Genomic DNA, 57,671 nt, shown 5'->3' with positions numbered 1-57,671 from the left:
TGGTCGTGAACAGGCTGATCCAGGTAACAAAGCGAACTCACATCGTTTTGCAAACAATAGAGATAAGCTGAAATACGCCCTCTTTTTCTTGGATATTAAATACCTGCTATCAAGCATAATACTTAAAAATCATGGCATTTAATGCCTACAGAGAGGAAAACCATGGCGAAAGCACCGGCCAAAGCAGCGGAAGCAAGTGATGCTCCAGCAGCAGGAAAATCAAAGAAAAAACTCCTGATCATCATCGCCGCCGTCGTATTTTTATTGGTCGCCGCAGGCGGTGGTGCCGCTATTTTTCTATCTAAAAAGGCTTCTTCCTCCAAAGAAAAAGAACATAAAACTGAACCGACAAAAGCACCTGTATTTCTGGCGCTGGAAGCATTTACAGTCAATCTGCAATCAGAAAACGGCGATAAATACCTGCAGATCAGCATGACCTTGCAAGTGCAGGATGAAGAGCAGGTAACGCTCATCAAGGCTAATATGCCGCAAGTGCGCAGCCGTTTATTGCTGCTGCTGTCGAGCAAAGATTCGACTGAAATTCTGTCGTCTGAAGGCAAGGAAAAACTGGTCAATGAAATCATAGAAAAAGTTGCTCAGCCTTTTACGCCCAAGGGCGAGCCCCAAAAAATCAGCGGCGTTTTCTTCACTTCTTTTGTAGTTCAATAAAACCATGTCAGATAATTTCCTCTCCCAGGAAGAAGTCGATGCCCTTTTAAAGGGCGTCACGGGAGATCAGGATGACTCTCAGTCACTGGAAGACACCTCTGGTGTCAGGCCATACAATCTTGCCACGCAAGAGCGTATCGTCCGCGGTCGCATGCCGACATTGGAAATTATCAATGAGCGTTTTGCCCGTCTGTTGCGCATAGGTTTGTTCAATTTCCTGCGTCGCAGTGCCGAAGTCTCGGTAGGTACGGTCAGGGTATCGAAGTACAGTGAATTCATCCGCAACCTGGTGGTGCCGACCAATCTGAACCTGGTCCACATGAAGCCTTTGCGCGGCACCTCCCTGATTGTGCTTGATCCGGGACTGGTGTTCTTGTTGGTGGACAATCTGTTTGGTGGTGATGGACGCTTTCATACCCGTGTTGAAGGTCGTGATTTTACCCAGACCGAGCAGCGTATTATTCATCGCATACTGGAAATCATTTTTGAAACCTATTCCAAATCCTGGGAGCCCGTTTACCCAATCGAATTTGAATACATACGGTCAGAAATGAACACCCAGTTTGCCAATATTGCGACACCGAATGAAGTCGTCGTGTCTACCACCTTCACGATAGAACTGGGGCCTGTCAGCGGAGAAATGCATTTATGCATGCCCTATTCCACGATAGAGCCTATACGTGACATCCTGACCAGTAGCCTGCAGGGTGAGACTCTGGAAGTGGATAAGCGCTGGGTGCGCCTGATGACGCAACAGATACAGATAGCAGAAGTCGAAATAGTTGCCGATTTAGGGACCACGCGTGTCACCCTGGGCGATATACTGAATATGAAGGAAGGCGATATCATCCCTCTTTCAATACCAGAAATTATTTCAGCAAAAGTTGATGGCACTCCGGTGATGGAGTGCAAATATGGTGTATTTAACGGACAGTATGCCTTGCGTGTGGAGAAGCTGATCAGCTCCAGCGTACAGGAAGTAGCACAAGGAGAAAATCATGGATGACAACGGCGAATCCCCCATCAGCGAAGATGATTGGGGTGCTGCGATTGCAGAACAGGAAAGAGCCGAAGCCGCAGCAGCCGAAAAGGCTGAAGCACCGCCGGCCACCGCTGCGATTTTCAAGGAATTCAGCGGCAAGAGCAGTTCTGCGCCTGAAACCCATAATGACATTGACTTCATTCTGGATATTCCAGTTCAACTGACAGTGGAACTGGGCCGTACCAAGATTGCCATCAAAAACTTGCTGCAACTGGCTCAGGGTTCTGTTGTCGAGCTAGACGGTCTGGCTGGTGAACCTATGGATGTATTGGTCAATGGCTGCCTGATTGCCCAGGGTGAGGTAGTGGTGGTCAACGATAAGTTTGGTATACGCCTGACGGATATCGTCACACCTGCAGAACGCATACGTAAGCTTAACAAATGAGGACGAAATTGCCTTATTTTGTATTGGCAGTAATAGCCATCTTGAGTACATCTGCATTTGCGGCTGAGAATACCCCAATTTCACCCAGTGGCGGTTTATTGCAAATTGCCACAGCACTGCTGCTGGTGCTGGGTCTGGTTGTCATGGCTGCCTGGCTCATGCGTCGCCTTGGTCCCATGAATGCGGGGAATAAAATCCCCGTCAAAATTATCGGCGGCATCAGTGTAGGTAATCGCGAGCGGGTTATGGTGGTTGAAGTTGGTGACCAGTGGCTGATTCTTGGTGTGACAGCCACCAATATCAACAACCTGGGCAGTATGCCCAAACAGGAAGAATTGCTGAATCAGTCAGCACAAACAGTCATAAATGATCCTTTTTCTGCCTGGCTCAAGCGCACACTGGAGAAGCGAACTACTGACCGGTCTACCCAGCGATCTGATAACAGCTAATACATTGCATGAAAAATTTGCGTTCTCATCTGCCATTTATAGTACTGGCTATCTTACTGTGCGGGCTGGTCCTGCCTGACGCAGCCATGGCCCAGGCCAACGGTGGCTTGCAAGCTATTACCAGTACACCAGCTCCCGGTGGCGGACAAAACTATTCTCTCAGCATCCAGACACTGCTGTTCCTGACAGCATTAAGCTTTTTGCCCGCAGCTTTGCTGATGATGACCAGCTTTACCCGAATCATCATTGTCTTGTCTTTACTCAGGCAAGCGCTGGGCACACAGTCAGCTCCACCAAATCAAGTAATGATAGGTCTATCACTGTTTTTGACTTTATTTGTCATGGGGCCAGTGTTTGACAAAATTTATGCTGAAGCTTATCAACCATTCACTGAAAACAAGATCACCATGCAGGTTGCCATGGATAAAGGGGCTACACCCCTGAAGCAATTCATGATGAAGCAAACCAGGCAGACTGATCTGGCACTGTATGTCAAATTATCCAATACCCCGGAGTTGCAGGGGCCAGAAGATGTGCCTTTGCGGATTTTGATACCGGCCTTTATTACCAGTGAACTGAAGACAGCTTTTCAAATCAGCTTTGCCATCTTTATCCCCTTTCTCATTATCGACATGGTAGTCGCCAGTGTGCTGATGTCCATGGGTATGATGATGGTTTCGCCTGCAATTGTGTCACTCCCCTTCAAGCTCATGCTATTCGTGTTGGTAGATGGCTGGCAATTATTGATAGGCTCACTTGCACAAAGTTTTTACTGAGGTTCACCATGACACCCGATAGCGTAATGACATTAGGCCGCCAGGCCATGGAAGTCACCTTAATGGTGTCTGCCCCCCTGTTGCTGGTGGCACTGGGCATAGGTCTTATCGTCAGTATTTTTCAGGCAGCAACACAGATTAATGAAACCACCCTGTCTTTTATTCCCAAGCTGATAGGCATCTTTGTGACCCTCATCATTGCCGGGCCGTGGATGCTTTCCATCTTGATGGACTATATGCGCCAGATGTTTTCCAGCATCGCCACCATGGCAGCCTGATGTGCGTACCATCGCAATCCCATGATTTCTTTTTCCAGCAATGAGCTGATTGCACTGATCAATTCCTTTATCTGGCCTCTGACCAGGATACTGGGCTTGATCGCGGTGGCGCCGCCGTTTGGGAATAATACCGTTCCGGTACAAATCAAAATTGCACTGGGTGTAGTTTTGTCATTGATCGTCGCCCCTACCCTGCCCACCATCTCTGACCTGGACCCGGTTTCTCTGAACGGTATTCTGGTGCTTGCTCAACAGCTCATCATAGGATTGGGAATGGGTTTTGTGATGCGCGTGGTTTTTTCCGCCATAGAAATGGCCGGCGAGGTTTCTGGCCTGACTATGGGCCTGGGCTTTGCCACTTTCTTTGATCCACAAACTCAAGGGCGTTCTTCGGCTGTAGCACAATTCCTGGTGCTGACTTCTACCTTGTTGATGCTGACGCTGAATGTGCATCTTTCCATGCTGGCGGCCTTAGTTGAGAGTTTTCATACCATCCCCATTGCGACCACCTATCAGTCTGGCCTGAATTATCAAAAATTGGCGATCTGGGGCGAGCAAATTTTCAGTGTAGGCATGCACCTTTCCTTACCCATCGTTGCTGCTCTGCTGGTCACCAACGTCGCACTGGGTATATTGACGCGTGCAGCTCCACAATTGAATTTGTTTGGTATCGGATTCCCGATTACCATAGGCGTAGGTTTTTTGATGCTGGCCCTGATCATGCCTTATCTGCTATTACCGCTACAAAATCTGTTCCAGAGTGGTATAGAAATGATGCAGTCACTAGGCCAGCCTGCGTCATTACCTATTCCAGTAAAAAAATAAATCATGTCGCATCAGGCATTTACTCATGAAGCCAGACTGTATAGCGTAGAGCAGATACGTGACATAGAGCGTCTCGCACTTGCGCATCAGGGTGAGACGACGCTCATGCAAAAAGCTGGGCTGGCCGCTGCGGAGTTGGCGATCAACATTGGTGCGAGCAAACAAACTCCTGCGCTGATCCTGGCGGGCCCGGGCAATAATGGCGGAGATGCTTACGAAGCTGGATATCAGCTAATCAGACAAGGATATAAAGCTGCTTGCGTCATGTGCGGGGAAATTGGGAAATATTCTCAAGATGCACAAGCAGCACTGCAAAGAGCGAAAGATGCAGGGCTGGAGTTTATAGAGCCGAGTGCGCTGACTAATGCCACGTCAGCTACGTCACTAGACTGGAGTCTGGTGATCGACGGCTTGTTCGGCATAGGTTTGAAGCGGGCACCTGAAGCTGACATTGCCAAACTGATAGCGTTCGTCAACCAGCTTGCCGTTGAACAGGCAGTCCCGGTCCTGGCAATTGATGTACCCAGTGGCTTGAATGCCGATACAGGGCAGCCTATTGGTCCCGACAGCGCGGTTATTCAAGCCAGCCACACCATCAGCTATATCTCCAATAAAAGCGGGCTGCATACAGGATCAGGCAAAGATTACGCGGGTAAGGTCACGGTCAACAAACTGGATATTGCTGAAGATTTTTTCCCGGAATGCCATAGCCATTTGAATGAACGCACTTCCCTGTTACACGCCCTGACACCACGCAAGCAAAACAGCCATAAAGGCAGTTTTGGCGATGTCGTGATACTTGGTGGTGCCAAGGGAATGACAGGTGCAGCCATACTCGCTGCCAGGGCGGCGCAATACGCAGGTGCGGGACGTATTTATTGCAGCATGCTGACAGAGGCACCTGCTTATGACAGCCTGCATCCAGAAATCATGTTTCGCAAGATTGACGAAGTAAGTTTGGCAGGTGCAACTGTCGTTATCGGCCCGGGCCTGGGAACATCGACCAGTGCCTATGCTTTACTCAGCAGCGCGATTCAAACTGCGCAGGCGCTCGTCATCGATGCCGATGCCCTGAATCTGATCGCTGCAGATACCAAATTGCAGACATCTTTACGTAATAGAAATAGTCCATGCATACTCACGCCACATCCACTGGAAGCGGCCAGATTGCTAAACAAGAGCGTGGCTGATATACAAAATAATCGCCTGCAGGCATCACACACACTGGCGCAGCAATTCAATGCGGCGATCATACTCAAGGGTTCTGGCAGTATTATTTGTGATCCGGATGGGAATTTGTTCATCAATACGACAGGCAACCCAGCACTGGCAAGCGGCGGCACTGGTGATGTGCTGGCGGGGGTTGCTGGTGCTTTGCTGGCACAGGCTTGCAGCAGCACGGATGCTGCAAGGATTGCTACCTGGGTACATGGTCATGCAGCTGACGAACTGGTTGCGCGAGGAACAGGGCCTATAGGTTTGACCGCCAGCGAGTTATTGCCAGAGATCAGATCCAATATTAATCAATTGGCCTATCAAGCCACCACTGGCAACTGATTCACTACCTTGATCAGATACTCAATCAACCAGGCTATTAATCTGCTCAGGAATCAGTTTTTCCACTTCAGACGTGGCATCACAAACAATGCCTGACTGCGCCAAAGCTGCTGACAGTTTTTCTATCTGCTCTTGCTGTGCAGCAGCGTGATCAATCAGCTTGTGCAAGACCTTGGAAATCGGGTCATCACTGTTTTGTGTCACGCCATATGCCGTGAACAAATGTGCCGTTTCTGAATCTGCCGAGGCCACTTCTTTTTTGATGACATGAGCAGGGTTACCAACTGCAGTACCACCAGCAGGCACAGGCTTGAGCACGACAGAGTTAGATCCTATCTTGGCACCCGCACCGATGGTAAAACCACCCAGTACCTTGGCACCGGCACCGACGATGACGCCTGCTTCCAGCGTAGGATGACGTTTTGCACCACGCGACAAGGACGTACCACCCAGGGTCACGCCCTGGTAAATCGTGCAGTCATCACCAATTTCTGCCGTCTCGCCAATGACCACACCGAAACCATGGTCAATAAACACTCTGCGGCCTATCGTTGCGCCTGGGTGAATTTCGATACCGGTCAGCACACGGGCAATATGGGAGATGAAGCGCCCCAGCCATTTCAAACCACGTTTCCAGCACCATTGCGCCCAACCATGCATGAGTATGGCCTGAAAACCAGGATAACAAGTGATCACCTCCCAGGCATTACGGGCGGCAGGATCTTTCTTGATAATGCTGGCGATATCTTCTCTCAGGCGGTCAAACATGGAATTTATATGGTTATGACGGAGGGGAATAAGATAGTAGCGTATTTCTGAAAACGCTGCGTCCGCTGCCCAAATCACCGGGGACCAGACGCTATAGGCTTACAGACGCTGACGGCGGGCTTCGTATAGACAAACACCAGAAGCCACAGAGACATTCAGGCTTTCAACAGAACCGAACATGGGGACGCTGACCAGCATATCGCAGGTTTCGCGGGTCAGGCGGCGCATGCCCTCACCTTCAGAACCCATGACGATGGCGCAACCAACTTTGAAATCGACATCGTAGATATTTTTTTCGACTTCATCTGTGGTGCCAACCAGCCAGATATCACGGTCTTTCAATTCACGCAGGGTACGCGCCAGATTGGTGACGGTGATATATGGCACTGTTTCAGCAGCACCACTGGCAACCTTGGCGGCGGTAGCATTCAAGCCCACTGCCCTGTCTTTGGGAGCGATAACCGCATGCGCACCGGCACCGTCAGCCACACGCAGACAGGCGCCCAGGTTATGCGGATCGGTAATACCATCCAGCACCAGCAACAAAGGCGGGCCATCAATCGCATCCAGCAATTCATCGAGATTACGCGCCAGTGACAGTTCACTGGCCTTGGCTACTACACCCTGATGACGACGCGTGCCGACGATATTGCTGAGGCGCTGATCATCTGCCGGGATGATGCGCACACCAGCGGCTTTCGCTGCTTGCAGCAGGTCTTTCATACGACCATCGACGCGGGAAGAATCTACATAGATTTCTTCGACGGAAGAGGCTTCATGACGGATCCGGGAGGTCACCGCATGGAAACCAAAAATCATTTTACTTTTCATTTCATTCTTTTCTTTGCATGCATTTCTTTAAGGTACTAACGTCTTTTCTTCGCTGACTTACCGGCGGCAGCTGGTGCTTTTTTCTTTGCACTGGCAGCAGCAGGCGAAGATTTCTGGCGACGTCCACCAGAAAAACTTTCTTCTTTTACTTTCTTGGCTGGGGCAACTTTGCCACCTCTGCCATAATTTGCCACAACTTTTTCTTCAGGAACAAGCAAGGCTTTCTTGGCACTGGCAGCACTCTTGCGATTTTTTTCATTCGCGGTTGCACCACGACTATCCACCAGCCCAGCTGAGCGTGGTGATACTGGCTGCACTATGGCCAAATCTATCTTGCGTGCATCAAGGTCAACCCGGCTGACTTGCACTGTGACTTTATCTGTCAGTTGATAGCGTTTGCCAGTACGTTCGCCGCGCAATTCATGGCGCGCCTCATCGTACTGGAAGTAATCAGCACCCAACTCCGTCACATGCACCAGGCCTTCGATGAAAATCTCATCAAGCTGGACGAAGATACCAAACTGTGTCACACCTGTGATCATGCCAGTGAATTCTTCACCCACCTTATTGCGTATGAAGTAGCATTTGAGCCAGGCTTCGACATCGCGTGATGCTTCATCAGCACGACGCTCATTGGCAGAACAATGAACACCAAGCGCATCCCAGATAGTCTGTTCTTTTTCTTCCTTCTTCTTGCCCGCTGCCTTGTCAGCAATCTGCTGCTTTCTGGTGGCATTCGACACGGAAGTATTCAAGAGCGTCAGGTCTATGCCCTTGGGCTCATATTTACGCCCCTGCAAAATTGCCTTGATGGCCCTGTGTGTCAGCAAATCAGGATAACGGCGTATCGGGCTGGTGAAATGGGCATAGGCATCATAAGACAAACCGAAATGGCCAATATTGTCCGGACTGTAAACCGCCTGCTGCATGGAACGCAGCAACATGGTTTGCAAGAGTGTCGCATCCGGCCTGCCTTTGACCTTTTTCATCAGCTCGGCATAGTCCGATGCTGCTGGCTTGTCGCCTCCACCGAGGAACAGACCAACTTGCTTCAGGAAATTTCTGACCTGGGTCAGTTTCTCTTTGGTCGGGCCAGCATGGATACGGTATGTGCCTGGATGCTTGTAAGTTTCCAGCAAATTTGCAGCGCAGACATTGGCTGCCAGCATGCATTCTTCAATCAGCTTGTGCGCATCATTACGTGTACGTGGCAATATCTTTTCTATCTTGCCGGCCGGATTACAAACGATATAGGTTTCTGTCGTTTCAAAATCGATGGCACCACGCACCTGGCGCGCCTTCAATAAAGACTGGAACACTTCATACAAGTGCAAGAGATGCGGCACCAAAGTCATACGCTTGGCAGCTTCCGGCCCTTTGGTATTGCCAAGTATGGCCGCCACTTCTGTGTAGGTGAAACGCGCGGCGGAATGGATGACAGCCGGATAAAACTGGTAAGCCGTGACTTCACCGTCCTGCGTGATCACCATATCGCACACCAGCGTCAGGCGATCGACATCAGGATTCAGCGAGCACAGGCCATTTGACAGGCGCTCTGGCAGCATCGGTATCACCCTGCGTGGGAAATACACAGACGTGCTGCGCAACAGGGCCTCTTCATCCAGCACATCATTCGGGTTGACGTAATGACTGACATCGGCAATCGCAACGATCAGCCTGTGGCCTTTACTACGGCCTATCTTGACTGGCTCGCAGTAAACGGCATCATCAAAATCGCGCGCGTCTTCACCATCAATCGTCACCAACGGAATATCACGCAGATCTACACGGTCAGTCAGATCACTATCCCTGACTTCCGATGGCAATTTGGCAGCAGCTTTTTTAACCGCTTCAGAAAACTCATGCGGCACGCCAAATTTTCTGACGGCGATTTCGATTTCCATGCCGGGGTCATCGACATCACCCAGTATCTCAACGATCTTGCCAACAGGCTGTGCATAGCGGGTCGGCTGCTCAGTCAACTCGACGCTGACAACCTGGCCAGCCTTGGCTTTGCCTGGTGCGCCGGTCAATAAAATATCCTGGCTAAAGCGCTTGTCTTCAGGCGCAACTATCCAGACGCCATTTTCATTTAGCAGGCGGCCAATGACATGCGTATTGGCTCTGTCGAGTATCTCAAGTATGCCACCTTCTAAACGACCACGTCTGTCGGTACCGACGACACGTGCCATGACGCGGTCGCCATGCAAGACTTTTTGCATTTCGCGCTCTGGTAGGAACAGGTCTTCAGTGCCGTCATCAGGGATCAGGAAACCATAACCTTCGCGATGACTACTGACTTTGCCGCTGATGAAATTATCGTGATTGGCGATGGAATAATTCCCACCTTTATCTACTTTGACTTGCCCATCTCTTTCCATCGCGCTTAAACGTCGTGTCATGCCATCTAACTCCTCAGGTTTCACTGACAGCGCTTCTGCAATTGCAGCAGCCGTCATCTTTGCCGTGTTAGTACGTAGAACACCCAGTATCTCTTCGCGACTGGGAATGGGGTATGAATGCTTGTTCAAATTTTGTATTTTTTCTTAAAAAAGTTAATTTGGCTTACGCCAAAATCTTATCAGGCCATAGTTTACTGTAGCAAACCTCTTTCGCCTAACAATTCTTGTATTGTTCAGGTAGCTCACCTTGACAAATGCTTCAATTAATTTATAATCTTGTTCTCCGTTGCCCACGTGGCGGAATTGGTAGACGCGCATGGTTCAGGTCCATGTGCCTTCGGGTGTGGGGGTTCGAGTCCCTCCGTGGGCACCACCAAATTTGAGAGCCCGCTGATGAAAATCAGCGGGCTTTTTCAATTCCAGATCCACTTTTGCAAACATATGCAAGAAGCCATTCCTTTCTGTGTTCACAATTGTTTGCTGCGATGCCTCCGTAGCCCCCCCCACCTCACTCCAATTTCCTGCAAAAATATTTCCCCAAAGCCAGTCAAATACTCTATAATTATGCCTTCCGTTGCCCACGTGGCGGAATTGGTAGACGCGCATGGTTCAGGTCCATGTGCCTTCGGGTGTGGGGGTTCGAGTCCCTCCGTGGGCACCACAATTTGAGAGCCCGCTGATGAAAATCAGCGGGCTTTTTCAATTCCACCTCAGATCTTCTCATTCATACTTGGTGTCATATCTACATCATCACATTCCAGGCCAGCCTACGGGCCACGGCAAGCAGCAACCCGACACACAATAAAAAACTGCCAGCAGCGCATACCAGCACTCCCCAAAAAAAACGGAAGCAAATAGCTTCCGTTTTTTAACCAGCAATTACGCTGCGCCCTTTTTCAACCAGGCATTCAACTGATGCGGCCTGATGCTGTCATATTCTTCGAAAGGCTGATGTATCCAGGGATTGTTCGCCAGATAGTCCAGATAGTAATCCGGAGCCACTGATGAACATGCCTTGTACCAGATCACAGCTGATTTTACTTCGGTCACAGCCGGAAAATTTTCGCGCAAATGCACGAGCACCTTTTCCAGGGTAACGCCAGAATCAACCAGATCGTCCACTACCAGCACTTTGCCCTGCAGTGCGCCCTTAGTCATGGAAATATACTTTCCTATGTCCAGAGTACCCTGCACTGTGCCCGACTCTTCGCGATATGAACTAGTCGACAAAATCGCCAGAGGCACATCAAAAATTCTGGAGAAAATGTCACCAGGACGCAAGCCACCACGGGCGAGACACAGGACTTGATCAAACTTCCAGCCAGACTCATGCACTTTCAGTGCAAGCTGCTCGATGGAACGATGATAAGCCTCCCAGGAGACCCACAAGTCCTTGTCTGTAGATGCAGGCATATTCATATTTTTATTTTTCCTTCTTAGATAAACGGGTGCCTTAACACGATGGTTTCTTCGCGATCTGGTCCGGTAGAGACCATATCGACAGGAACACCAACCAGTTCCTGAATACGCATGATGTAATTGCGGGCGTTGACTGGCAGAGCATCCATGCTTTGCGCGCCAACTGTCGTCTCAGACCAACCTGGCATTTCTTCATAAATAGCTTCGCAACGTGCCGCTTCTTCAGCGCCAACCGGGAAGATATCAACAACTTTGCCATCAACTTTATAACCCGTACACAACTTCAGCGTTTCCAGGCCATCCAGCACATCAAGCTTGGTCAGGCACATGCCTGATACGCCATTGATTTGCACAGAGCGCTTCAACAGGGCTGCATCAAACCAGCCACAACGACGGGCGCGGCCGGTGACTGTGCCAAATTCATGACCCACACTGGCCAGATGCTTGCCTACGCCTGCATCAGTTGGCAATTCAGACGGGAATGGCCCAGAGCCTACACGTGTCGTGTACGCCTTGGTAATACCCAGGATGTAATGCAACATGTTAGGACCAACACCAGAACCTGCCGCTGCATTGCCTGCCACACAATTACTGGAGGTAACGAAGGGATAAGTACCATGATCAACATCCAGCAAACTGCCTTGCGCGCCTTCAAACAAGAGGCTGGCACCAGCTTTGTGCGCAGCATACAAGGCACTGGAAACGTCCGCCACCATAGGACGGATACGCGGTACATTGGCCAGCGTATCATCCAGAGTTTTCTGGAATTCGACTGCTGGAGCTTTCAGATAATTGGTCAACACAAAATTGTGGTAATCCAGATTTTCACGCAGCTTTTCAGCAAAACGCTCTTCATTGAGCAAATCAGCTACGCGGATTGCACGACGGGCAACTTTGTCTTCATAGGCTGGGCCTATGCCTTTGCCAGTAGTACCTATCTTGGCGGCACCACGGGCAATTTCACGCGCCGCATCAAGTGCAGTGTGATAAGGCAAGATAACCGGGCAGGCTTCTGAAATCTTGAGGCGGGAAGCAACTTCCACCCCATTGGCTTGCAATTTGTCGATTTCACGCAAGAGATCAGGCACGGACAAGACCACGCCATTACCGATATAGCAAGCTGTACCCGCACGCATGATGCCTGATGGTATCAGTTGCAAGGCTGTCTTCTGACCGCCAATAACCAGCGTATGGCCAGCATTGTGCCCGCCCTGAAAGCGCACGACGCCCTGAGCGTGGTCCGTCAACCAGTCAACGATTTTTCCTTTGCCTTCATCGCCCCACTGGGTACCGATTACGACTACGTTTTTTGCAATTTTAGTTTGTGTCATCACTCAACCTACATTTTGAAGAATCCATTTACCTGCATCGAAAATGAGTGCGCGATTGCAGTCAAATTCGTCTTGTTCGTTCTCGTGCCCCGGCAGGCTTTGAATTACGATCTCACCCTCGCCACGCAATGCAGCAATTTTTTCCCGCAATGCAGGATCACTACCCCAGGGAGCGCGAATTGCGTCTTTTCTCTCGGCGGAGGGCAACAGACGTGCCAGCTCACGCAAATCCAGAGAAAATCCGGTCGCCGGGCGTGAGCGGCCAAAAGCTTCACCCACATGATCATAGCGACCACCACGTGCAACCGCGTTTGGTAAACCAGGTACAAATACATTGAACATTACACCACTATGATAGTGGTAGCCGCGCAAATCAGCGAGGTCTATTGTGACATGGGCAGCACCCGTCAAACGCACCAGATGCTCAAGCTCGCTCAGCGCAGTCTGTATGCCTTCGAATGCCGGCAATACTGTACGTGCTTTTTGAATGATGGAGATGTCGCCATATAAACCTGGCAAAGCCATCAATGCAGCACGCACCTCTGGCGAAAAATTCTGACTGAGCTTGTCTATGCTAGGCAAATCCTTGGCCTCCAACAAGGCATACAGAGTATTTTCTTCAGCCTTGGCCAACGGGTCAGCGGCCAATAAGGCGCGTAAAACACCGACATGGCACATATCCAGTCTGACATCTTTGACATGCGCCAGAGCCAGGCAAGCCAATACCAGCTCCTGGATTTCAGCGTCTGCTTCCAGTCCGGCATGACCGTAGATTTCTGCGCCGATTTGCAAAGGCTCACGCGTGGCATGTAAACCAGATGGCTTGGTATGCAAGACACTACCTGCATAGCACAGGCGGGTCACAGTACGGCGGTTTAACAGATGCGCATCGATACGGGCAACTTGCGTGGTCATGTCAGCACGCAGGCCCATGGTACGCCCAGAAAGCTGGTCTACCAGCTTGAAAGTACGCAAATCCATGTCCTGACCGGCACCGGTCAGCAAGGATTCTATGTATTCCAGCATGGGAGGCATGACTAGTTCATAGCCATACAATCTAAAATTGTCCAGCAATACACGGCGCAACTCTTCTATCTTGCGCGCTTCCGATGGCAAGATGTCAGCGATATTTTCAGGTAAAAGCCAATTCGGCATGAAGAACAATCAAAAAAAACAAGAAATTAATTTAGTCTATCCGACAAACAGCGATCTGCACAAAATTTGTGCAGATCGCTGTCGTCACTACAATCGTTACATATAGTATGGGTACTACTTACCCTTTACTGCTGGTACAGCACCACCTACTGAGGATGGGCCTTTAAAATATTTAAAGAACTCAGAATTTGGGTCTACTACCAAAATATCATTCTTGGTCTTGAATGAGGCAGTATACGCTTCCAGGCTACGATAAAACTTATAAAACTCAGGGCTTTGGCTATAGGCTTGCGCATAAATCTGCGATGCCTCTGCATCACCCGCACCGCGTATTTTTTGCGCGTCACGATTAGCTTCGGCCTTGATTACCAGCCTTTGCTTGTCGGCATCAGCCCGGATCTCTTCGGATTCTGCTGCACCGGTAGAACGCAAACCATTTGCCTCACGAGTGCGTTCTGCCTTCATACGATCGTAAACCGAGTTGTTGATCTGCTCTACATAATCTACACGCTTGAGACGCACATCAATAATTTCAACGCCTATGTGCCTGGTTTCATCAGAAACCTTCTTCTTGATGGCATCCATGACCTTGCCGCGCTGAGTAGATATCACCTCACCCACTTTGCGCTTGGTTATTTCATCATTCAAGGCTGCCTTGATGATTTGCGACATTCTATCCTGCGCCCTGCGCTCTTCGCCATTAAAACTGACGTAATACAGACGCGGGTCTTTAATACTCCATTTGACATAAGAATCAACCAGAATATTTTTCTTTTCAGAAGTCACAAAACGATCTGCTGAATTGGTGTCAATGGTCAAAATACGCTTATCCAAAAACAACACATTTTGGAACGGTGGCGGCAACTTGAAATGCAAACCTGGCTCACTAATCACGGACTTGACTTCACCCAAAGCGAATACGATGGCATGTGAGCGCTGATCAACAACGAAAATAGTCGAATATGCAACTAAAATTGCTGCGCACAGTGCAATGATGAAGGTAGCTAACTTATTCATTATCTGCCCTCCCTGTCACGTGTGTCGCGATTATCTTTTGATCTTCCATCCTTGCCATAACGCATTTCCACAGTAGGAATCTGTTCGACAGCCGGAGCCACCTGTTGGGCTGGTGCAGCAGGCTTGGCTACAGATTGATCAGCTTGATTGATCATCTTATCCAAAGGCAAATAAATCATGTTATTGCCAGTCTTGGTGTCCACCATCACTTTACTGGTGCTGGAGAATATTTGCTGCATTGCCTCCATATACAACCTGTCCCTGGTAACTGCCGGTGCCTTTTGATATTCCGTCAGCACTTGCTGGAAACGTGATGCACTACCCTGAGCGTTGGCAACCACACTTGCTTTATAGCCTTCTGCCTCTTGTATCATACGAGAAGCTTCTCCGCGCGCCTTAGGAATCACATCATTGGCATAGGCTATACCTTCGTTTTTCAACCGCTCTTTATCTTGCTTGGCTTTTTGCGCATCTTCGAAAACGGCCTGAACTTGCTCAGGTGCCTGCACATTTTGCATAGTTACCTGAGCGACTTGCACGCCTGAACGATAAGCATCCAGAATTTTCTGCATGCCCGCATTCACATCCAAAGCGATTTTTTCACGGCCTTCGTACAACACAAAATCCATAGAGCTTTTGCCGACAATCTCACGTACAACGGCTTCAGCCACCTGGCGTATCATCTCTTCCTGATCGCGGTTGTTATACAACCAGTCAGCAGCATTATTCAATTTATATTGAACAGCAAATTGAATATCAACGATATTTTCGTCGTCAGTCAGCATCAAAGATTCGCGTTCCCTTGAGCCTTTTTTGTAGCCGATTTCCACCGTTCTGACTTGCGACAGATTGACTATCTCATGCCCCTGAACAGGATAGGGCCAACGCCAGTTAAAACCAGCAGCCGTCTGATGACTGAATTTGCCAAAAGTGGTAATGACAGCTGTCTGACCTTCTTGTACGATGAAAAAACCACTGGATAACCAGACCAGAGCAATCACAGCAACAATTAGAGAGGCACCGATTTTAGCGCCTGCTGAGTCTGGTGAAAAATTACCACCATTGCCGCCGTTATCACCGCCATTTTGCCCAAGCAAACGTCCTAGTTTTTGGGTAAAGTCCTTCCACAGCTGATCAAGATCAGGTGGGCCTTCAGGCGGTTTTTTATTGTCTGGCTTATTATTCTGGTTATTATTTTGCGAACCACGCCCCCATTGCGGATCATTTATGGACATGGTCAAACCAATTCTTTTGAGAAGTGAAACAAGCATTCTGTCGCTATCCAATGAATAGTGGGTTGGACTACTGAAAATCAAAGCGGGCATCAACTGCCTCTGGTGTTGCCGATTGCACAATACCAGACATTTTTGCCAATGCGAATTCGGCTATGGATTCGCGTAATAAACCTATACCTGCCCCAGTGCGAGCGCTCAAAAAAACCCTTTGGATTTTATCACACTCATCCGTCTCGACCGACGGTTCCAGACCGGCAAGATCTATCTTATTCCACACCAGTACCTGTGGAATATGATCAGCACCAATTTCCTGCAGCACTTGATTGACTTGTTGAATCTGGTCAAAGCGCACAGGACTACTTGCGTCCACTACGTGCAATAACAAGTCCGCGTGTATGGTTTCTTCCAACGTCGCCCGAAATGCGGCAACCAGTTGATGCGGCAACTCCCGAATGAAGCCTACCGTATCAGAGATCACGATATTACCTGCATCACCAAGATACAAGCGACGTGAGGTGGTATCCAGCGTTGCAAACAATTGATTGGCGGCATAAGCGCCCGCCTTGGTCATTGCATTGAACAAACTGGACTTACCGGCATTGGTGTAACCAACCAGCGAAACCGACAAGGTGTTGCTACGTCCGCGTGAACGTCTCTGGGTTTCCCTCTGCTTATGTAACTTATCCAGCTTTTGTTTGAGCATCTTGACCCGATCGCCCAATAACCGGCGGTCAGTTTCAAGCTGAGTTTCACCTGGACCACGCAAACCTATACCGCCCTTTTGCCTTTCCAGATGCGTCCAGCCACGTATCAGACGTGTTGCCAAATGTTGCAATTGCGCCAACTCAACTTGCACTTTACCCTCATGGCTTTGGGCGCGCTGGGCAAAAATGTCCAGTATCAGACTGGTGCGGTCCACCACCCTGACCTTCAGGTGACGCTCCAGATTTCTTTGTTGCGCTGGAGAAAGTGCATGATTGAATATGACGATATCCAGCGCGCCATCGGCGACAGCATCAGCAATCTCATCGGCCTTGCCGCTGCCGACAAAAAAAGCAGCATCAGGACTGGATCGTTTGCAAGTGATGGTTGTGACGGGCTCAGCCCCCGCAGATTGCGAGAGCAAAGATAGTTCTTCGAGACTGGCGGTGAAGTCGTCTTTACCGAAATCAACGCCGACTAAAGCGGCGCGCATAGACGACTTCTTTATTTCGGTACTCAAAAATTACTCTGCCTCTGGCTCAGTGTTGATGCTGACTGCGCGTGCAGGCACGACGGTGGAGATAGCATGCTTGTAAACCATTTGCGTCACAGTATTGCGCAGCAAAACCACATACTGATCGAAAGATTCGATATGGCCTTGTAACTTGATGCCATTGACCAGATAAATTGATACAGGAATATGTTCTTTACGCAAAGCGTTCAGAAATGGGTCTTGTAATAATTGCCCTTTATTGCTCATAACAGCTCCATTGTGTTGTTGTGATTAGGAGTTGGGGACTACTTATCAGAATACAAGTATTCCCAGAAGTTGATTACAAAGTAATGTAATCTATTTTTATCTTAATTGCATATCCCTTGCTTAAATTTCACTGCAAAAGGATATGAACCAAGCTTTTTTTACATTTTGATACTTGCCAGCAAATTTACTTGGACGACTTATCAAACGGATTCTTGCCGGAACGCATCTCAATTCTGAGTGGCGTTCCTGTCAGGGAGAACGTTTCACGGAAATGCTTTTCAAGATAACGCTTATACACATCACCCACAGCTTCAAGTGCATTGCCGTGAATGACAATGATAGGTGGATTTTGTCCACCCTGATGGGCATAACGCAACTTGGGACGGATGGATCCCTTGCGCTTGGGTTGTTGATGCTCTACCGCCTCAATCAAGGCACGCGTGAGTTTAGGTGTGGACAAGTTGACCATCGCAGCAGCATAAGCGGCGTCGATAGATTTCATCAACGGAGCTATGCCAGTCGATTTCAGTGCTGAAATGAAGTGGAATTTGGCAAATGTCAGGAAATTCAGCTTACGCTCAATATCCAGCTTGATTTCATCACGCCTGTCGCTTTGCAGGCCATCCCATTTATTGACACCAACAACCAGGGCGCGGCCAGACTCCAGGATAAACCCGGCGATATGCGCATCCTGCTCAGAAATATCTTGTTGCGCATCCAGAAGCAGAAGCACGACATTAGCTTCTGATACGGATTGCAGGGTTTTCACGACCGAAAACTTCTCTATCGCCTCAAACACCTTGCCGCGACGACGGATACCTGCGGTGTCTATCAGTGAATAGTGCACGCCATCACGTTCGAACGGTATCTCTATGGAATCACGGGTAGTACCGGGCATATCAAAGGCAATCACCCTTTCTTCACCCAGCAAGGTATTGACCAAAGTCGATTTACCGACATTAGGGCGGCCAACGATGGCGATCTTGATACCTCTGACTTGAGATTCAGGTTCTTCCACTTCCGCCGGACGCTGGGCAAAAGCAATGTCGACCATTTCTTCGACCAGATCTGCCACACCATCACCATGAGCCGCAGAGATCACGTAAGGATCGCCCATGCCCAGCTCATAAAAGTCTGCAGTGACTGAGGTATATTTCATACCTTCAGCCTTATTCACGACCAGCATCACGGAACGACCTGATTTACGCAGAAAATCTGTGATGGTTTTATCATGTGGCGTCAGGCCTTGACGGCCATCGACAATAAACACAACGACATCTGCCTCAGCCACAGCCTGTTTAGTCTGTTTGGCCATTTCATGCATGATGCCTTCTTTGGCGACGGGCTCAAAACCGCCCGTATCGATCACCAGAAAAGGACGCTCACCAACACGACCTTCGCCGTAATGCCTGTCCCTGGTCAAACCAGGTAAATCTGCGACCAAAGCGTCGCGTGAACGGGTGAGCCGATTGAACAGCGTGGATTTGCCGACGTTAGGTCGGCCTATAAGTGCGATAACCGGCTTCATTATTATTACTCGGTTGCCAGAGCAACCACTGATCCTGATTTTGTTTGAACGATCAGTTTAGCATCGACCACTAACGGCGCTGCTAAAATCTGACTACCATCGGTAGTAACACGTCCGATGAAAGAACCATCTTCCCTGGAAAGGAAGTGGACATAACCTGCGAAATCACCAACCGCTACTGCGCGGTCATATGAAATTGGTGCGGAAAGACGACGATAGCTAAGTTTATCATTGCGCCAGGCACTCGCACCGCCATTACGCGCAAACGCGTTCACTGCACCTGCTACATCTGCCGCAAACACGAAGCGCTCGTCAACACTGACGCCCACTTCGCTGGACAATGCCTTACCCCAGCGCAAGGCACCAGTACCAACATCAAAACAGGCTACCCTGCCTTGATAAGAACTGGCGCAAATATCGCTGCCCATGATCACAGGAGCACCAGAAACGTCGGCAACACGCTCCAGTTCGGTAGCGCCCTTAGGCTCACCTACCGTTGCTTCCCAGCGCAAACCACCATTATTCAACGCCAATGCAGACATACGCCCACCAGGCATGGCAACAATTGCCTGTTGCTCATGTATCACAATGCCGGGAGCAAGACGCAAAGTCAACGGTGGCAATGGGCGCTCTATTGACCATTTGCGTTCACCCGTATTGAGGTCATAAGCACTGACTTTGTTATCAATGCTGCGCACGACAACCAGACCCTGACCGACAGCCGGGGCAGACAAAATCTCATTCGTGCTTTGCACTTTCCAACGCAATTTACCATCAAGATCAAAGGCCAGCACCTGCCCTTTTTCACCTGCCACAGCAACTGTGCTGCCATCTACACCTACACCAGCAGTCAAACGCGTACCGGCATTGATACGCCAAACGGTGCGACCAGTCGCCACTTCTATACGCGCCAGTGTGCCATCAGCTGCTGCCACATAGACATTTTGCGCATATGCAGCAGGAGAGAAAACATAGTTACCTGCAGTACCAAGTGCAACAGTCCAGCTAGGCTTGATCGCCATCGTTGCCTTGATATCAGTCAAAACCGCTGGCTGATTTTTTGCATCAGATTTCGATGAAAACGGATTCAATGACGACAGTGTAGAACAGCCAGTCAAAGCCAGAAATGCAGATGATGCTACGAGCAGTTTGGCAGAAAATTGCATGTATGATTCCCCTTATTTACTGACAACTTTAGCATCTGCCACACCACCGATCACATCCAGCTTCATTTGCAAAGCCTGGCGACCTGGACTTTTATCCGACATTTTTTCAAGCGCTGACTTGTAAGCTGTACGCGCATCTTCGATCTTATTTTGCGCAACGTAAATATCACCTTTAGCATCGAGCACATCAGCATCGAATTGCTCAGGGAAAGTGCCTGACAACTGCTTCAAGGCTTCGTCATAAGCTTTTTCATCCAGAGAGATGCCTGCCAGACGTATTCTCGCCAGCGCCTTATATTCGTCAGCCTTGGAAGTATCAGCAACCCATTGCAACTGGCTCTTGGCTGCTTTCAAGTCACTTGCATCAAACGCACTTTTGGCAGCCACCAGTGCTGCCATAGGCGCATAAGAGGTAGAGGCAAATTTGGTTTTCAAATCCTCTGCCACTGCTTGTACTTTGACATTATTTTTGGCAACAACCGATTTCTGCATTTCCTCATATAACTGGGAAGCTTGCAATGCCTGGTTGTTTTGACGTGAGACCCATGCAGTCCAGCCCGCATAGGCTGCAAGGAAGACAATCAGTCCCCAAGTTACCATATTGCCGTATTTCTTCCAGGTTGCCTTGAGATTATCTAACTGCTCTTGCTCTTCTAAATTGTATGCCATAGCGTCTTCGTTTATCTATGTTATTAATATGATCAATATGGATTAATGGTGCACATGGTGGTGATTTGGATCATCACAGCAATCCGCTTCGGCACTACCGGCGATTTGATCAACCAGATAATCCACTGCTGTATCAAAAGGGACGTTAACCTGGTTATTTTCAGCATCGCCGGCACGCAATTCCTTGACACTCACCGTATTATTGTTCGCCTCATCTTCACCAATGATGACAGCGTAAGCTGCCCCGCTACCGTCAGCCTTCTTCATTTGTGACTTGAAGCTGCCTACACCATTAGCAGTTGCGCAATGTAACACAACATCCAGACCAGCATCACGCAAACGCTCACTTAATACCATCGCTTGTATTTGTGCTTCTGCCCCCTGATGCACGAGGTAGACGTCACACATTGCGGGTTGATGCACGTCGCCATTGGCTTTCATCAATTCCAGCAAACGCTCTATACCCATGGCAAAACCACAGGCTGGCGTTGGCTTACCACCAAAAATACCAAACAAGGCATCGTAACGGCCACCAGCGCACACCGTACCCTGGGACCCCAGATCGTCAGTAACCCATTCAAAGACCGTACGATTGTAATAATCAAGGCCGCGCACCAGACGGGGATTGATGGTGAATGGAATGCTGTTGTGACGCAAAATCTTTTGCACACCCTCAAAGTGTGCCAGGGATTCAGCGCCCAGATAGTCCAGCAATTTAGGTGCTGCGTTGACCATTTCTTGCATGGCCGGATTTTTTGTATCCAGAATACGCAAGGGGTTGGTCAACAAACGCCTTTTTGCTTCAGCATCGAGAATGTCCTGATGCTGTTCGAAATAAGCGATCAGCGCAGCCTTATGTTGATTCCTTTCCTCGGCATCACCAATGGAATTCAACTCCAGTCGCACATTCTGTAGCCCAAGGTCATCCCAGAAACGCTGACACATCATGATCAGTTCTGCATCGATATCAGGTCCGGTAAAACCCAGAGCCTCAGCACCTACCTGATGGAATTGACGATAACGGCCACGTTGTGGTTTTTCATGACGGAACATGGGACCGGTATACCACAAGCGCCTCGGGCCATCGTAAATGAGATTATGTTCAATCGCAGAACGCACTACACCAGCAGTGCCTTCAGGGCGCAAAGTCAGCTTGTCACCGTTCATGGAATCTTCAAAGGAATACATCTCCTTTTCGACAACATCAGTTACCTCACCCAGACCACGCGCAAACAGGTTGGTAGGTTCAACAATAGGGGTACGGACTTGTTGAAAGCCATAACTCTTCAATACAGACTGCACAGTATTTTCAAACAATTCCCACAATGGGGCGTCATCCGGTAAAAGGTCATTCATCCCTTTCACACCAGCGATTTTTTCTGCTTTTTTTATTTCCGACATGCTTGCTACCTGATTTAATTATTTGTTACGCCATGCACAGGGGCATAGTGACTCTTGACATATTCCAGCACGATGTCCTGAAACTCTTCTGCGATACGGTCGCCACGCAAGGTAAGCGCCTTGGCACCATCAATAAAGACCGGGGCAGCGGGCGACTCACCGGTACCCGGCAAACTGATACCAATATTTGCGTGCTTGGATTCACCAGGACCATTGACGATGCAACCCATGACGGCGACGTTCATATTTTCAACGCCCGGATACTGGCTTTTCCAGACTGGCATCTGATTACGCAAGAAGCTCTGGATATCATCAGCCAGCTCCTGAAATACCGTCGAAGTGGTTCTGCCACAACCAGGGCAAGCGATGACCATGGGTGTGAATTTACGCAAGCCCATGGTTTGCAAAATTTCCTGGCCTACGATGACCTCTTTGCAGCGATCACCACCTGGCTCTGGCGTCAGGGATATGCGTATGGTGTCGCCTATGCCTTCCTGCATCAGCACCGACAGTGCCGCGGTCGAGGCAACAATACCTTTGCTACCCATGCCTGCCTCGGTCAGGCCAAGATGCAAGGGGTAATCACAACGCGCAGCCAATTCACGGTAAACGGCGATCAAGTCCTGTACGCCAGATACCTTGCAAGACAAGATAATCTTGTCGCCAGCCAGACCCAGCTCCTCAGCCTTTTGCGCACTTTCAATGGCAGAGGTAATCAGGGCCTGATACATGACAGCCTGCACACTCCATGGCTCAGGACGTTTGGCATTGTCGTCCATGATACGGGCCAGCAAAGCCTGATCCAGGCTACCCCAGTTAACACCTATGCGTACTGGCTTATCGTAGCGGCAAGCCATTTCTATCATCTGGGCAAACTGGGTGTCGCGCTTGGCGCCTTTGCCCACATTGCCAGGATTGATCCTGTATTTGGATAAAGCTTTGGCACAATCAGGAAAATCGCTCAACAGCGTGTGACCATTGTAGTGAAAATCACCTACCAGTGGCACATCTATACCCATCCTGTCCAGCTGTTCACGTATCGCTGGCACTGCTGCAGCGGCTTCAGCATTATTGACTGTGATACGCACAAGCTCGGAACCGGCTCTTGCCAGTTCCTTGATCTGAATTGCCGTGCCGATTGCATCAGCCGTATCAGTATTTGTCATGGATTGCACGACGACAGGAGCACCGCCACCCACAAAAACTTCACGGGTGCCATATACCACCTTGGCAGAACGGGATGCGCGTCTAAGCTTGGGACCTGAACCGATTTCTGATAAAAAATCCGTCATCTTTACTTCACATTCAAATTAATGACATTACTATCCTTGCCCGGTGCAATTTCCATAGACTTGCCGCGCAACCAGCCATCCACACCAGCAGCATTACCTATCCTGAGTTGCAAAGCTTCTTTCATGTCAAACACTTCCTCAGTACCCGCTTTAGCCAGATGAGAAGTCAGAACGCTACCATTTTCACGTTTGACCTGTATCCAAGAATCCTGTCTGAATTTCAATTTCAGCTGATTATTAGCAGCATCCGTCACTGGCTGAGCAGTAACTGGAGTAACTGCAGCTGGAGAAACTGCAACAGGAACAGGTGCTGGTGCAGAGACAGAGGCAGGAACTGCATTTTGCTGTACGGCCACTGGCACTGACACAACCTGCACTTCCTGATTCAATTTAGGCGGTGCAATAGCATCCTGAGTTTCAGGTTTTGCTTCATTAACCGTACCGAGTACGGTAGGAATAGTTGACGCAACCGGTTTTTCAGTTTCTGGTTTTACGGTCGCAGGCGAGGTATTTTCCAGTGGCTTCTCAAGTTCGGCATCTGTAGCTTTTTTTGCGGGCTGGGCAGATATCAAATTCTTGAAATAATCATTTTGCTCCAGCTTTTGCACGGCCAGGAAAATCAGAGCACAAACTGCCAGCACAACAGCGCCAATCACATACTTACGATTATTGTTGGAATCCTGGCGCCCCAAAAAAGGCGTACGCGACTCCATGAATGGCGTTGCCAGGGTAGGACGCAAATCCGCATCCAATCCGCCCAAACCTTTTTCTGCAGGCAGCGAATCGATAATTGGTGCCGGATCAAGCTTGAGAAGTTTTGCATAAGAGCGTACAAAACCACGCACTATCACCATCTTAGGTAAATCATCGAACTGATTATTTTCCAGCGCAAGTATTTGCCGCTGAGACAATTTGAGTTGATCTGCCACCTGCTGCAAACTCAAACCCAGTTGAACACGCGCGGCAGACAGTTGCGCACCGGCAGTCTGCACCACAGACAGGATAGCTTTGTTCTCAGATATCTCCGAGGTCAAAGGTTCTACAGGTAAATTCGCGCCCGCATCACTCATCAAACACTCCACGTTGATACAGAGAAAATTCTTTTGAATTTGGATGGCGGCGACGCAATTGCGTACCCAGACTATTCAGGGCCGCCTCATCACCCAGTTTTTTTTCAATTTTCATAGCCAGCCATAACACATCAGCGGCCAACACTTCAAACTTAAGTACACGGCCTATATAAAACCGTGCCTGCTTGTACTCACCACGCTTATACAACACGTCAGCAAGATTGGCATTGATCGCTGGATTGCCCGGATCTTCACGCAAACCTTGCATGAAATAGCGCTCAGCACCAATCGCATCTTTCATGCGCAAACTACACAAACCGGCATTATTCAATGCCTTGCCTGGTGCAGTATAAGCAGGATCCTTGATAGCGCTATCCAGATATACCAGCCCTTGCTTTTCGCGCCCATTCAGACACAAGAACCAACCGTAATTATTACCAATATCACTATTACCAGGTGCCAGCTTCAGCGCATGAAGAAAATTATCCTCAGACAGTTGCTTTTCACCCATATCCATGAAAATCAGTGCACGCAGGCTATAGGCATCCACCAGGTCCGGGGCAATCACCAAGGCTTGACGTATTTCTTCCAGGGCGACTTTCAGTTGCCCCTGCTGATAATAGCCGACAGCCAATTGCATGCGTATGGACGCCCGTTTTTGCGCATCCTGTTTTTCCGCAGACATGTTTTGCTCCGGCCTGTCCCCCTCCAGGCGCTTGGATGCACATGCAGACAAGGAGAGCGCAATAACCAACAGCGCTCCAGTCAAAAAACATTGACGCATTTGAGAAATTTTCACTGAGTGATCTCCACGATCTTGCCAAAATTTTCGCCAAACTTCTTTTGATATTCCGCCATCTTTTGCATGCGCTCCTGCACACGCGTCCTGTCTTGCACTTCGCCAGCCAACTGACCACAAGCTGCATCAATATCATCGCCACGAGTTTTACGCGTCGTTGTCACCAAGCCTGCATCCAACAAAATCTGGGCAAAAGCTTTGATACGCGGATTGGCCGATCGCTTCAGACCAGATTCCGGAAAAGGATTAAAAGGAATCAGGTTAAACTTGCACGGCAGATCACATACCAACTCTATCAATTCTCTTGCATGCGCATCAGTGTCATTGACACCATCCAGCATGCAATACTCAAACGTCACAAAGTCGCGCGGCGCAAATTCCAGATAGCGCTTGCAAGCAGCCATCAACTCTTTTAAAGGATGCTTCTTGTTCAGTGGTATCAGGCTGTCACGCAAAGCATCATTCGATGCGTGCAGTGACACTGCCAGTGCCACCGGACATTCTTGTGACAGCTTGTCTATCATGGGAACAACGCCACTGGTAGACAGCGTCACACGGCGACGAGACAAGCCATAAGCATTATCATCCAGCATGAGACGCAAAGCAGTCACAGTTGGTTCAAAATTCAGCAAAGGTTCGCCCATACCCATCATGACCACATTGGTGATCTGACGCTCACCCTTGGGCCCGGGAGCAATACCTTTGGTCTTGCGCAATTCAAATTCTGCCATCCAGAGCTGGCCGATAATTTCGCCCACAGTCAGGTTGCGGTTAAAACCCTGCTTGCCAGTAGAACAGAAACGGCAATTCACAGCACAGCCTGCCTGGGTAGAAATACACAGGGTGCCGCGATTTTCTTCAGGGATAAACACAGTTTCTACAGCATTACCCTGGCCGACATCAACCAGCCATTTTCTGGTGCCATCTGTAGAAGTATGGTCACTTATCACGGCGGGAGCGGCAATCATGGCTCGCGTAGCGAGCTTCTCGCGCAGGGATTTCGCGAGGTCGGTCATTTCATCAAACGAACTGGCACCAAACTGGTGTATCCAGCGCTGCAATTGCTTGGCACGAAACGGCTTCTCACCCAAGTCACCGCAATATGCGACGAGCTGTGCTGGATCCAGATCCAATAAATTTGTGAGTACCGTCATGATCTTCTCTTTCGCACCTCATACAGCACCAGACCGTATGAGGCGTATATCTTAATTCTTTATTCTGTTACATGCAGACAAAGTCTGAATTAACGGGAATAAACGTTCAACGCTGGAAAGTAGTAAGCGATTTCCACAGCAGCTGTTTCTGGAGCATCAGAACCGTGAACAGCATTTGCATCGATAGAATCAGCGAAATCAGCGCGGATTGTGCCTGCGTCTGCCTTCTTAGGATCTGTCGCGCCCATCAGGTCACGGTTTTTCAAAATTGCGCCTTCGCCTTCCAGAACCTGGATCATCACTGGACCGGAGATCATGAAATCAACCAGATCCTTGAAGAAAGGACGTGCGCTGTGAACAGCGTAGAAACCTTCAGCTTCAGCACGGGACAATTGCGCCATACGGGCAGCAACTACTTTCAGGCCAGCGCCTTCAAAGCGGCTGTAAATTTGACCGATGACGTTTTTTGCAACTGCATCAGGCTTAATAATAGACAATGTACGTTCGATAGCCATCTAAAAACTCCAATAAAAAGAAAGGGTTAAGAAAAATTTCGAGAATTCATCTAACCTTAGATTTTAACATGAAACCACCATCCCAGATATGTCTTTCAAGAAATACAATTGGTCGCAGACTGGATCAATTAGATTTTTATTATCTGAAATAAGGATTTCATTGCATCAAAGCAAACCCACCTTTCGTTGTTAGCTATAATTGCCAGCTATATTGATGGATTTGCCGCAACAAAAATCTAGATCAGATCAAAAACAGCCATGGATTCCACATGGGAAGTGTGCGGGAACATATTGACGACGCCCGCACTGCTAAGGCGATAACCAGCCTGATTGACCAGCATGCCTGCATCCCTGGCCAGAGTCGAAGGACTGCAAGAAACATAGACCAGGCGCTTAGGTTTTAATTCAGGAGCAATATCACCCAGATCAATCAGAGCCTGACAGACAGCCATGGCACCATCACGCGGCGGATCAATCAAAAAGCGGTCAAATTTACCCAATTTCACGAAATCTTGCGCCGTCACTTCGAACAGATTGCGGGTACTGAAGGATGTTTTATCAGCCAGACCATTGTGTCTGGCATTTTCCAAAGCGCGTTCAGTCAGGGTATCACTACCCTCAATACCAACCACCTCCCTCGCCAGGGTAGCGATAGGCAAAGTGAAATTGCCCAGTCCGCAGAACAGATCAGCTATGCGCTCATCTTTTTGCACATCCAGCATACGTAAAGCGCGCGCCACCAATACCCGGTTGATATGATGATTAACCTGAGTAAAGTCAGTGGGCTTGAAAGGCATTTTCACACCAAACTCTGGCAGCAAATAGTGCAAATCACTGGTCGCTGGATAATAAGGCTCAGCAGTATCGGGGCCTTTGGTCTGCAACCACCATTGCACTTGATACTGGTCTGCAAAAGCTTTCAGTTTGACTTCATCATTCTTGGTCAAAGGCGCCATGATGCGCAACACCATGGCAGTAACGCCCTCGCCTATTGCCAGTTCAATTTGTGGCAAAGCCTCAACAATAGACAAAGATGCGACCAAACCACGCAAGGGCATGAGCATCGCAGAGACATGCGCAGGCAATATCTCACAAGTCTCCATATTGGCGACATAACGCGATTTTTTCTCATGGAAACCAACCAGTACCGTGCCTTTCTTGATCACATGACGCACCGACAGACGGGCACGGTAACGGTAACCCCATGTAGGGCCGATGATGGGGCGCAGCATGATTTCGGACCTGATCTTACTGATATGCCAGAGATTATCCTCCAGCACGCGCTGCTTCATGGCTACCTGGGCACTGGCATCCAGATGTTGCATGGAGCAGCCGCCACAAGTGCCAAAAAATTCACACTTAGGCGCCACCCTTTGCGAAGATTCACGCACCAGGCTCATCATGGTCGCGGCTTCCCAACTGGCTTTCTTCTTGTAAGTACTGAACTCCACCAATTCGCCGGGCAGCGCGCCATCAACAAAAACTACCTTACCCGTGGTGCCATCTTCATTTAGCAAATTACCGACGCCACGCGCGTCCATATCTAAAGAGCGAATTTCTATTGTATTCATGGAAATTGGCGGCGCGAAACATATCACGCCAGCAGGAAGTGAGATTTAAAAGACGGAATTATAAGAGATGCGCGGATGCGCATCTCAAGAAATATTCGAATTGGCCAAGGAATGCGCTTTAAAGTACAGAATCACGCCCTACACCACGTGAAGCAAATGAGCGCTTGAGTTTGATGAGTGCCTCTTGCTGTATCTGACGCACGCGCTCGCGGGTAATCCCCATTTCGTCAGCCAGGGTTTCCAAGGTTGCCGGATCATCATTATCCAGACCAAAGCGGCGGACTATGACGATACGTTGCTTATCAGGCAATTTCGACAACCAGTCCCTGACAAGGATGGTCATTTCATGTTGCTCTGCGCGTATGTCCGGTGCATCATCACTATCGCCAGGCAACATATCCATGAGACTGGATTGCGGATCATTGTCCAGCGGCGTATCAAGCGAAGTTGCATGCTCAGACAAGGTCAGAATATCCTGCACCTCGTCTACAGGCCTGTCGACCAGTAGCGCAATATCTTCCAGCGCAGCATCTCTGCCATCACGTCTTTGCGATTCAAGATGATACTTTGCCCGCAAGATCTGGTTCAATTCACGCACCATGTGCACAGGCAAGCGTATGGTCCTGGCCTGATTCATGATGGCGCGTTCTATACTTTGGCGTATCCACCAGGTTGCATAAGTCGAGAAACGAAAACCACGTTCAGGCTCAAACTTGTCTATGGCATGCATCAGACCCAGATTGCCTTCTTCAATCATATCCAGCAAGGCAACACCACGATTGATATAGTGTTTGGCGATAGACACGACGAGGCGCAGGTTGTGCTCTATCATCTTTTGCCTGGCCTCAAAATTACCTTGCTTGGCCAGCGTTGCATAATGCAATTCTTCAGCAGAAGCAAACAAGGGCCGCGTACCTATCTGATTCAAATAGTATTGCGTGGTATCCGTAGAAAGTTCGGCAGCAAGAACATTTTTCAGCTCGTCTATAGGGGCAACAATCAGCGCAGCGGGGTCTTCACTTTGCTCGTCTTGCCCCTCTTGCGTCAGATCCACTGCATCATCCATATCCGCGGCATCAGAAGCAGGGTGCGCGTCTCCATCAGCAGCATCGGCAGACATGTCCGATTCATCGCTAGCGGCAGAATTTTCCAGCTTGTAGGTGCTTAAATTGTTATGCATGATCTGTGCGAGTTCGCGAGTCCGGTAAGTGAGTCTTGCTTGAACAAATTATTTCTAAAAATGCCAATATTAATTTACCAATACAGTTTTTTTGAAAATACCCTACACAAAAATTGTCAATTTACACAAAACATCTACACTTGCTGCATCTTCACAACAAACCAACGCAAAGACTTAGCACAATCAACTAGCGGGCTGGCAGATATCTAGCAGGATCAACCGGCTTGCCCTGCACCCGGATTTCAAAATGCAGCTTCACGGTATCACTGTCAGAATTTCCCATCTCAGCAATTTTTTGCCCTTTACCTATACTCTGCCCCTCTTTAACGAGTATGGACTTATTATGCGCATAAGCTGATAACAAGGTGCTGGTGTGTTTAATAATCACCAGATTACCATAACCACGAATACCACTACCTGCATATAAAACTTTGCCTGCGCCTGCCGACAGCACATCCTGTCCCATCTTGCCGGCAATATCGAAGCCCTTGTTCTTAACATCGTCAAATGTCGCCAGGACTTTACCGTCAGCTGGCCACATCCACTCAACATTTTCAGATTCAACAGATACGGCCTCAGTTACCTTGGCGGGTGCACTGGTTTCTGGCTTGGTTTCAGATTTAATGACTGGCACTGCCGGCGTCACAGATGCTACTGTCGTTGCATCTGTTTTCTGCAATTCAGCAAGATTGGCTTCCGAAAACGGGCGTTTATCGCCGCGCGGACTTGTTTTATTATTGGCAGCATTCACTGGCAAAGGCTTGACCTCTATCCCAGTATTGGATGCCACTCCCGTCGTCTGCGCCCCCTGACTGCCGTCTGGCGGCGCTACCCGCAAAACCTGCCCCACCTTGATATCATTCGGGTTTTTTAAATCATTCCAGGCAACCAGATCGCTATAACTCTGACCATGATCAAGCGCGATTCTATACAGGCCATCACCACGTTTGACCACATAAGTACCACGTGTATTATCAGGTGCCTTTACCATCGGTTTGACAACTTCAACAGGGGGAGGCTCAACAGGCCTAGGATCAAAGCCGCGCTCTACCACAGGCGCTTTATTCTGTATGCCGGTAGTACACGCAGCCATGGTCACAAGCACAGTTATTGCCAGACCAGTTTGTAATATTTGCTGTATTTTCTTCATTTCGTTTTTAATCTATCAAATTCATTGTCGCCGGGAGCAAAGCTAAATCACACCCGAATGCAAGGGTACAAAATGGCAAGATTCCAGCACAGAGCTAGTCCATTCGTAAGTGGATACACGCTCAATCAATTGCAATACCTGATTACGCCCACCCACCGGGGCAACCAGTCTGCCACCTACCCGTAACTGCTTTAGCAAGGTCTGCGGCACTTCCATTCCCGCTGCTGCCAATATGATACCGTCAAACGGTGCCTCACCCGGCAAACCCAGCATGCCGTCACCATATAAAAGTCTGATATTGGCGATGCGCATAGGGCGTAAATTGCTTTTTGCCAGCTCATGCAGAGCCTTGATGCGTTCTATTGAATACACTTCTTTGACCATGACAGACAAGACAGCTGCCTGGTAGCCACAACCAGTACCGATTTCGAGCACACGCTCAAGCTTGCCACCATTGCGCATTATTTCCAACATACGGGCAACAATATAGGGTTGCGAAATGGTTTGGTGATGACCTATAGGTAAAGAGGCATCAATATAGGCCTGACTGGCCATGCCAGTTTCTAAAAACAAATGTCTGGGCACCGCCTGCAAAGCCGCCAACACGGTCGCATCTTTGACGCCTTGTTGCGCAACGCGCGTAACCATGGCCCGCCTTACTCCCTCAGACACCAAGGGGCCGGACAACAGGGATGGCGACAAACCTGATGAAGACCCTGCAACGCCCTGCGGAACATGTAATTGCTGCGATTTTGCAGCTTTGGCTGCGGCAACACCACTCAAATGATGTGCAGCATTACGCATGGCAGTTTGTGGCATCGCTGTATGCCGCACTGCCCCACCACTTGCTTTGTCTTTTTGGCTGACCACAGAAGACAAGGGTAAAGGGAAACGCTTATCCTTGGTCGTCATGCAAAATCCATATCCAGATCAGCCAACTGACGGCTATTGGTTAAATCTATCTGCAAAGGGGTCACTGACACAAAATGCCTGGACGTCGTATCAAAGTCCGTTCCTGCACTGGCATCCCGAGCCGCACCTGGCGGACCTATCCAGTAAATATCCCTGCCATGCGGGTCTGTCATGTGGATGACAGGTTCAGATGTATGACGCTTACCCAGACGAGCCTTGCGCACGCCCTTGATCTCATCAAACGGCAGATTCGGTATATTGACATTCAACAGGAACGGAGTGGCCAACCCCGGGAAGCCACGTTTCACTATCTCCAGTGCAATTCGCGCAGCGGCATCCAGATGCGTCCAGGCTTTTTCGGTTTGCGAAAAAGCGATAGCAGGAATGCCGAATAAATACCCTTCCGTCGCTGCAGCAACAGTACCCGAATACAAGGTATCGTCTCCCATATTCTGTCCCTGATTGATACCAGAAACGATCAAGTCAGGTTTATCCTTCATGATGGCAGTCAGGGCGATGTGTACGCAATCAGAAGGAGTACCATTCACAAAGTAAAAACCATTGCTGGCGCGCTGCACACTTAAGGGCCGGTCCAGGGTCAATGCATTTGATGCCCCGGAACGATTACTGTCGGGTGCCACTACGGTTACCTCGGCAATCGATGTCATGGCCTCAGCCAGCGCCACGATGCCAGGAGCCAGATAACCATCATCATTACTGATCAGAATTTTCATGCTTTGTATTCTACCTGATGCTGAAATATAAATTTCTACAGAGAACAGATTTTTACGGCATAATCACAAAATCAAACGGTCGTACTATTTTATGGAGACATTAAAATGAAAGCTGTTGTTTGCAAGGAATGGGGATTGCCAGACACTTTGGCGATAGTGGACTTACCAGATCTGGTACCAGCACCTGGCCAGGTTGCCATCAACGTGAAGGCGGCTGGTGTCAACTTCCCCGACGTGTTGATCATACAAAACAAGTACCAGTTCAAGCCTGAGCTGCCATTTACCCCGGGGAGTGAATTATCCGGCATCGTGTACGCCGTTGGTGAAGATGTCAGCCATATCAAAGTTGGTGACAAGGTGATCGCCTTTATCGGCAATGGTGCGTTTGCACAACAGGTAGTTGCCCCTGCCAATGCCGTCATGCCGATGCCACCCGGCATGGATTTTGATATTGCTGCCGCGATTACCCTGACCTATGGTACTTCCCACCACGCAGTAGTTGATCGCGCCCAATTGAAAGCTGGAGAAACCATGCTGGTGCTTGGTGCTGCCGGTGGTGTCGGCCTGGCTGCCATAGAAATTGGCAAAGCCCTGGGCGCACGTGTCATTGCCGCTGCATCCACCGATGAAAAACTGGAAGTTTGCAAGCAACATGGTGCCGATATCACCATCAATTACAGTAACCAGGATTTGCGCGAAGCCATTAAAGCAGCCACTGACGGCAAGGGCCCGGACGTCATTTATGACCCGGTTGGCGGGATTTATGCAGAGCCGGCTTTCCGTTCCATAGGCTGGCGCGGTCGCTATCTGGTGGTGGGTTTTGCCAACGGCGAAATACCAAAACTACCTTTAAATCTGACGTTGCTGAAAGGTGCTTCGCTGGTTGGGGTGTTCTGGGGTGAATTCGCCAAGCGCGAACCCAAAGCGAATCTGGTTGCCATGCGTGAATTGATGGGATGGCTGCATGAAGGAAAAATCAAGCCACATATTTCTGGCCGCTATGCACTTAAAGACACACCAGCAGCCTTGAATGACCTGGCAGCACGCAAGGTCACGGGCAAGATAGTCATACAGCCTGAAAAATGACGTAGTACAAGATAGCAAAAAAATTTGCCAGACCTCACTTGACCGTGAGGTTTTTTTTACAAAAAACCTACTTATTAACGGGTATTGGCCGTATCACCCAACCAGTAGCGATTGATGTCCTTTATACCCCATTTGGCAGCATCTTCACGCGTAGCTATCTTGTCATTGCTTCCTAACCGGGACAAATCGATCAGCTCGGGCGTAATATAAGCCATGGATTTGGCAGAAAAAAAGACCCTTACTTTAGGTAGCAACAGCGACTTGCCCACTTGCTGCTCGACCACGACTGCCAAACGACCAGACTCCAGCTTTACCAGCGTACCTACGGGGAAAATACCTATGCTTTTGACGAAAGCCTGGAATATTTTTTCATCAAAATGCCCGCTACTCCATTCGGCCATTTTGCGCAAAGATTCTGCCGGACACCAGCCTTGCTTGTATGGACGATCGGAAGTAATCGCATCGTAGACATCGCAGACTGCCCCCATGCGGGCATACAAGCTTATTTCGTCACCCTTCAAGCGATTTGGGTAACCGGTGCCATCTATTTTTTCGTGATGATGCAGGCAAACATCAAGAGCGATAGCACTAACACCCTTGGCCTCTTTCAACATCTTGTAACCAGCCATGGGGTGCTCCCTGACTGAAACAAATTCAGCATCAGTCAACTTGCCAGGTTTATTCAAAATATCGGCAGCTACCATCATCTTGCCTATGTCATGTAGCAAACCTGCCAGGCCAGCTTCTCTGGTCGCTTCTTCAGACAAACCCAATTGCTTCGCCAACGCCACCATCAGAGCACATACAGCAATCGAATGCATATAAGTGTAATCGTCCTTGGTCTTCAATCTGGCCAAACCGATCAAAGCACCGGGATTGCGCATGACAGAATCAGCAATCTCTTCCACCATGGTTTGCGCATTGCCTACATCCACGGCCTTACCCATGCGGGCCTCATTGAACATGCTGAATACGGCTTGCTTGGATTTACTGACTATGGCTGAGGCACGTCCCAATTCATCATCCATTGAGACACTGCTAATTTGACGGGGAGGAGCTACTGAAACAGGCGGAGGTTCTGGAGTGGGTTCAGTTTGTGGTTTCGCTGGCGGTTTATCTGCTTCCGATAAAACATCCAGGCCCTTGCTGATATCGATCCAGGCATGACGAATCCTGGCTCCTTGAATTTTTTTTAATTCTTCTGCTTCTGCCAGGATAAAAGACTTTTGCCAGAATGGGGTGTCTATCCAGGAGCAGCATAGTTCCTGAACATACATGCCAACCCTCAGTTGAGCAATTTCAATTTTCTTCAACATAGGCAGGAAAAGTTATGAATTGGATAAACAAATAATACATCGAGATGTGCCTTCCAATTATTCGCCAAAGCTAGTTCACAAGCCAGTAGTTAAAGCAACATATTACAAAATTTTTCCTTCAGGCAATTTACCCAACAAATTCATAGGCCGAAAAAAATCTTGCATAGTTTTATTGCTAATAAAACTCAGGTTATAGGGATGTTCCGCACAAATTTGCTCGTATAGCGCAGCCTCTGACATTGTCCGAAGTTGTTCTGCAATCTTCCCCCATAAGATTAGCACCGCTTGATTCATAATGCGTGCTTGTTGATGTTGATGTAGCTCAAATAAAACTGTTTGCAAAAATGGCTGCCATGCCTTCGCATCTTTTACAGGGGCAGTATCTTCACGAAACACCAGGCTGGCGTTCAATAACAAGAACCCCTGTGCGATGAGGTTTTGTTGTAAATCGTCCAGTGTCTGCACAAAACCACTCTCTGGCTTGCGCGCCAGGCTTGCGACAACAGCCATGGCATCCCCTGTCGTTGCCTCTTGCTGCAAATGGGCAGAAGTCACCAACAACATCTTCATGAAATTGCGCAAGGACGTGGCACGATTAACTTTTTTAGATAAGCCACCACCCTCCTCATCTGACCACAGGCTTTTTACCGCACCATCCATAAAACAATAACCGGTTGCGCTATCAGCGCGTGGATACGGTCCTTCACCCATCAAGATATAACGCACATCATCCATGGGCATGGAAAAAGCGGCAAATAATCTGGCCTGATTGGGCAGATAAGCGGAAGTCGTCAAACCTGCGAAATAATTGGGATTTGCAATATGTACTTGCTGCAATCCCGCCTCTATCACAGGTTGCCAGGATGAGTGTGCCTGCCCAATAGCTAAACGCACATCTTCAGGACAGGCATCTTGCCAGGAACTCATTGCTGTCCACCCGGCATGGCAGATGGCAGAGAAGCAGTAGGCAGGCCTGGCGTCACCATCGGCGGTGGCGGGCTACTTATCGGACCACCCGGCACATCATTATGTCTGGCTGAAGGGAATGCTACTGGCGCCACTTGCGGCGGCACAGTATTTGCCTGATTCAACGGCGGTATCTGTACCGGCCCACGATTCATGTCTGGCATTTGCGGCATTTCGACACGACGCATGATTCCCGATTCAGAAACCATCACATATTGCTCATGCACTTCTTTCAAAATCACGCCAGGAGCGACTTCTTTATCCATGGCCACCGCGATTGCAGGTTTGCCATTGGCACTGATGATGGCAAGGCTCTTTTCAGCACGCTTCGCCAGAACAATACCTTTTAATTGATAGTTGGTAGCAGCTGCCTGCATTGCCTGGCTATTACCGAAAATGCCACCCCACTGCCCGGTTCCCGGCTCATAACTGTTTTGCTGGAATCCTGCGGCAACTGCCCTGGCCTGAGGCTTGAACAGACGCAGAGCCCAAAAGCTCAGGGACGCACAAAGTGCGATAAATATAATAAACGTCACAAGGACAGGTAAGCGTTTCATTTTTATCCTTTTAGCGTACCAATTGATTTATTTCTATGATCGGCATCAATACCGCGAGAACGATGAGCAAGACCACAATACCCATGGTCAAAATCAATACCGGTTCCAGCAAGCCTGCCATGGTCATCGCCCTGCGTTCCAGGTCTTGTTCCTGTGTATTTGAAGCCCGTTCCAGCATTGCCGGCAACTCGCCGGTCACTTCACCCGCGCGTATCATGTGTATCAGCATGGGTGGGAAATGCTTGTGCGCCGACAAGGCTCGCGCCAGGCTGACACCTTCCCTGACGCTGGCTGTCGCCTCCTCTACCTGGGCACGCATGGCTACATTTGATAGCGTTTCACGGCTGGTTTGCAAGGCTTGCAAGATAGGCACGCCGGACCCTGTCGTGATCGCCAGTGTACTGGCAAACCTGGCCGTGTTCAGGCTACGTTCAAATTTGCCGTACAAGGGCGCATTCAGTAACCAGCGGTGCCAGCGCATCTTGAAGTCGGGATTACGCAGCGCGAGACGCCATAAAGAAAAAGCAGCTGCTGCGAGTATGGCTACTATCCAGCCATAAGCACGCACAAAGTCAGAAATCGCTAGCATCACCAACGTCAGGAAAGGCAGTTTCTGCTTGGTATTGGCAAATACGGAAACAATCTGCGGTACCACATAGGTAAGCAAGAAAATTACAATGGCAAAGGCCACCACAGTCACAATCGCCGGATAGGTAAACGCCAGCCTGACTTTTTGCACCAGTGCATTGCGTCTTTCTATGTAATCAGCCAGTCGTGACAATACACGCGACAAATGGCCAATGTGCTCACCCGAAGCCACCAACGCGCAATAGATGTCGGCAAAATCATTCGGGTGCTGCTTCAATGCATCCGACAATGAATTACCAGCCATGACTTCAGATCGTATAGAACCTACCAGGTCCCGTACATAAGTGCGCTCCGATTGCTCCAACAAGGCTGACAATGACTGCTCCAATGGCAACCCAGCTTCCAGCAGGCTGGATAATTGCCTGGTAAACAAGGCATTTTCTACTGTTGAGAGGCGGTCAGCAAACAAGCTGGTCTTACGCTTGCCGCTGGCATCCATCTGGTTGGCGATAGATTCCACACTGACCGGCACCAGTCCCTGGGCACGCAAGTCACTGCGAGCCGATCTGGCACTATCGGCATTCAACACCCCTTTGCTGGTATGGCCTGCGGTATCAACAGCCTCATATCGAAATGCTGGCATGTACTTATTCCTTCGTCACGCGCAACAACTCTTCTGGTGTAGTCACACCAGTCTTCAGCCAGCGCTCACCGTCTTCGCGCATGGTTTTCATGCCGTCGGCCTGTGCTGCCTTGCGTACTTCTGCTTCCGCCGCTTCGTGATGTATCTGGGCGCGAATTGCATCTGTGGTTTGCAATAATTCATAAACGCCGACACGTCCCTGATAACCGGTATGGCCGCAATGCTCGCAACCGACTGCATGCCACGCACCTTCTTTTTCAACACGGCAATGCGTACACAGCTTACGCACCAGTCGCTGCGCAACGACACCAAGCAAGGATGAGGACAACAGGAAGGGTTCTATACCCATGTCCAGCAAACGTGTGACTGCCGCAGCAGAGTCGTTGGTATGCAGGGTTGCCAGCACCAGGTGACCTGTCAAGGATGCCTGCACTGCAATTTGCGCAGTTTCCAGATCACGTATCTCACCTATCATGATGACGTCTGGATCCTGTCGCAAAATTGCCCGCAATGCCTTGGCAAAAGTCATTTCGATTTTTGCATTGACCTGAGTCTGCCCTACACCAGCCAGCTCGTATTCAATAGGATCTTCCACCGTCAGAATATTGGTCGTACCAGCATTTACCCTGGACAGAGCGGCATACAAAGTGGTGGTTTTACCTGAGCCGGTTGGGCCCGTCACTAGCACAATGCCGTGCGGCTGAGCGATCAGTTTGTCGAATTGCGTCAACACATCGGCACTCATGCCCAGATGACTCAAATCCAGACGTCCTGCTTCTTTATCCAGCAAGCGAAGTACTGCGCGTTCACCATGGCCGGTTGGCAACGTGGATACCCGCACATCAACTGGCTTGCCACCTATGCGCAAGGTAATGCGGCCATCTTGTGGCAGGCGTTTTTCAGCAATGTCCAGTTGTGCCATGATCTTGATACGCGAAATCAGGGACGCGTGTATGGCTTTCTTGGGACGTACCACATCACGCAAGGCACCATCAACACGGAAACGGACCACAGAAATCTGCTCAAACGGCTCAATGTGTATATCCGATGCACCGTCACGCAACGCCTGTGTCAGCAAGGCATTGATCATGCGTATCACAGGCGCATCATCAGCTGATTCAAGCAAATCTTCGATGGCTGGCATATCCAGCATGAGCTTGGCCAGATCCAGATCAGACTCAACTTCACCCACCACATCGGCAGCATCCCCACCAGAACCGGCATAAGCCTTGGCTATCGCCTCAGACAACTCTGTATGAGGCAACATCACCAGTTTGACTTTGCCAAACTTGCGCCCGACTTCAGCTATTGCGGCAGAAGGTGTCATCTTGGAAATCTGTATCTCAACAACACCATTGACAACAGCATGGTCCCTGACGGCAAGCACAGAGAAATCCCTGGCAAAACCATAAGGCAATAAACGATGATCAAGCATGGCTTATTTGCCTTCCTGGCCTGCCGTTGATTTCTCAGGAGAGACTACCAGCGGCGTAGCCAATAACTTCCCTTTTTCTGGCGTAGGCAGCAAACCATCATTTGCTACGTCTTTGGATGGTGTGATCTGGGCACGCATATAATCGTAACGGTCTATGGACACGTTATTGCTTTGCTCGGCACTACGTATCACTGTAGGGCGCAAAAACACCATCAGGTTAGTCTTGGAGCGCTTGCTGGTCTGGTATTTGAACAGATTACCAATGAAGGGAAGATCACCCAGGCCAGGTACTTTTTCCCCACCATCCGTCGTACTATCTTCAATCAAGCCACCCAGCGCAATGATCTGGCCGTCATCGACCAGCACATTGGTGGTGATGGAACGTTCCTTGGTAATGATACCTGCGGCGTTGGTTGTATCATCGACACTCGATACTTCCTGATAAATCGCCAGCTTGACTGTGCCACCTTCAGAAATTTGCGGCCTGATCTTCAGCTTTATACCCACTTGTTTGCGGTCTATGGTCTGGAAAGGATTAACGCCTGCCGTGCCACTGGACGCAGTCGTGAATTGGCCTGTAATCAATGGCACATTTTTACCAACGATAATGTTCGCCTCTTCATTATCCAGCGTGACGATATTTGGTATTGACAAAACATTGGCGTTGCCATCTGTCTGCAGCACACGCGCCAAAGCGCCCAGCCCCAATTGGCCATTGACTTGCTTGAATATACCCAGGGACAAACCTGCACCAGGCAACACGGAGCCTACTGTGGCTGCATTGCCAGCAGCAAGATTAAGCAGGTTATTACCTTTGGTGGAGAATGAGGTACCACCGCCTACACGGTAATTACTAGTGCTGTCACCTGACAGCCCCATCCATTGCACACCCAGTTCATTCGACTTGTCGGCACTGATCTCGACTATCAGCGCTTCTACATATACCTGCGCACGACGGGCATCAAGTTGATCAATAACTGTACGCAGGTTGCGATAAACAGGTTCACTGGCAGTAATGATCAGGGTATTTGTAGCCGCATCAGCCTGGATATAACCAGCAGCGCCACCGCCACCACCAGAACTATTACTGGTGCTGCTATTGCTGAACGAAGGCATGCTGCTTTGCGTGCTACCCGCCGTATTTGCGGCCACAGGGGCATTCGTACCGCTGGCAGCATTACCAGCATTGGAAATATTACTGCTGGAGCTGCGTGAAGAAGAGGTATCCCCCGTCACGATGGAGCGCAAGGTTTGCGCCAGCTTTTCAGCCTCCGCATTCTTTAAATAAACCACGTGTACATTGCCTGGCTGCGATGTAGGCTGATCAAGCTTGGCGATCAGGGACTTGATCTGGTTTGCCTTGGCAACTGAAGAGGCGCGCACAAGGATGGCATTGGAACGTGGGTCCGCCAGCAACACTGGTTTGGTAGGGTCAGCACCACTACCACCTGAGTCGACCACCTTGGAAACCATAGTTGCAATATCAGAAGCAATCGCATGCTTGATCAGGATAACATCCATATCTGTCGTCGCCGGCACATCCAGCGCGGCAATGATCTTGTTCAGGCGTTTGATGTTGTCTGCATAGTCGGTGATAACAACCGTATTATTGCTAGGGTTGCCGTTGATCGTGTTATTTGGTGAAATCAGCGGACGCAATATCGTCACGATATTGGCGGAAGATTCATAATTCAGCTTATAAATCTGAGTGACCACCTGATCGCCTTTGGCAGCTTCATTTCTTTCTGAACTGGTATTTTGGGTAGGGCCAGGCTGCAGCTTGGCATCTGATTCTGGCACCACCTTGGAATAACCATCCGCCGTCACTACTGAAAAACCCTGCAGGCGCAAAGTGGAAGTCAGTAATTTATAGGCCTGGTCCTTGGTCAAAGGCGTTTCAGAAACGAGGTTGATCTGCCCCTTGACCCGTGGATCAATGATGAAAGTCACACCAGTGTAATGGCCTATCGCCTTGATGGCCGACTCAATGTCCGCGCCAACCAGATTGATGTCTACCGTATTTTTTGACGGGTCCTGGGCCATGGCCATGGGTGCCATTAAGAAACCAGCAGTCAATATTGCTGCACCAGTCAATGCAGACAATTGCTGGATAGGTTGGCGTAGCGAATTTCTTGTCATGGCGACCCTGTGCTTTAATGGAAATGTTTTCATTTGAACTCTAACGCAATTACATCTTTTTCACCGTCATTACGACGCTGCCCAAGCAAATTCAATAAATTTGCCAGCCTTGCTTCTTGCCCTGCCTCTGCCCATGCCTTGCCAGAAAACTGGAAACGACCATTCGTCATTTTTCCACTTCCTGCCAGCATCATAGGACCCTTCATCGTCAACAACTGCATGTCCGCCTCTGTGCCACGCAAATCAAAAGCCATCTGGTAACTTCCCAAAGGCTTGATAGGTGACAGACGCGAAGCCATTTCGGCCAATTCCAGTTGCATATGCCCTGTCATGCTCAGTTGCGCATTCTTGCGCGAAAACAGCAACTCATTCCAGGATAAATGCAATAAACCTGTAGGGCCTACGGTATTCAAAGGCGCACCCAGACCTTCAAGCCGTTCTGGCGGCAACAACAATACCGACGGACTGACTTGCCACTGACTAAAGTTGCCGGCAATCTTGACCGGCGCCGACAAAGCCGCAGAATTTTCCAGCTCCGCCTTGATTTGCCCCAGGATTAACAGAGGTGAAATACGCCACTGAAACCGCCCAGGGAACAAGGGTGTTACCGGCCCGCTTTTACCTGCAGCCACACCGATGAATGCTGACCCCTGCCAAAAACTACCCTGTACATCCCCCAGACTCAGTCTGCCCTGACTTTGCCTTTCGAGCACAAAGCCTAGCCAACTGGCAGGCAAAAACACCACTACGGTCAAGATGACACTGATAAGTGCAGCCATTATCCATGTCAAACGTCGGGTAATTAACATTGCTTTATTCCGGTCTCAGGAAGGGCTTCTTTGTTGTCGCAAAGTCAAAGTCGCACTTACCTGCCCGCTTTCCAACAAAGAGACGAGTTTTGCTTCTTCCACCGTCAGTCTTGAGGCCTTTTGCATTTCCACCAGGCACTCCATCAAATTTGCATAAGAAGCACTGGGAATTTGCAAACGTACCAGATCATCACTGACAGCGATAGTTTGTACCTTGATGCCACGCCGTCCCAGTACAGCCTCTAATTGCTCACGAGTGACGGGCGCAACAAATTCAGACAAATTGGCGGTCAGACCGGCTTGTTGCTTACTCAGCTCGGTAATTTCTGCCAATTGCTGATTCAGGACAGGCAGTGCAATGTTTAACTGCTTGCGTCCATTCAAAGCAGGTGCCAGGAAAAAACCATAGGTAATTGCGGCAAGAATGAATGCCGCACAAATGAGCAGCATCTTGCGCTCACGCTCTACCCGGGCTTGCCAAAAGAAATTGAACTGCTCTCTAATTGCGCTGAACATCAGTCCTTACCTCCGGTGGAAACACGCAAAGCACCATCTGACGAGGTACTGATTTTCAGGGATTGTTCAGCCAGGGCCGAGCGCAATGCATCCATAGGCACCTGCACATTGGGTTTGATCCTGACGAACAGGGACCGGTCCTTATACTCTATCGACGCCACACCACCAGGTACCCCCACTCTGTCCCATATCTGGGAAAATTGTGCGGCAATCACAGCAAAATCATTAGCGGCAAATTGCCCGGCCGCGCGCTTGGCTATATTGACCTTTTGCTGCATCTGTTTCAATGGGCTATCAGAAATAACTGTCTCTTTGGGATAAGCATTCCTGTACACCTGTAACAAGGCATTTTTCTGGTCTTTTTCTTCGCGCCTCAGGTTGAACCATTCGATATTCAGCGCCAGTAAATTGACAACCACCAAGGCAATCGCCAGGCGCACTGGCCAGCGCCATTTGCTCCAGTCAAAACTGGCCATATGTTCTGCCGCTACACCTGTCATCAGGTCAGGCGTATCAGCATTGATACCGGCCACCCTGTTGACCCAGCTCACGGGCATGACTTCTATCTTGTCTTCCAGACCTTCTGTTTTCAATGCAAGCTGACAAGCTTCAACTGCGGTCGCAGGAACATAAGCAGCAATTTTGGGGCAGGCGCTTAATTGCGACAACATGGAAAGCGCATCGCTCATGCCAGCACTTTCCAGACTCAGGCCCAGGCCATGTTGAGCACCATCGCGCAGGCTCAGTTCGAGCCCATCATCTTTTTCTTCTATCAAGGCTGAGGCCGTTTGGCCCGCAGCATCAAAAGCCAGAGACAGTTGTGCCGGATAGGCAGAAAACTTTTTGCCCGGCCAGTCCTTTACCCGTTTGGCCAAACCTTCCAGCCATGCTTTATCCGTGACAGCAACAATGATTTCGCCATCAACGACATCACCACTGACCAGTACCAGATCAGATGGATCGTTAATCAACTGGTCTTCCAGCAAATTGGGCAATGCCTGCTTCAACTTGGCGGCAGACATAGGTGGCACTTTGGTTTTAAGCAAACTGGTGTCGCTGGCTGCCAGGATAAAAGCAACCTGTTTTGCACCAATCGCCAGCGTTTTCAATTCAGCCAGGCTGGATTGCCCTTGCTGCTGCAAACGTCCCTCTGTCGATATCAAGGCGAAAGCCAGGGGTTGCGCTGACCAATCAGGCCTGTGTTGTGCCGCCACTCTGGAGGGCAAAGAGATATACAGTGTGCTTGCCATTTTTATTTAATTTTCCCGTACCCAAAGCACCGTTGTTGTCATCGCCGTTGATCCTATACTATCGGCACGTTCTATCAATGCGCTGACATCCAGCGCCGAGCGATTCATTTTGACCTTACCATTGACGATAAAATACTTAGTTGCCACGTCCACATCCTTGTCTGTCAATGTTTTCAACCGATCTTCAAAACGCGACTTGAATTCTCCCACCGTACGAAAGTAAGCGCGGTCGCGGCTGGCTATCATGGCTGCGGCATCTCCGACACTGAGGCCATCTATCCTGGCCGCCAGCACTTCGGCAAAGGTCGTATTCACATTAATACTGGTCTTGCCCGGCAACACCGTGACAAAAGCTTTTAGCCTCTCCATCATGTCCGGCGTAAATCCATTAATTGCCAGCAAATCATCTACTTGAGTAAAGCGCAAGAATTGTACTTCAGGTAGCGTGGAATCTGATGGGCTTTTTCCACCGCCAGTTTCAGCAGCCGAAGAACCTGGTGCAGCAATTGCCCGGGACTGTGTCCTGGCCACCATGTCTGCGACCGCTTCTGCCAGTTGCCCATCAAAACGCAAGTTCACCAGCAAGCGGCTGAATACAGCCACCTCACGCTGGTCCACATTGCCATCTGTTGCCAGATTATTCAGGTTATACATAGCTTGCGCGTCAATAACCTGACCTGACAACGTGGCATCGCTATCTTCATTATCTGTCTTGGCATTCTCCACATATTGATCCAGGCGGGTATCTGCCAGTTTGACTGCCCAAGGCTCACCAAGATGATCCACATTGGCAGACTGCTTGCCATCTTCGCGTAAAATCAGTCGCGCCCAATCTATCGCACCACGCAAAATCCATTTCTTTTGCAATTGCATACGCTGGTTTTCTATCGACCTGACCTGCACCTGCTGTTGCCAGAACAGGCTGGCAACAATCGTGATCGCCAGAGTCGTCAGTAGCAAGGCGGTAATGACAGCCACTCCGCGCTGCTGAGGAATATTGCCTGCCCTCATACCGCACCCAGCAAGAATACTTTGGTGACAGGCAACTCGCGGCCAGACAGCTGCACGGCAATTTCCAGACCTGTCAATTTACCGGCTCTGGTAGGAATACCAGGGGCTGCCGGTACAGGATTCGCCCCGGCAGCTTCACTACCGCCTGCACGCCAGCCGTTTTCACCCTCTTTCCAGGTGCGCATCTCAAAGCCTGTGACCTGGGTCTGCAGGGCAATCGCCGGGCTGGTTTCAGTATCCGACAAAGCGTCTTGCCAATCATGTTCCAGTACAGCCAATTCTCGAGTGGGCAGCATTTCGCGCCGGCCAAGCACACCGCCGCGCACGCTATAGACGACGACCTGCAAACGTGAGGGCTGGTTTTCTTCAAACACACTACGCACCAACACCAGCCTGGGGCCTACCGCACTGAATACTTCCCGGCCTGGTAAATTGCTGGCGTCCACCATGTGGGCGCAGTCATTCTCCAACTGAGCAAAAGCCAGCTGTATACCACGCGTTTGCTCCATCTCTGCAGTGAGAGCCACACGAGCGCGGACTATGCTGTCAAGGCCACGCCAACCGAGCACGGCAATAATCGCCAGTATGGTGATCGCCACCAATAGTTCTATGAGAGTAAAACCGGATTGCGATGACTTGCCGGACCGGTTTTGGTGACCTGACTGAAGCTTAAAGTGCATTCGGCACCACCTGGGTCAGCTTGATGATGCGACGCTCAGGGCTATCTGCTTCATACACAAAAACTTCGACTCTTCTGAAAGAGGGGTTGGGAGTGGCAATGACATGCTCTTCACACATCAGGTGTAAATCCCCCTGCGGACAAGCAAAGGTACGTTCGCCGAAGGCTGGCCATTCATGCGCCAGCCGTATTTGCGCCAGACGATTTTCAGCAGACCAGGTCGCCATCATGGAAGCGCGCAAGCTGCTGCTGTTTTGCGTCAGACTGCCAACCGCACGCAAACTGGCGCCCAGGGCAGTACCGACGATGACCAGCGCCACCAGCACTTCCAGCAAGGTAAACCCGGATTGTGAGCGTAACTGTCGCATCTTATTCCACTGAAAAGTGACCAATACCATCTGCCCGTACACTGACACGTTTGTCATTGGACTTAAGAGTGAGCACAAAGGGTTTATCGACGGGCTCGCGGCCAAACAGGATGCGTATGACCGAAGTATCAACCGCCTGCGGTTGCAGGGATAACTCTACTGGCGCAGCCTGAAAAAAACGTTCGCGCAGCATGTCATCCTTGATAGGTGACCAGATTCTGTCTTCCCTGACCAGAAAACGATAACCGTTCTGGTCCACCTCAAAAGCCACGGGTAAATTGCGCACGATGGCTTCATCACGGGCAAGTTGCAAAAGCAGGGAAATGCGCTTGGCATCATTTTCCAGGCGCTGCTGCTCGCCCGGCATGGCGTTAATACTGATGGCACCCAGAATGAGACCAAAAATGACTAACACCACCAATAATTCCAGCAAGGTAAAACCCTGCTGCCCATGCTTCATCTTCATGTGCGCTTCTTATAAATCCCAGGATCCTATATCTGCATCTTCACCGCTGCCACCAGGCTGACCATCGGCACCCAGCGAAAACACATCGACATCGCCCCTGATACCAGGCGAAAGATATTGATATGGTTTGCCCCAGGGGTCATTGCGCAATTTTTCTATGTAGCCACCAGTTGCCCAGGCATTTGCCGCCGGGCCTGATGTCGGCTTCTCTATCAGAGCTTGCAAACCTTGTTCCGTGGTCGGGTAACGCTGGTTATGCAAACGGTACATCTTCAGTGCACCCATGATGGTGGAAATATCCTGTTTGGCTGCAGTCACCCTGGCTTCATGGGTAAAACCTGTCAATCTGGGCACCATAAAGGCACCGAGAATGGCGATGATGGTCACAACCACCATGATTTCGATCAGGGTAAAGCCGCGCTCGGAATTCCGGGCCTTGCCTGCACACAATGGAACTGAAGGAACTGAAAAATTAAGCATGGCGTAATTCTAAAAAATGAAAACTCTAAAAATAAAAAAAATGCGTGGCGCGCATACTATCAGCACGCTGACGCAGTATAAATCCTGAGATTATCCCTGGGGCCACTTTCTGTATCGAATAGTAACAAAAAATGCCTTGAAGACAATATTTAAACACAAAATTGGAAATTAATATGTATGAATTCTGTTGAATTGCATCCCATACTACCACCAGTATGTGTCAACTCAATTTCAAGGGCAGGCTGCGCAAGCGCTTGCCGGTCAGGGTAAATATGGCATTGGCAACTGCCGGGGCGATGGGTGGCACGCCTGGCTCACCTATGCCCTGGGGCGGTTCTGCACTTTTGATAATGACAGTTTCAACCTCAGGTGCCTCGTTAATGCGCAAAACCTGATAGTCGTTAAAGTTGCTCTGCATGACCTTGCCATCCTTGATAGTAATCTCACCATACAAGGCAGCACTCAGGCCAAAGACCACCGCAGACTCCATTTGCTGGGCAATGATGTTGGGATTTACCGCAATACCGCAATCCACAGCGCAAGTTACCTTGTGCACCCGGATTTGCCCGTCCTGCACTGAGACTTCAGCTATTTGTGCCACGATACTGCCAAAAGATTCATGCAACGCCAGGCCATGCGCCCTGCCTTCTGCCGGCTTGCCTGCTTTTTGTACCGCTGCGTCCAGCACAGCAAGATGGCGTGGATGATCTTTCAGCAAACCACGGCGGAATGTCAAACTATCCTGATTTGCTGCATGGGCAATTTCATCGATAAAACTCTCTTTGAAAAAGGCATTATGCGAATGGCCGACTGAGCGCCAGAACCCAAGTGCCACCGGACTAGGTGCAATGACATGCCTGATACGCTGGTGCGGAATTTCATAAGGCATGTCAAACTCACCTTCAGCCGTGGTCTTGTCCGGGCCAGCCCCGGCAAGGCCAAATGTGCGCTTCAAGACTTGATGTGTAATCGAACCTGAAACGGACTTATTGTCGTAAGCCAGCAATTTGCCAACGCTATCCAGCCCCGCTTTGAAGCGTGCCAAAGCCGCTGGCCGGTACATATCATGTGCAGTATCCTCTTCGCGACTCCAGATAAGTTTGACGGGTGCACCCTTGGCTTCCATAGCAATACGCGCCGCTTGTGCGACCATGTCCACCTCGAGCCTGCGACCAAAACCGCCACCCAGATAGGCCATGTGCAAAGTGACATCTTCAGATTTAATCTTGGCGACTTTGGCAGCGACATCTGCAGCAACGCCGGGTACCTGGGTAGAAACCCAGATTTGCAACTTGCCATCCTTGAATTGTGCCGTGCAATTGATGGGCTCCATCGCGGCATGCGCCAGAAACGGTGCGCGGTACTCTGCCTCTAAGGTTTTGGCTACTTCCTTGCCAGTCAGTGCAGTCTCAACGTCCCCAGCCTTGTGATAAGCAAAACCAGATTCGCTATCGAGCTTGCTGGCAAAGTCCTTGAAAATGCCTTCAGTCGAAAGTTGCGCATGCTCACCCGCATCCCAGATGATAGGTAATTTATCCATGGCCTGCCTGGCTTGCCAATAAGACTGAGCGACCACAGCAACACCTGCCACAGCCTCTTCCATGGAAAAATCAATGACCTGCATGACACCCGGCATGGACTTGACTGCAGCAGCATCAAAAGACTTGATACGACCGCCTATCGTCGGGCTTTGTTTGAGGGCGGCATAGACCATGCCTTCTGGTCTGGCATCAATACCATACTGCGCACTGCCATCCCCTTTTGGGACGGCATCAGTACGTGGCTGCGGCTGGCCTATGATTTTGAAATCTTGCGGACGCTTGAGTTGTATCTCACCAGGTTTGCTATTGACCGCACCGGCAGCCAGCTCACCATAGCTGGCACGCTTGCCAGATGAATGGCTTACTACACCATCTTTGGTCCCACATTCTGTAGCGGCTACATTCCATTTTTTTGCTGCTGCGGCAATCAGCATGGCACGGGCCGTAGCACCTGCTTCACGCATGGGTTGCCAGGCATCTTTGACGCTGGATGAGCCACCCGTCATTTGCAAACCCAGTTCGCGGGCGAATTTCAGCGTCACCCATTGAGCGACGCGCTTCACGCTACCATGATCATCCGGATGAAACGGCAAGCCGTCAGCCAGTGCGGCCATGCTGCCATAAATTTTATCTGCGGGCACATACATGGGCTTGACCATGTTCATGGGCACATCCAGCTCTTCGGCCACCAGCATCTGCAAGGCAGTGTGTATGCCCTGCCCCATCTCACTCCTGTGCATGGCAACACTTACGGTGCCATCTTGCGCAATCTTGATCCAGCCATTCATGGCGACTTCGCCATTGAATACTGGCAAGGGCGTACTGGTATTCAAACGCTGACGTGGCGGCATGATGCCCCACCCCACCAATAATGCCCCCGTCAAGCCCAAGCCACCCAGGATGAAGCGGCGGCGTCCTGATTTTTTAAGCTGCGACATGTGCTGTCTCCCTTATTTTTGCCGCCTTTTTACATGGCGTGCTTATGTATTTCGTCTTGGATAACCTTCTGCCAATATCCTGGTCCAGACGATTTCCTTTTGTTCTGCCGTCATGAACACCCACTCTGCCACCTCAGCCACAGTGCGGCCACAGCCACGACAAACATCATCAAATGTTGTTGAGCAAACGGCAACACAAGGTGTATCCGGGCGTTCTTTGTTTTCCATTTTTATTACTGACATATATGTACTCTTGTTCTCAGGAAAATCTTGCCAGAGAGCTTGGCGCTCTTATAATGAAACGAGCGTTCGCATTTTCCCCGGCTAATAGTAAATGTTTTTTTGTTTACTGCGTTGGTGTCTGCACTCTATTTTTCCAGAAATAGAGGGACTTTGTTGACAGCCTACAGGCTTCAGCGGGAAAATTGGCTGCTTTCTGTCTATCCCTCACAAATATAAAGGTACATCATGAAAGTAGCCGTCGTTCTTTCCGGTTGTGGCGTCTTCGATGGCGCTGAAATTCACGAGAGTGTCCTGACCATGCTGGCACTCGTCAGAGCTGGCGCAGAACCAGAATTCCTGGCACCTGATATCCCTCAAGCCCATGTTGTCAATCATCTTAGCGGCCAGGTCGCTGAAGGTGAAAGCCGCAATGTATTGGTAGAGTCTGCCCGTATCGCTCGTGGCAAAATCAAGGACATCGCACTGGCCGATGCCGATGATTATGCCGCAGTATTTTTTCCTGGTGGTTTTGGTGCAGCCAAAAACCTGTCTGACTTTGCCAGCAAAGGGGTTGACTGCCAGATACAGCCTGATGTCTTGCGATTCGCCAAAGCCATCGCCGACGCAGGCAAACCAGCCTGCTATATCTGCATAGCCCCTGCCATGCTGCCACTGGTATATGGCAGCGGCATTGCTGTCACCATAGGCAATGACGAAGGCACAGCTGCTGCTGTCACTGCCATGGGTGGCCAGCACATCAATTGCCCGGTCAAAGAATTTGTCGTCGACAAAGAGAGAAAAGTCGTCAGCACACCCGCATATATGCTGGCGGAAAATATTGCTGAAGCAGCGACAGGGATAGAAGCTGCCGTCAAAGCGACGCTGGCATTAATCTGAAACCCGCAAGCTCCAGGTATCATTTTTAAAACAAGGTCTTCATGACTCAAGATTTTTTTCAATCCCTGATGTTGCTGATACTGGTCACCGACCCGTTTGGCAACGTCCCCATCTTTGTCAGCGCCCTGTCCCATGTCGCACCTGAGCGGCGCTGGCGCGTCGTCGTACGCGAATGCGCGATAGCCTTTGGCCTGCTTTTGCTGTTCATGTTCTTTGGCAAGCACTTCCTGACCGCACTGCAATTGACTGAAGTATCCTTGCGCATAGGTGGCGGAGTGATTCTGTTCCTGATTGCCTTGCGCATGGTCTTCCCGCAGGAAGGTGGTATTTTTGGGGATGTGGAAGATGGTCATGAACCCTTCATCGTTCCACTGGCGATACCAGCGCTGGCTGGACCGTCTGCGCTGGCGACTGTGCTGCTGTTTTCATCTGATAGTCGTCAGGACATGGTGGTGCATCTGGCAGCATTGACTGCCGTTGCCGTGGTCTGGCTGGTAGTATTATTGAGTGCGGAACGCATGCAAAAAGTCCTGGGCATACGTGCCATGACCGCATTTGAGCGCCTGATGGGTCTGATACTTACAGCGATGTCGGTAGAAATGCTGCTGGCGGGGATCAGGGATTATCTGAAAACTTTGAACTGATCAAAGTATGGCTGACCAGGTATTGAGGGCTTGGTCAACCATTTCAAAGTTTTAGTGATTGAAGGTGAAATAGCCCAGCAGGAACAGCGCCAGGGCAATCAGGAATTGTTTAAGCATCTGACGATTCATAGCACCCTTAAATTATTCTAGTTAAATTATCTTGTCTGCGGTCATTTGCGCAATGTCGGCATCACTATAACCCAGTGCACTCAACACTTCCTGATTATGTTGCCCCAGGCGTGGACCCAGCCATTGGGTCTGACCGGGAGTTTCTGACATCTTCGGCGTAATGGCAGGCAGCTTGACTGGTGTGCCATCTTCAAAAGCATGCTGTTCAAACATCTGGCGCGCCAGGAATTGCGGATCGCTCATCATATCGCGTACAGAGTAAATTTTACCTACCGGCACATCGGCAGCCTTGAGTATTTGCAAGGCTGTTTCTATATCACGGCCTGAGCACCATGTTTGAATTGCCGTATCAATTTCTGCCGTGCGCGGGACACGGCCATCATTGCGCACCAGGCCTGGGTCTTGTGCAAGGTCATCCCGGTCTATGGCTTTCATGAGTCTGTGAAAAATCGCATCACCATTACCAGCAATGACAATATTTTCACCCTCTGCCGTAGTGTAAGTATTCGAGGGCACGATGCCCGGCAAGGCACCACCAGTACGTTCACGCACGACGCCGGCATGATCAAATTCTGGCACCAGCGATTCCATCAAGTTGAATACCGACTCATATAAAGCCACATCCACCATTTGCCCCTGACCAGCGACACATGCCTCGCCCTGCTTGCCATTCCAGCGTCCGCCCGTGACATCACGATGGCGCAGCGCCATCATGGCACCAATGACACCATGCAAGGCAGCGACAGAATCCCCTATCGATATGCCTACGCGCACAGGTGGGCGATCAGCATGGCCAGAGACATAACGCAAACCACCCATGGATTCGCCTATGGCACCAAAACCGGGCAGATCTTTCAACGGCCCGGTCTGGCCGTAACCAGACAAACGAACCATGATGGTGGCAGGGTTGATCGTTTTTAAATCTTCAAATCCCAGCTCCCATTTTTCCAGTACACCGGGGCGATAATTTTCTATGATGATGTCGGCATCCAGCGCCAGACGCCTGGCAATCTCACGCGCCTGCTCCTGCTTCATATTCAGAGTGATGCTTTTCTTGTTGCGTGCCTGCACACTCCACCACAGGGAAGTACCATCTTTCAGCACACGCCACTGGCGCAGCGGGTCACCACCATCGGGAGACTCTACCTTGATTACTTCAGCACCAAACTCAGCCAGCATGCGCGAGCAAAATGGCCCCGCAATCAGCGTACCCAATTCCAGAACCTTGATGCCCGCCAAAGGGCCGTGTGCTTTAGCTTGTGACTGCATAAGAGTAAAAATCCGTCCAGATGAGGGTTACAGGATCAGCTCAGACAAAAGTGAGTTTCTTGATTTCCCATGCGATATTGGCGCGCGCCTGCGCATCAAATTGCGCAGCCATGATGGGATGAAAATATAAATGTTCGCGGTCAGCAAAGCGCTTGAGCACTTTTAAGCGCCCCGCTCTGTAAGCTGGCGCTTCCAGCCAGCGAAATTCATTGCGTATGGCCCGGCTATATTGCTGATAAACGTCCTTGGGTGCACCGAGGATAGTCAATGCAATATCTAGAAACAAGGGAATATCAGCCGCACGGTTTTTAAAATCAGCCACTTCATGCCTGGCCGTGGCAAGTATGCATTGCTGCACATGCATGATGACGGTGGGATTGATTTCCATACGCATCATCAATTCACCTGCCAGCTCAGCACTTTTCAGTTCATTATTATTGGCATGGGTGTCATACACCATGTCATGAAACCAGATGGCCAGTGATACGACAGAGAAATTTTGTATGTCCGCCCGCCGCTCTTCAGCATGCTTAAGCATGGACTGGATATGCGAGAGGTTATGAAAACTGCGCTGCGGCTCTGAGTAATGCTTGTCCAGCAAAGTCCAGACTTCCATTGCATGCCTGGAACTCCCGGCCAAGCCCCTAATCAGGTCTGACCATTGCAAGTGCAATTTGCTTTTTTGTTCGGCGGGGATCAGGAACATGATGGCAATATTTAAGTAGTCCGTCTATCCAGCATGGCGCGGGCGATGGTGCCTGCATCCACATATTCGAGTTCACCACCAACTGGCACACCACGGGCCAGGCGGCTGACCCGCAAGCCGCGCGCCTTCAATGTCTCACTGATGTAATGCGCGGTTGCCTCACCTTCATTAGTGAAATTGGTGGCCAGCACCACCTCCTGCACTTTACCGTCGGTGGCCCTGGCGACGAGTTTTTCCAGATGGATGTCTTTCGGGCCTATGCCATCAAGTGGTGAGAGCCGCCCCATGAGGACAAAGTACAGGCCCTTGTAAGTCATGGTCTGCTCTATCATCATCTGGTCTGAGGGCGTTTCCACCACGCATAGCAGACTGGTATCGCGCACTGCATCCAGACAGGTTTCGCAGACTTCGCTCTCGCTGAAGGTATTACAGGATGCGCAATGCTGTATGCGCTCAACCGCATGGGTCAAGGCCATGCCAAGGATGGCGGCGCCTTCCCTGTCATGTTGTAGCAAGTGATAAGCCATGCGCTGAGCAGACTTTGGCCCGACGCCGGGCAAGCGGCGCAGCGCCTCAGACAAGGCTTCCAGACTACCGAGTTTTTTCACACTCAGAATGGCATCTTGAAGCCGGGTGGCAAAGGCATGCCAGCTGTCAGTGCAGACATTTTTTCTTGTGAAGTGGCTTCTGCCTTGCGTACTGCATCATTGAATGCGGCAGCAACCAGGTCTTCCAGCATGTCTTTGTCATCAGCCAGCAAAGACGGATCAATAGTAACGCGCTTGACATCGTTCTTGCAGGTCATGACAACCTTGACCAGACCGGCACCAGCCTGACCTTCTACTTCTACCAGACCCAATTGATCCTGGGCTTTTTTCATATTGTCCTGCATGGCCTGTGCTTGCTTCATCAGACCGGCTAGTTGATTCTTCATCATAAAAATTTCTCCGAAAATAAAAATGGAATATTGGTTAAAAAATGGTCACGTATATTTGCATGTTTGCACGTATTCTTACATACCACCGGTATCAGACCGGCCGTATGCTACCCGTGACGATAGTGGCACCAAATTCGCGCATTAAAGTCTGCACGAAATTGTCGCCTTGTATGGATTTTTCTGCCTGTTGCTGACGCACTTCGCGATCAGCCACAGCCTGTGCGTTGGCAGTATGCTCAACGGCACCGATCTCTGTTTCTACCCGTATGGTTTTTTCAAAACGCTCGGACAGTGCGGCACTGAGTTTCTCAACACTACCAGCAGACAGAAGCGTCGCCAAAGGCAGGCGCAGGCGGAATACATGAGCATTACCATCCTGCTTGCAACTGACCAGTTCACTTTGCTGCGTCATTTGCTGCGCTACGCCGCGTACTGGCAAGCTGGCTGCAAGCGCAGGCCAATGGCCATCCCAGTTCAACTCAGGGACTGGCGCATTCGCTATCAGGCGGTCAGCATTCAGGGTGATCGATTCTCTGGGCTTGATCACTTCTGCAGCAGCTTGCGGTTCCTGATCCGCAGTTGCTGCAGTGTCAGCAAGCACGGCCACTTCAACTGGCGCGACCTGCTCGTGCTGCACAATGGGTGCAGGAGCCATCACTCGTGGTGGCATCGCCGGTTTTGCAGGCTCTGCATCGAAGAACATTTCCTCATCCCAGGGCGGCGGCATATCGTCCATGCCCATGGATTGCATGTCCTGTTCGGCAATCAAAGGTGCGGGTGCAGACACAGACTGGGCAGGCCTGACTACCGGCTGCGCCGATGGCGGCGCTACTTTGACTGACGGTGTTGCAACAGGAGTAACGGGCCTGACCGGAGCTACAGGTGAGACTGGGGCCACAGGGGTCACAGGTGCAATTGCAGCTTTGTCTACTGGCGTAACTTCGGCAGCAGCAGGTTTTCCAGCTGGCGTGCCATTCTTGGTATTTGCGCGTGCCGCAGCCAGGGCTGCCAGTACCGGGCTGACACGTGTGCCAGCCGCAGGTGCGCTGGCGGGTGTCTCGGTATTATCCAGTACAGCCGGTTTCGGCACTTCTGCCGGAGCACGTGCAGGCATCGCTACCTGCACTGTATTTACTACAGGTGCAGCACTAGCAGCACTGCTGGAAGCTGCGGGACTAGAAACAGGGCCTGAACGCGCAGGACTTTGTGCAGATGGCGCATTGTTCACAGTATTAACTGGCAATGCAGGTCGCCCACCGGCCGGTGGTGTACTGGCAGGCGGCTGCGCCAATTGCTCACCACTGACAGGCTTGAAGGCCAGCATACGCAACAGCGTCATGCTGAAGCCTGCATATTCATCAGGTGCCAGTGCGAGTTCGTTACGGCCATGCACGGCAATTTGATAAAACAGTTGCACTTCTTCTTTGGCAAAGCTTTGTGCCAGGCGCAATACCTGTTCACGCTCAGGAATATCCTCTGCCACTGCAGCAGGCACCATTTGCGCCACGGCGATCTGGTGCAGCAAACTGCCCAGGTCTTGCAGCGCAGCTTTGTAAGACAAGCTGCGCGCTGCCATTTCATCGGCAACATCGAGCAAGGCCTTGCCATCCTGGGCCAGCAAGGCATCCAGCAGGCGTATCAGATAAGACTGGTCCAGCGCACCCAGCATGCCTTGCACGGCATCGAGGCTGACTTTACCAGCAGCATAGGCAATTGCCTGGTCAGTCAGCGACAAGGCATCGCGCATGGAGCCATGGGCACCCTGTGCCAGCAAACGCAAAGCAGGCAATTCAAATTCGATTTGCTCTTGCCCCAGGATGTTTTCCAGATGACCAACGATATGGCCAGGCGGCATTTGCTTGAGATTGAATTGCAGGCAGCGTGACAAGACGGTGACCGGGATTTTTTGCGGGTCTGTCGTTGCCAGAATGAATTTGACGTGCTCAGGCGGCTCTTCCAGCGTTTTCAACATGGCGTTGAAAGCGTGGTTGGTCAACATGTGCACCTCGTCTATCATATAGACTTTAAAGCGCGCATTGGACGGGGCATAAATCGCCTGTTCCAGCAGCGAAGCCATTTCATCGACGCCACGGTTAGAGGCGGCATCCATTTCTATATAGTCAACAAAGCGTCCGGCATCAATCGCCGTACAGGCTTCGCAAACACCGCAAGGATGGGCAGTGATGCCGGTCTCGCAGTTAAAGGATTTGGCCAGTATGCGTGACAGCGTCGTCTTGCCGACACCGCGGGTACCGGTAAACAAATAGGCGTGATGCAGCCGCTGCTGCTCTAGCGCATGCGATAAGGCACGGACCACGTGCTCTTGCCCCACCAGAGTTTCAAAACTCTTGGGGCGATATTTTCGGGCGAGGACTTGATAGGACATCCCGCGATTTTACCTTATTCGGGCGCTCTGATCAGTGATTTGCAGATATCCCAACACCAAGTTTTTCATCTGAGCAAGAAATTCAGGCTCTTGCAAGCTTTGTGGGGATAACATCAGGGTCTGGTACAAGACACCGTAGACAGCCGCATGGACTATGGCCGGGCTGGCACTTGGGTAAGCTGCACGGTCTGAGCTTGCCGCAAAAGCAGACTCCCAGATATCAACAACCTGCCCGTACAGCGCACTGTAGGCTTCCATATTAGAAATCTGCCGCTCAAGGAAAATCAGGGCAGACCACTCCTCGGTCTTGTCGGCATGCAAAAGAATGATGCGCTCCAGCAGATCTGTCACGATGTCCTGCAAAGGCTGACCATGTTGCAACTCTACCCAGATGCGCATCTGCGCGCCTATATTCTTCATACGTTCATGGATGCAATGGGCCGCTATCGACTTCTTGCCAGGGAAGTATTCATACAAGGTACCCAGACCGACGCCTGCGACCAGGGCGATATCGCGCATGGTCAGATCGGCATAGCTTTTTTCGACCAAAAGCCGAACAAAGGCATCGAGGATTGCCAATTGTGTCATTTTAGAGCGTTGCTGCACTGGCTTGCGGCGCAATTTCAAAGGGCTGGCAGTCTCGCTCATGGTGTTTCTTGTTTTCTAAGTTCAGGTACTTGGGGGGACGCTAAAAGGCGAACATCTTGATTACTTCATCAGACTACACTATCCACTTAATTACTTCTTTAGAGGCTGTTGCAAAATTAAGCTGGTCAGGCGTTGCCGACGCAGACAGTACTTTAGTACCGGGTCTTAGATCCGGAAGGCACAACAACGCCAGTTTAATTTTTCAACGACCTCGTCGCTTACCCATATCAATGAGGCACATATGCAGTGGCAAACCCATGAAATAAGCAATCAGGTCGCAGACCTGCAAGATTACAATATTTT

58 protein-coding genes and 2 tRNA genes (1 of these 60 running past the window's edge) are annotated in these 57,671 nt (G+C 50.1%); 14 read left to right on the top strand and 46 right to left on the bottom strand.

The genetic code is table 11. The features are described 5' to 3' along the window. Nucleotides 1-162 precede the first annotated feature (162 nt). Genes fliL through AC3WQT_RS19465 form a run of 8 tightly spaced genes read left to right on the top strand, consistent with a single transcriptional unit; the run spans nt 163 to nt 5,981 of the window. Nucleotides 163-669 carry a flagellar basal body-associated protein FliL gene (gene fliL / locus AC3WQT_RS19500; protein ID WP_492706195.1) on the top strand — a complete coding sequence of 169 codons (507 nt, stop codon included), beginning with the start codon at nt 163-165 and terminating at the stop codon, nt 667-669. A gap of 4 nt (nt 670-673) precedes the next feature. Continuing rightward, a complete protein-coding gene (fliM, locus tag AC3WQT_RS19495) occupies nt 674-1,675 on the top strand; it encodes a flagellar motor switch protein FliM (RefSeq protein WP_110253184.1) in 1,002 nt (333 codons plus the stop codon). After that, entirely contained in the window at nt 1,668-2,096 is a 429-nt protein-coding gene (gene fliN / locus AC3WQT_RS19490; protein ID WP_492706193.1) for a flagellar motor switch protein FliN, read from the top strand. The genes fliM and fliN overlap by 8 nt, the downstream gene beginning before the upstream one ends. Then, the gene (fliO, locus tag AC3WQT_RS19485) at nt 2,093-2,545 is read left to right on the top strand and encodes a flagellar biosynthetic protein FliO (RefSeq protein WP_492706191.1); all 453 of its coding nucleotides are present in this window, start codon (nt 2,093-2,095) and stop codon (nt 2,543-2,545) included. Before fliN ends, fliO begins: the two co-directional genes overlap by 4 nt. Nucleotides 2,546-2,553: 8 nt before the next feature. Beyond that, the gene (gene fliP, locus AC3WQT_RS19480; RefSeq protein ID WP_492706190.1) at nt 2,554-3,321 is read left to right on the top strand and encodes a flagellar type III secretion system pore protein FliP; all 768 of its coding nucleotides are present in this window, start codon (nt 2,554-2,556) and stop codon (nt 3,319-3,321) included. 8 nt (nt 3,322-3,329) lie between these two features. Beyond that, nucleotides 3,330-3,599, top strand: coding sequence for a flagellar biosynthesis protein FliQ (gene fliQ, locus AC3WQT_RS19475; RefSeq protein WP_162058734.1), 270 nt, complete (start codon nt 3,330-3,332; stop codon nt 3,597-3,599). 21 nt (nt 3,600-3,620) lie between these two features. Beyond that, on the top strand, nt 3,621-4,424 hold the full coding sequence (fliR, locus tag AC3WQT_RS19470) for a flagellar biosynthetic protein FliR (RefSeq protein ID WP_492706189.1): 804 nt from the start codon (nt 3,621-3,623) through the stop codon (nt 4,422-4,424). A gap of 3 nt (nt 4,425-4,427) precedes the next feature. Then, nucleotides 4,428-5,981, top strand: coding sequence for an NAD(P)H-hydrate dehydratase (locus AC3WQT_RS19465; RefSeq protein ID WP_492706187.1), 1,554 nt, complete (start codon nt 4,428-4,430; stop codon nt 5,979-5,981). Between the two features lie 21 nt (nt 5,982-6,002). Here AC3WQT_RS19465 and cysE read toward each other — a convergent pair whose 3' ends face one another. From cysE to rnr, 3 genes are all read right to left on the bottom strand, one after another. Next, nucleotides 6,003-6,749 carry a serine O-acetyltransferase gene (gene cysE, locus AC3WQT_RS19460; protein ID WP_492706185.1) on the bottom strand — a complete coding sequence of 249 codons (747 nt, stop codon included), beginning with the start codon at nt 6,747-6,749 and terminating at the stop codon, nt 6,003-6,005. Between the two features lie 99 nt (nt 6,750-6,848). Beyond that, the gene (rlmB, locus tag AC3WQT_RS19455) at nt 6,849-7,580 is read right to left on the bottom strand and encodes a 23S rRNA (guanosine(2251)-2'-O)-methyltransferase RlmB (RefSeq protein WP_423003757.1); all 732 of its coding nucleotides are present in this window, start codon (nt 7,578-7,580) and stop codon (nt 6,849-6,851) included. A gap of 35 nt (nt 7,581-7,615) precedes the next feature. Next, nucleotides 7,616-10,111 carry a ribonuclease R gene (gene rnr / locus AC3WQT_RS19450; RefSeq protein ID WP_492706184.1) on the bottom strand — a complete coding sequence of 832 codons (2,496 nt, stop codon included), beginning with the start codon at nt 10,109-10,111 and terminating at the stop codon, nt 7,616-7,618. A gap of 159 nt (nt 10,112-10,270) precedes the next feature. Between rnr and AC3WQT_RS19445 the strand changes: the two genes are divergently transcribed. After that, nucleotides 10,271-10,355, top strand: a tRNA-Leu gene (locus tag AC3WQT_RS19445). Between the two features lie 203 nt (nt 10,356-10,558). Then, nucleotides 10,559-10,643: transfer RNA gene (locus AC3WQT_RS19440), tRNA-Leu, on the top strand. Nucleotides 10,644-10,861: 218 nt separating this feature from the next. Here the strand turns inward: AC3WQT_RS19440 and AC3WQT_RS19435 are convergent. The 21 genes from AC3WQT_RS19435 to surE all read right to left on the bottom strand — a co-directional run bounded on the left by AC3WQT_RS19435 (nt 10,862) and on the right by surE (nt 32,742). Further along, nucleotides 10,862-11,395, bottom strand: a complete 534-nt coding sequence (locus AC3WQT_RS19435) for a phosphoribosyltransferase (RefSeq protein ID WP_110254186.1) — start codon at nt 11,393-11,395, stop codon at nt 10,862-10,864. Nucleotides 11,396-11,418: 23 nt separating this feature from the next. Beyond that, a complete protein-coding gene (locus tag AC3WQT_RS19430; protein ID WP_162041081.1) occupies nt 11,419-12,732 on the bottom strand; it encodes an adenylosuccinate synthase in 1,314 nt (437 codons plus the stop codon). A gap of 3 nt (nt 12,733-12,735) precedes the next feature. Further along, nucleotides 12,736-13,887 (bottom strand): ATP phosphoribosyltransferase regulatory subunit, encoded by a 1,152-nt coding sequence (locus AC3WQT_RS19425; RefSeq protein WP_492706183.1) that lies wholly within the window; start codon nt 13,885-13,887, stop codon nt 12,736-12,738. A gap of 114 nt (nt 13,888-14,001) precedes the next feature. Continuing rightward, on the bottom strand, nt 14,002-14,904 hold the full coding sequence (hflC, locus tag AC3WQT_RS19420; RefSeq protein ID WP_492706181.1) for a protease modulator HflC: 903 nt from the start codon (nt 14,902-14,904) through the stop codon (nt 14,002-14,004). Beyond that, nucleotides 14,904-16,175 (bottom strand): FtsH protease activity modulator HflK, encoded by a 1,272-nt coding sequence (hflK, locus tag AC3WQT_RS19415; protein ID WP_492706179.1) that lies wholly within the window; start codon nt 16,173-16,175, stop codon nt 14,904-14,906. The genes hflC and hflK overlap by 1 nt, the downstream gene beginning before the upstream one ends. Before the next feature lie 31 nt (nt 16,176-16,206). Further along, entirely contained in the window at nt 16,207-17,334 is a 1,128-nt protein-coding gene (gene hflX, locus AC3WQT_RS19410; protein ID WP_492706178.1) for a GTPase HflX, read from the bottom strand. 30 nt (nt 17,335-17,364) lie between these two features. Continuing rightward, a complete protein-coding gene (hfq, locus tag AC3WQT_RS19405; protein ID WP_162041076.1) occupies nt 17,365-17,601 on the bottom strand; it encodes an RNA chaperone Hfq in 237 nt (78 codons plus the stop codon). Between the two features lie 184 nt (nt 17,602-17,785). Continuing rightward, nucleotides 17,786-19,129 carry a ribosome biogenesis GTPase Der gene (gene der, locus AC3WQT_RS19400; protein ID WP_492706177.1) on the bottom strand — a complete coding sequence of 448 codons (1,344 nt, stop codon included), beginning with the start codon at nt 19,127-19,129 and terminating at the stop codon, nt 17,786-17,788. A gap of 5 nt (nt 19,130-19,134) precedes the next feature. Continuing rightward, nucleotides 19,135-20,295 (bottom strand): outer membrane protein assembly factor BamB, encoded by a 1,161-nt coding sequence (gene bamB, locus AC3WQT_RS19395; protein ID WP_492706176.1) that lies wholly within the window; start codon nt 20,293-20,295, stop codon nt 19,135-19,137. A gap of 12 nt (nt 20,296-20,307) precedes the next feature. Beyond that, nucleotides 20,308-20,964: a YfgM family protein gene (locus AC3WQT_RS19390; RefSeq protein ID WP_492706174.1), complete on the bottom strand. Its 657-nt coding sequence runs from the start codon at nt 20,962-20,964 to the stop codon at nt 20,308-20,310. A 42-nt stretch (nt 20,965-21,006) separates the two neighbouring features. After that, on the bottom strand, nt 21,007-22,365 hold the full coding sequence (gene hisS, locus AC3WQT_RS19385; protein ID WP_492706172.1) for a histidine--tRNA ligase: 1,359 nt from the start codon (nt 22,363-22,365) through the stop codon (nt 21,007-21,009). Nucleotides 22,366-22,379: 14 nt separating this feature from the next. Next, on the bottom strand, nt 22,380-23,657 hold the full coding sequence (gene ispG, locus AC3WQT_RS19380; protein WP_492706170.1) for a flavodoxin-dependent (E)-4-hydroxy-3-methylbut-2-enyl-diphosphate synthase: 1,278 nt from the start codon (nt 23,655-23,657) through the stop codon (nt 22,380-22,382). A gap of 2 nt (nt 23,658-23,659) precedes the next feature. Beyond that, complete coding sequence (locus AC3WQT_RS19375; RefSeq protein ID WP_492706168.1) at nt 23,660-24,727, bottom strand: RodZ domain-containing protein; 1,068 nt, start codon at nt 24,725-24,727, stop codon at nt 23,660-23,662. Further along, on the bottom strand, nt 24,720-25,511 hold the full coding sequence (gene pilW, locus AC3WQT_RS19370) for a type IV pilus biogenesis/stability protein PilW (protein ID WP_492706288.1): 792 nt from the start codon (nt 25,509-25,511) through the stop codon (nt 24,720-24,722). The genes AC3WQT_RS19375 and pilW overlap by 8 nt, the downstream gene beginning before the upstream one ends. A gap of 11 nt (nt 25,512-25,522) precedes the next feature. Beyond that, a complete protein-coding gene (gene rlmN, locus AC3WQT_RS19365) occupies nt 25,523-26,683 on the bottom strand; it encodes a dual-specificity RNA methyltransferase RlmN (protein ID WP_492706286.1) in 1,161 nt (386 codons plus the stop codon). An 86-nt stretch (nt 26,684-26,769) separates the two neighbouring features. Continuing rightward, nucleotides 26,770-27,195 (bottom strand): nucleoside-diphosphate kinase, encoded by a 426-nt coding sequence (gene ndk, locus AC3WQT_RS19360; RefSeq protein WP_110253161.1) that lies wholly within the window; start codon nt 27,193-27,195, stop codon nt 26,770-26,772. Between the two features lie 236 nt (nt 27,196-27,431). Then, on the bottom strand, nt 27,432-28,766 hold the full coding sequence (gene rlmD / locus AC3WQT_RS19355; RefSeq protein ID WP_492706166.1) for a 23S rRNA (uracil(1939)-C(5))-methyltransferase RlmD: 1,335 nt from the start codon (nt 28,764-28,766) through the stop codon (nt 27,432-27,434). Nucleotides 28,767-28,884: 118 nt separating this feature from the next. Then, nucleotides 28,885-29,946, bottom strand: a complete 1,062-nt coding sequence (gene rpoS / locus AC3WQT_RS19350) for an RNA polymerase sigma factor RpoS (RefSeq protein ID WP_492706164.1) — start codon at nt 29,944-29,946, stop codon at nt 28,885-28,887. A 187-nt stretch (nt 29,947-30,133) separates the two neighbouring features. Further along, nucleotides 30,134-31,096, bottom strand: a complete 963-nt coding sequence (locus tag AC3WQT_RS19345; RefSeq protein WP_492706162.1) for a peptidoglycan DD-metalloendopeptidase family protein — start codon at nt 31,094-31,096, stop codon at nt 30,134-30,136. A gap of 42 nt (nt 31,097-31,138) precedes the next feature. Further along, entirely contained in the window at nt 31,139-32,008 is an 870-nt protein-coding gene (locus AC3WQT_RS19340; RefSeq protein ID WP_492706160.1) for a protein-L-isoaspartate(D-aspartate) O-methyltransferase, read from the bottom strand. Next, the gene (gene surE, locus AC3WQT_RS19335; protein WP_492706158.1) at nt 32,005-32,742 is read right to left on the bottom strand and encodes a 5'/3'-nucleotidase SurE; all 738 of its coding nucleotides are present in this window, start codon (nt 32,740-32,742) and stop codon (nt 32,005-32,007) included. The genes AC3WQT_RS19340 and surE overlap by 4 nt, the downstream gene beginning before the upstream one ends. Before the next feature lie 105 nt (nt 32,743-32,847). On the opposite strand from surE, the gene AC3WQT_RS19330 reads away from it, so the two are divergent. After that, nucleotides 32,848-33,828: an NADPH:quinone oxidoreductase family protein gene (locus tag AC3WQT_RS19330; RefSeq protein WP_492706156.1), complete on the top strand. Its 981-nt coding sequence runs from the start codon at nt 32,848-32,850 to the stop codon at nt 33,826-33,828. A 74-nt stretch (nt 33,829-33,902) separates the two neighbouring features. Here the strand turns inward: AC3WQT_RS19330 and AC3WQT_RS19325 are convergent, their stop codons facing one another. From AC3WQT_RS19325 to AC3WQT_RS19250, 16 genes are all read right to left on the bottom strand, one after another. Further along, nucleotides 33,903-35,144, bottom strand: a complete 1,242-nt coding sequence (locus tag AC3WQT_RS19325; protein WP_492706154.1) for a cyclic di-GMP phosphodiesterase — start codon at nt 35,142-35,144, stop codon at nt 33,903-33,905. A gap of 102 nt (nt 35,145-35,246) precedes the next feature. Beyond that, a complete protein-coding gene (locus AC3WQT_RS19320; RefSeq protein ID WP_492706152.1) occupies nt 35,247-35,885 on the bottom strand; it encodes a uracil-DNA glycosylase family protein in 639 nt (212 codons plus the stop codon). Between the two features lie 182 nt (nt 35,886-36,067). Then, complete coding sequence (locus AC3WQT_RS19315; RefSeq protein WP_492706150.1) at nt 36,068-36,667, bottom strand: type II secretion system protein N; 600 nt, start codon at nt 36,665-36,667, stop codon at nt 36,068-36,070. Nucleotides 36,668-36,677: 10 nt separating this feature from the next. Next, nucleotides 36,678-37,898, bottom strand: a complete 1,221-nt coding sequence (gene gspF, locus AC3WQT_RS19310) for a type II secretion system inner membrane protein GspF (RefSeq protein WP_492706148.1) — start codon at nt 37,896-37,898, stop codon at nt 36,678-36,680. Between the two features lie 4 nt (nt 37,899-37,902). After that, nucleotides 37,903-39,333, bottom strand: a complete 1,431-nt coding sequence (gene gspE, locus AC3WQT_RS19305) for a type II secretion system ATPase GspE (protein WP_492706146.1) — start codon at nt 39,331-39,333, stop codon at nt 37,903-37,905. A 3-nt stretch (nt 39,334-39,336) separates the two neighbouring features. After that, on the bottom strand, nt 39,337-41,505 hold the full coding sequence (gene gspD, locus AC3WQT_RS19300; protein ID WP_492706144.1) for a type II secretion system secretin GspD: 2,169 nt from the start codon (nt 41,503-41,505) through the stop codon (nt 39,337-39,339). Further along, on the bottom strand, nt 41,502-42,251 hold the full coding sequence (gene gspN / locus AC3WQT_RS19295; protein ID WP_492706142.1) for a type II secretion system protein N: 750 nt from the start codon (nt 42,249-42,251) through the stop codon (nt 41,502-41,504). The genes gspD and gspN overlap by 4 nt, the downstream gene beginning before the upstream one ends. Before the next feature lie 45 nt (nt 42,252-42,296). Then, entirely contained in the window at nt 42,297-42,797 is a 501-nt protein-coding gene (locus AC3WQT_RS19290) for a type II secretion system protein M (protein WP_492706140.1), read from the bottom strand. After that, the gene (gene gspL, locus AC3WQT_RS19285) at nt 42,797-44,047 is read right to left on the bottom strand and encodes a type II secretion system protein GspL (RefSeq protein ID WP_492706138.1); all 1,251 of its coding nucleotides are present in this window, start codon (nt 44,045-44,047) and stop codon (nt 42,797-42,799) included. The genes AC3WQT_RS19290 and gspL overlap by 1 nt, the downstream gene beginning before the upstream one ends. A gap of 6 nt (nt 44,048-44,053) precedes the next feature. Continuing rightward, nucleotides 44,054-45,025 carry a type II secretion system minor pseudopilin GspK gene (gspK, locus tag AC3WQT_RS19280; protein WP_492706136.1) on the bottom strand — a complete coding sequence of 324 codons (972 nt, stop codon included), beginning with the start codon at nt 45,023-45,025 and terminating at the stop codon, nt 44,054-44,056. Between the two features lie 29 nt (nt 45,026-45,054). Then, nucleotides 45,055-45,738, bottom strand: coding sequence for a PulJ/GspJ family protein (locus AC3WQT_RS19275; RefSeq protein WP_492706134.1), 684 nt, complete (start codon nt 45,736-45,738; stop codon nt 45,055-45,057). Further along, on the bottom strand, nt 45,728-46,105 hold the full coding sequence (gene gspI / locus AC3WQT_RS19270) for a type II secretion system minor pseudopilin GspI (protein WP_492706132.1): 378 nt from the start codon (nt 46,103-46,105) through the stop codon (nt 45,728-45,730). The genes AC3WQT_RS19275 and gspI overlap by 11 nt, the downstream gene beginning before the upstream one ends. 1 nt (nt 46,106) lies before the next feature. Next, complete coding sequence (gene gspH / locus AC3WQT_RS19265; RefSeq protein WP_492706130.1) at nt 46,107-46,571, bottom strand: type II secretion system minor pseudopilin GspH; 465 nt, start codon at nt 46,569-46,571, stop codon at nt 46,107-46,109. A gap of 9 nt (nt 46,572-46,580) precedes the next feature. Continuing rightward, complete coding sequence (gspG, locus tag AC3WQT_RS19260) at nt 46,581-47,051, bottom strand: type II secretion system major pseudopilin GspG (RefSeq protein ID WP_492706128.1); 471 nt, start codon at nt 47,049-47,051, stop codon at nt 46,581-46,583. A gap of 220 nt (nt 47,052-47,271) precedes the next feature. Next, on the bottom strand, nt 47,272-49,530 hold the full coding sequence (locus AC3WQT_RS19255) for a xanthine dehydrogenase family protein molybdopterin-binding subunit (RefSeq protein WP_492706126.1): 2,259 nt from the start codon (nt 49,528-49,530) through the stop codon (nt 47,272-47,274). A gap of 42 nt (nt 49,531-49,572) precedes the next feature. After that, nucleotides 49,573-49,773 carry a DUF1289 domain-containing protein gene (locus AC3WQT_RS19250; protein WP_492706123.1) on the bottom strand — a complete coding sequence of 67 codons (201 nt, stop codon included), beginning with the start codon at nt 49,771-49,773 and terminating at the stop codon, nt 49,573-49,575. A 225-nt stretch (nt 49,774-49,998) separates the two neighbouring features. On the opposite strand from AC3WQT_RS19250, the gene elbB reads away from it, so the two are divergent. Then, complete coding sequence (gene elbB, locus AC3WQT_RS19245; protein ID WP_492706121.1) at nt 49,999-50,649, top strand: isoprenoid biosynthesis glyoxalase ElbB; 651 nt, start codon at nt 49,999-50,001, stop codon at nt 50,647-50,649. A 41-nt stretch (nt 50,650-50,690) separates the two neighbouring features. Next, the gene (locus AC3WQT_RS19240; RefSeq protein WP_492706119.1) at nt 50,691-51,293 is read left to right on the top strand and encodes a MarC family protein; all 603 of its coding nucleotides are present in this window, start codon (nt 50,691-50,693) and stop codon (nt 51,291-51,293) included. Between the two features lie 150 nt (nt 51,294-51,443). Here the strand turns inward: AC3WQT_RS19240 and AC3WQT_RS19235 are convergent, their stop codons facing one another. From AC3WQT_RS19235 to AC3WQT_RS19210, 6 genes are all read right to left on the bottom strand, one after another. Further along, entirely contained in the window at nt 51,444-52,691 is a 1,248-nt protein-coding gene (locus AC3WQT_RS19235) for a CaiB/BaiF CoA transferase family protein (protein ID WP_492706117.1), read from the bottom strand. A gap of 40 nt (nt 52,692-52,731) precedes the next feature. After that, the gene (locus AC3WQT_RS19230; RefSeq protein WP_492706115.1) at nt 52,732-53,307 is read right to left on the bottom strand and encodes an HD domain-containing protein; all 576 of its coding nucleotides are present in this window, start codon (nt 53,305-53,307) and stop codon (nt 52,732-52,734) included. Nucleotides 53,308-53,408: 101 nt separating this feature from the next. Continuing rightward, a complete protein-coding gene (recR, locus tag AC3WQT_RS19225) occupies nt 53,409-54,005 on the bottom strand; it encodes a recombination mediator RecR (RefSeq protein ID WP_492706113.1) in 597 nt (198 codons plus the stop codon). A 2-nt stretch (nt 54,006-54,007) separates the two neighbouring features. After that, the gene (locus AC3WQT_RS19220) at nt 54,008-54,334 is read right to left on the bottom strand and encodes a YbaB/EbfC family nucleoid-associated protein (protein WP_423011043.1); all 327 of its coding nucleotides are present in this window, start codon (nt 54,332-54,334) and stop codon (nt 54,008-54,010) included. A gap of 91 nt (nt 54,335-54,425) precedes the next feature. Then, nucleotides 54,426-56,720, bottom strand: coding sequence for a DNA polymerase III subunit gamma/tau (locus AC3WQT_RS19215; protein WP_492706111.1), 2,295 nt, complete (start codon nt 56,718-56,720; stop codon nt 54,426-54,428). 9 nt (nt 56,721-56,729) lie between these two features. Further along, nucleotides 56,730-57,368 (bottom strand): TetR/AcrR family transcriptional regulator, encoded by a 639-nt coding sequence (locus AC3WQT_RS19210; RefSeq protein ID WP_492706109.1) that lies wholly within the window; start codon nt 57,366-57,368, stop codon nt 56,730-56,732. A gap of 241 nt (nt 57,369-57,609) precedes the next feature. On the opposite strand from AC3WQT_RS19210, the gene AC3WQT_RS19205 reads away from it, so the two are divergent. Then, on the top strand, nt 57,610-57,671 hold the 5' end (the start) of the coding sequence (locus tag AC3WQT_RS19205; protein ID WP_492706107.1) for an isovaleryl-CoA dehydrogenase. 1,582 nt of this gene lie beyond the right edge of the window; only the first 62 of its 1,644 coding nucleotides appear in the window; the start codon lies at nt 57,610-57,612; the stop codon falls past the right edge of the window.

It is taken from the genome of Undibacterium sp. FW305-107 (genome assembly GCF_058788535.1).
This window is presented reverse-complemented; position numbering and strand designations above follow the sequence as displayed.

Excerpts from the sequence above, each read along its gene's own strand:
- gspI (WP_492706132.1), bottom strand. The coding sequence starts at position 46,105 with ATGCGACAGTTACGCTCACAATCCGGGTTTACCTTGCTGGAAGTGCTG.
- AC3WQT_RS19465 (WP_492706187.1), top strand. The coding sequence starts at position 4,428 with ATGTCGCATCAGGCATTTACTCATGAAGCCAGACTGTATAGCGTAGAG.
- AC3WQT_RS19220 (WP_423011043.1), bottom strand. The coding sequence starts at position 54,334 with ATGATGAAGAATCAACTAGCCGGTCTGATGAAGCAAGCACAGGCCATG.
- gspF (WP_492706148.1), bottom strand. The coding sequence starts at position 37,898 with ATGCCAGCATTTCGATATGAGGCTGTTGATACCGCAGGCCATACCAGC.
- der (WP_492706177.1), bottom strand. The coding sequence starts at position 19,129 with ATGAAGCCGGTTATCGCACTTATAGGCCGACCTAACGTCGGCAAATCC.
- gspG (WP_492706128.1), bottom strand. The coding sequence starts at position 47,051 with ATGCTTAATTTTTCAGTTCCTTCAGTTCCATTGTGTGCAGGCAAGGCC.
- elbB (WP_492706121.1), top strand. The coding sequence starts at position 49,999 with ATGAAAGTAGCCGTCGTTCTTTCCGGTTGTGGCGTCTTCGATGGCGCT.
- hflC (WP_492706181.1), bottom strand. The coding sequence starts at position 14,904 with ATGAATAAGTTAGCTACCTTCATCATTGCACTGTGCGCAGCAATTTTA.
- AC3WQT_RS19275 (WP_492706134.1), bottom strand. The coding sequence starts at position 45,738 with ATGCACTTTAAGCTTCAGTCAGGTCACCAAAACCGGTCCGGCAAGTCA.
- fliL (WP_492706195.1), top strand. The coding sequence starts at position 163 with ATGGCGAAAGCACCGGCCAAAGCAGCGGAAGCAAGTGATGCTCCAGCA.
- hisS (WP_492706172.1), bottom strand. The coding sequence starts at position 22,365 with ATGTCGGAAATAAAAAAAGCAGAAAAAATCGCTGGTGTGAAAGGGATG.
- AC3WQT_RS19375 (WP_492706168.1), bottom strand. The coding sequence starts at position 24,727 with ATGAGTGATGCGGGCGCGAATTTACCTGTAGAACCTTTGACCTCGGAG.
- fliP (WP_492706190.1), top strand. The coding sequence starts at position 2,554 with ATGAAAAATTTGCGTTCTCATCTGCCATTTATAGTACTGGCTATCTTA.
- cysE (WP_492706185.1), bottom strand. The coding sequence starts at position 6,749 with ATGTTTGACCGCCTGAGAGAAGATATCGCCAGCATTATCAAGAAAGAT.
- rlmB (WP_423003757.1), bottom strand. The coding sequence starts at position 7,580 with ATGAAAAGTAAAATGATTTTTGGTTTCCATGCGGTGACCTCCCGGATC.
- fliN (WP_492706193.1), top strand. The coding sequence starts at position 1,668 with ATGGATGACAACGGCGAATCCCCCATCAGCGAAGATGATTGGGGTGCT.
- AC3WQT_RS19215 (WP_492706111.1), bottom strand. The coding sequence starts at position 56,720 with ATGTCCTATCAAGTCCTCGCCCGAAAATATCGCCCCAAGAGTTTTGAA.
- surE (WP_492706158.1), bottom strand. The coding sequence starts at position 32,742 with ATGAAAATTCTGATCAGTAATGATGATGGTTATCTGGCTCCTGGCATC.
- AC3WQT_RS19340 (WP_492706160.1), bottom strand. The coding sequence starts at position 32,008 with ATGACGACCAAGGATAAGCGTTTCCCTTTACCCTTGTCTTCTGTGGTC.
- AC3WQT_RS19240 (WP_492706119.1), top strand. The coding sequence starts at position 50,691 with ATGACTCAAGATTTTTTTCAATCCCTGATGTTGCTGATACTGGTCACC.
- fliR (WP_492706189.1), top strand. The coding sequence starts at position 3,621 with ATGATTTCTTTTTCCAGCAATGAGCTGATTGCACTGATCAATTCCTTT.
- gspN (WP_492706142.1), bottom strand. The coding sequence starts at position 42,251 with ATGGCTGCACTTATCAGTGTCATCTTGACCGTAGTGGTGTTTTTGCCT.
- gspH (WP_492706130.1), bottom strand. The coding sequence starts at position 46,571 with ATGAAGATGAAGCATGGGCAGCAGGGTTTTACCTTGCTGGAATTATTG.
- fliO (WP_492706191.1), top strand. The coding sequence starts at position 2,093 with ATGAGGACGAAATTGCCTTATTTTGTATTGGCAGTAATAGCCATCTTG.
- ndk (WP_110253161.1), bottom strand. The coding sequence starts at position 27,195 with ATGGCTATCGAACGTACATTGTCTATTATTAAGCCTGATGCAGTTGCA.
- gspE (WP_492706146.1), bottom strand. The coding sequence starts at position 39,333 with ATGCTTGATCATCGTTTATTGCCTTATGGTTTTGCCAGGGATTTCTCT.
- rlmD (WP_492706166.1), bottom strand. The coding sequence starts at position 28,766 with ATGAATACAATAGAAATTCGCTCTTTAGATATGGACGCGCGTGGCGTC.
- rpoS (WP_492706164.1), bottom strand. The coding sequence starts at position 29,946 with ATGCATAACAATTTAAGCACCTACAAGCTGGAAAATTCTGCCGCTAGC.
- AC3WQT_RS19210 (WP_492706109.1), bottom strand. The coding sequence starts at position 57,368 with ATGAGCGAGACTGCCAGCCCTTTGAAATTGCGCCGCAAGCCAGTGCAG.
- hfq (WP_162041076.1), bottom strand. The coding sequence starts at position 17,601 with ATGAGCAATAAAGGGCAATTATTACAAGACCCATTTCTGAACGCTTTG.
- AC3WQT_RS19390 (WP_492706174.1), bottom strand. The coding sequence starts at position 20,964 with ATGGCATACAATTTAGAAGAGCAAGAGCAGTTAGATAATCTCAAGGCA.
- AC3WQT_RS19235 (WP_492706117.1), bottom strand. The coding sequence starts at position 52,691 with ATGCAGTCACAAGCTAAAGCACACGGCCCTTTGGCGGGCATCAAGGTT.
- AC3WQT_RS19425 (WP_492706183.1), bottom strand. The coding sequence starts at position 13,887 with ATGCCGAATTGGCTTTTACCTGAAAATATCGCTGACATCTTGCCATCG.
- AC3WQT_RS19250 (WP_492706123.1), bottom strand. The coding sequence starts at position 49,773 with ATGTCAGTAATAAAAATGGAAAACAAAGAACGCCCGGATACACCTTGT.
- gspL (WP_492706138.1), bottom strand. The coding sequence starts at position 44,047 with ATGGCAAGCACACTGTATATCTCTTTGCCCTCCAGAGTGGCGGCACAA.
- AC3WQT_RS19345 (WP_492706162.1), bottom strand. The coding sequence starts at position 31,096 with ATGAAGAAAATACAGCAAATATTACAAACTGGTCTGGCAATAACTGTG.
- hflX (WP_492706178.1), bottom strand. The coding sequence starts at position 17,334 with ATGCGCGCCGCTTTAGTCGGCGTTGATTTCGGTAAAGACGACTTCACC.
- AC3WQT_RS19330 (WP_492706156.1), top strand. The coding sequence starts at position 32,848 with ATGAAAGCTGTTGTTTGCAAGGAATGGGGATTGCCAGACACTTTGGCG.
- ispG (WP_492706170.1), bottom strand. The coding sequence starts at position 23,657 with ATGACGGATTTTTTATCAGAAATCGGTTCAGGTCCCAAGCTTAGACGC.
- AC3WQT_RS19435 (WP_110254186.1), bottom strand. The coding sequence starts at position 11,395 with ATGCCTGCATCTACAGACAAGGACTTGTGGGTCTCCTGGGAGGCTTAT.
- fliQ (WP_162058734.1), top strand. The coding sequence starts at position 3,330 with ATGACACCCGATAGCGTAATGACATTAGGCCGCCAGGCCATGGAAGTC.
- AC3WQT_RS19430 (WP_162041081.1), bottom strand. The coding sequence starts at position 12,732 with ATGACACAAACTAAAATTGCAAAAAACGTAGTCGTAATCGGTACCCAG.
- AC3WQT_RS19320 (WP_492706152.1), bottom strand. The coding sequence starts at position 35,885 with ATGCCCATGGATGATGTGCGTTATATCTTGATGGGTGAAGGACCGTAT.
- AC3WQT_RS19290 (WP_492706140.1), bottom strand. The coding sequence starts at position 42,797 with ATGTTCAGCGCAATTAGAGAGCAGTTCAATTTCTTTTGGCAAGCCCGG.
- AC3WQT_RS19255 (WP_492706126.1), bottom strand. The coding sequence starts at position 49,530 with ATGTCGCAGCTTAAAAAATCAGGACGCCGCCGCTTCATCCTGGGTGGC.
- fliM (WP_110253184.1), top strand. The coding sequence starts at position 674 with ATGTCAGATAATTTCCTCTCCCAGGAAGAAGTCGATGCCCTTTTAAAG.
- AC3WQT_RS19315 (WP_492706150.1), bottom strand. The coding sequence starts at position 36,667 with ATGAAACGCTTACCTGTCCTTGTGACGTTTATTATATTTATCGCACTT.
- AC3WQT_RS19325 (WP_492706154.1), bottom strand. The coding sequence starts at position 35,144 with ATGTTGAAGAAAATTGAAATTGCTCAACTGAGGGTTGGCATGTATGTT.
- bamB (WP_492706176.1), bottom strand. The coding sequence starts at position 20,295 with ATGCAATTTTCTGCCAAACTGCTCGTAGCATCATCTGCATTTCTGGCT.
- gspD (WP_492706144.1), bottom strand. The coding sequence starts at position 41,505 with ATGAAAACATTTCCATTAAAGCACAGGGTCGCCATGACAAGAAATTCG.
- AC3WQT_RS19230 (WP_492706115.1), bottom strand. The coding sequence starts at position 53,307 with ATGGAAGTCTGGACTTTGCTGGACAAGCATTACTCAGAGCCGCAGCGC.
- pilW (WP_492706288.1), bottom strand. The coding sequence starts at position 25,511 with ATGCGTCAATGTTTTTTGACTGGAGCGCTGTTGGTTATTGCGCTCTCC.
- hflK (WP_492706179.1), bottom strand. The coding sequence starts at position 16,175 with ATGCTTGTTTCACTTCTCAAAAGAATTGGTTTGACCATGTCCATAAAT.